53 protein-coding genes, 1 tRNA gene and 2 riboswitches (1 of these 56 cut by a window edge) are annotated in these 56671 nt (G+C 67.0%); of the genes, 38 read left to right on the top strand and 16 right to left on the bottom strand.

The window, feature by feature from the left end; all coding sequences use genetic code 11:
- The 3 genes in view from sucC to AWR35_RS00255 are tightly spaced (each overlapping or abutting the next) and all read left to right on the top strand, a layout consistent with a single transcriptional unit that may run on beyond the window.
- Nucleotides 1-824, top strand: partial view of an ADP-forming succinate--CoA ligase subunit beta gene (gene sucC, locus AWR35_RS00265; protein WP_058573960.1) — the 3' portion only. The gene continues 361 nt to the left of window position 1, outside the view; the window shows 824 of its 1185 coding nt (coding positions 362-1185); its start codon lies off the left edge, out of view; its stop codon occupies nt 822-824.
- A complete protein-coding gene (sucD, locus tag AWR35_RS00260; protein WP_058573959.1) occupies nt 824-1726 on the top strand; it encodes a succinate--CoA ligase subunit alpha in 903 nt (300 codons plus the stop codon). The genes sucC and sucD overlap by 1 nt, the downstream gene beginning before the upstream one ends.
- The gene (locus tag AWR35_RS00255; RefSeq protein WP_231723528.1) at nt 1723-3411 is read left to right on the top strand and encodes an NAD+ synthase; all 1689 of its coding nucleotides are present in this window, start codon (nt 1723-1725) and stop codon (nt 3409-3411) included. Before sucD ends, AWR35_RS00255 begins: the two co-directional genes overlap by 4 nt.
- A 25-nt stretch (nt 3412-3436) precedes the next feature.
- Here the strand turns inward: AWR35_RS00255 and AWR35_RS00250 are convergent, their stop codons facing one another.
- The 7 genes from AWR35_RS00250 to AWR35_RS00220 all read right to left on the bottom strand — a co-directional run bounded on the left by AWR35_RS00250 (nt 3437) and on the right by AWR35_RS00220 (nt 11345).
- Complete coding sequence (locus tag AWR35_RS00250; RefSeq protein ID WP_058573958.1) at nt 3437-4171, bottom strand: 16S rRNA (uracil(1498)-N(3))-methyltransferase; 735 nt, start codon at nt 4169-4171, stop codon at nt 3437-3439.
- Nucleotides 4172-4177: 6 nt separating this feature from the next.
- Complete coding sequence (locus AWR35_RS00245) at nt 4178-5518, bottom strand: adenosylmethionine--8-amino-7-oxononanoate transaminase (protein WP_058573957.1); 1341 nt, start codon at nt 5516-5518, stop codon at nt 4178-4180.
- 18 nt (nt 5519-5536) lie between these two features.
- Nucleotides 5537-6526, bottom strand: coding sequence for a 3-dehydroquinate synthase II (locus AWR35_RS00240; RefSeq protein WP_058573956.1), 990 nt, complete (start codon nt 6524-6526; stop codon nt 5537-5539).
- Nucleotides 6527-6569: 43 nt separating this feature from the next.
- Nucleotides 6570-7412 carry a methylenetetrahydrofolate reductase [NAD(P)H] gene (gene metF / locus AWR35_RS00235; RefSeq protein WP_058573955.1) on the bottom strand — a complete coding sequence of 281 codons (843 nt, stop codon included), beginning with the start codon at nt 7410-7412 and terminating at the stop codon, nt 6570-6572.
- A gap of 77 nt (nt 7413-7489) precedes the next feature.
- Nucleotides 7490-8914, bottom strand: coding sequence for an adenosylhomocysteinase (gene ahcY, locus AWR35_RS00230; RefSeq protein ID WP_058573954.1), 1425 nt, complete (start codon nt 8912-8914; stop codon nt 7490-7492).
- A gap of 114 nt (nt 8915-9028) precedes the next feature.
- Nucleotides 9029-9132: riboswitch (S-adenosyl-L-homocysteine riboswitch) on the bottom strand.
- Between the two features lie 65 nt (nt 9133-9197).
- Nucleotides 9198-10370, bottom strand: coding sequence for a methionine adenosyltransferase (gene metK / locus AWR35_RS00225; RefSeq protein WP_058573953.1), 1173 nt, complete (start codon nt 10368-10370; stop codon nt 9198-9200).
- A 108-nt stretch (nt 10371-10478) separates the two neighbouring features.
- Complete coding sequence (locus AWR35_RS00220; RefSeq protein ID WP_058573952.1) at nt 10479-11345, bottom strand: PhnD/SsuA/transferrin family substrate-binding protein; 867 nt, start codon at nt 11343-11345, stop codon at nt 10479-10481.
- A gap of 255 nt (nt 11346-11600) precedes the next feature.
- On the opposite strand from AWR35_RS00220, the gene AWR35_RS00215 reads away from it, so the two are divergent.
- The 9 genes from AWR35_RS00215 to AWR35_RS00175 all read left to right on the top strand — a co-directional run bounded on the left by AWR35_RS00215 (nt 11601) and on the right by AWR35_RS00175 (nt 23668).
- A complete protein-coding gene (locus AWR35_RS00215) occupies nt 11601-12155 on the top strand; it encodes a thioredoxin family protein (RefSeq protein ID WP_058573951.1) in 555 nt (184 codons plus the stop codon).
- 202 nt (nt 12156-12357) lie between these two features.
- Nucleotides 12358-14346 carry a transketolase gene (gene tkt / locus AWR35_RS00210; RefSeq protein ID WP_058573950.1) on the top strand — a complete coding sequence of 663 codons (1989 nt, stop codon included), beginning with the start codon at nt 12358-12360 and terminating at the stop codon, nt 14344-14346.
- Nucleotides 14347-14438: 92 nt separating this feature from the next.
- Nucleotides 14439-15437: a type I glyceraldehyde-3-phosphate dehydrogenase gene (gene gap, locus AWR35_RS00205; RefSeq protein ID WP_058573949.1), complete on the top strand. Its 999-nt coding sequence runs from the start codon at nt 14439-14441 to the stop codon at nt 15435-15437.
- Nucleotides 15438-15580: 143 nt separating this feature from the next.
- Nucleotides 15581-16765, top strand: coding sequence for a phosphoglycerate kinase (locus AWR35_RS00200; protein ID WP_058573948.1), 1185 nt, complete (start codon nt 15581-15583; stop codon nt 16763-16765).
- A gap of 5 nt (nt 16766-16770) precedes the next feature.
- Nucleotides 16771-18246, top strand: a complete 1476-nt coding sequence (gene pyk, locus AWR35_RS00195) for a pyruvate kinase (protein WP_058573967.1) — start codon at nt 16771-16773, stop codon at nt 18244-18246.
- A gap of 146 nt (nt 18247-18392) precedes the next feature.
- Nucleotides 18393-19457 (top strand): class II fructose-bisphosphate aldolase, encoded by a 1065-nt coding sequence (gene fba, locus AWR35_RS00190; RefSeq protein WP_058573947.1) that lies wholly within the window; start codon nt 18393-18395, stop codon nt 19455-19457.
- 156 nt (nt 19458-19613) lie between these two features.
- Nucleotides 19614-21818, top strand: a complete 2205-nt coding sequence (locus tag AWR35_RS00185) for a PAS domain S-box protein (RefSeq protein WP_058573946.1) — start codon at nt 19614-19616, stop codon at nt 21816-21818.
- A gap of 162 nt (nt 21819-21980) precedes the next feature.
- Nucleotides 21981-22883, top strand: coding sequence for an ATP-binding cassette domain-containing protein (locus AWR35_RS00180; protein ID WP_231723527.1), 903 nt, complete (start codon nt 21981-21983; stop codon nt 22881-22883).
- Nucleotides 22880-23668, top strand: a complete 789-nt coding sequence (locus tag AWR35_RS00175; protein WP_058573944.1) for an ABC transporter permease — start codon at nt 22880-22882, stop codon at nt 23666-23668. The genes AWR35_RS00180 and AWR35_RS00175 overlap by 4 nt, the downstream gene beginning before the upstream one ends.
- 93 nt (nt 23669-23761) lie before the next feature.
- On the opposite strand, the gene AWR35_RS00170 is transcribed toward AWR35_RS00175, so the two are convergent.
- The gene (locus tag AWR35_RS00170; RefSeq protein ID WP_058573943.1) at nt 23762-24490 is read right to left on the bottom strand and encodes an SDR family NAD(P)-dependent oxidoreductase; all 729 of its coding nucleotides are present in this window, start codon (nt 24488-24490) and stop codon (nt 23762-23764) included.
- 4 nt (nt 24491-24494) lie between these two features.
- Nucleotides 24495-25109 (bottom strand): GTP cyclohydrolase I FolE, encoded by a 615-nt coding sequence (folE, locus tag AWR35_RS00165; RefSeq protein ID WP_082663801.1) that lies wholly within the window; start codon nt 25107-25109, stop codon nt 24495-24497.
- 208 nt (nt 25110-25317) lie between these two features.
- Here folE and argS point away from each other — a divergent pair, with 208 nt between their 5' ends.
- From argS to AWR35_RS00140, 5 genes are all read left to right on the top strand, one after another.
- The gene (gene argS / locus AWR35_RS00160; protein WP_058573965.1) at nt 25318-27069 is read left to right on the top strand and encodes an arginine--tRNA ligase; all 1752 of its coding nucleotides are present in this window, start codon (nt 25318-25320) and stop codon (nt 27067-27069) included.
- A gap of 16 nt (nt 27070-27085) precedes the next feature.
- A complete protein-coding gene (locus AWR35_RS00155) occupies nt 27086-27658 on the top strand; it encodes an SPOR domain-containing protein (RefSeq protein WP_058573942.1) in 573 nt (190 codons plus the stop codon).
- Between the two features lie 193 nt (nt 27659-27851).
- The gene (locus AWR35_RS00150) at nt 27852-29537 is read left to right on the top strand and encodes a GGDEF domain-containing protein (RefSeq protein ID WP_197408083.1); all 1686 of its coding nucleotides are present in this window, start codon (nt 27852-27854) and stop codon (nt 29535-29537) included.
- Nucleotides 29538-29651: 114 nt separating this feature from the next.
- Entirely contained in the window at nt 29652-30587 is a 936-nt protein-coding gene (locus AWR35_RS00145) for a branched-chain amino acid transaminase (protein ID WP_058573940.1), read from the top strand.
- On the top strand, nt 30584-30796 hold the full coding sequence (locus AWR35_RS00140; RefSeq protein WP_058573939.1) for a zinc-finger domain-containing protein: 213 nt from the start codon (nt 30584-30586) through the stop codon (nt 30794-30796). Before AWR35_RS00145 ends, AWR35_RS00140 begins: the two co-directional genes overlap by 4 nt.
- Before the next feature lie 22 nt (nt 30797-30818).
- Here AWR35_RS00140 and AWR35_RS00135 read toward each other — a convergent pair whose 3' ends face one another.
- A complete protein-coding gene (locus AWR35_RS00135) occupies nt 30819-31805 on the bottom strand; it encodes a mitochondrial fission ELM1 family protein (RefSeq protein WP_058573938.1) in 987 nt (328 codons plus the stop codon).
- A 74-nt stretch (nt 31806-31879) separates the two neighbouring features.
- Here AWR35_RS00135 and AWR35_RS00130 point away from each other — a divergent pair, with 74 nt between their 5' ends.
- Complete coding sequence (locus tag AWR35_RS00130; protein WP_231723526.1) at nt 31880-33016, top strand: glycosyltransferase family 4 protein; 1137 nt, start codon at nt 31880-31882, stop codon at nt 33014-33016.
- Here AWR35_RS00130 and AWR35_RS00125 read toward each other — a convergent pair.
- Nucleotides 32989-34056 (bottom strand): glycosyltransferase, encoded by a 1068-nt coding sequence (locus AWR35_RS00125; protein WP_058573937.1) that lies wholly within the window; start codon nt 34054-34056, stop codon nt 32989-32991. The two genes, AWR35_RS00130 and AWR35_RS00125, sit on opposite strands and share 28 nt — an antisense overlap.
- Before the next feature lie 99 nt (nt 34057-34155).
- On the opposite strand from AWR35_RS00125, the gene AWR35_RS00120 reads away from it, so the two are divergent.
- On the top strand, nt 34156-34968 hold the full coding sequence (locus AWR35_RS00120) for a glycosyltransferase family 2 protein (RefSeq protein WP_058573963.1): 813 nt from the start codon (nt 34156-34158) through the stop codon (nt 34966-34968).
- Here AWR35_RS00120 and AWR35_RS00115 read toward each other — a convergent pair.
- Nucleotides 34931-35824, bottom strand: a complete 894-nt coding sequence (locus AWR35_RS00115; protein WP_058573936.1) for a hypothetical protein — start codon at nt 35822-35824, stop codon at nt 34931-34933. The two genes, AWR35_RS00120 and AWR35_RS00115, sit on opposite strands and share 38 nt — an antisense overlap.
- A 160-nt stretch (nt 35825-35984) precedes the next feature.
- Between AWR35_RS00115 and AWR35_RS00110 the strand changes: the two genes are divergently transcribed.
- The gene (locus tag AWR35_RS00110) at nt 35985-37223 is read left to right on the top strand and encodes a 3-deoxy-D-manno-octulosonic acid transferase (protein ID WP_058573935.1); all 1239 of its coding nucleotides are present in this window, start codon (nt 35985-35987) and stop codon (nt 37221-37223) included.
- A gap of 9 nt (nt 37224-37232) precedes the next feature.
- Here AWR35_RS00110 and AWR35_RS00105 read toward each other — a convergent pair whose 3' ends face one another.
- Together AWR35_RS00105 and AWR35_RS00100 are read right to left on the bottom strand one after the other, a co-directional pair.
- A complete protein-coding gene (locus tag AWR35_RS00105) occupies nt 37233-38747 on the bottom strand; it encodes a TolC family outer membrane protein (protein ID WP_058573934.1) in 1515 nt (504 codons plus the stop codon).
- 235 nt (nt 38748-38982) lie between these two features.
- Entirely contained in the window at nt 38983-39642 is a 660-nt protein-coding gene (locus AWR35_RS00100) for a protein-L-isoaspartate O-methyltransferase (protein WP_058573933.1), read from the bottom strand.
- 203 nt (nt 39643-39845) lie between these two features.
- A riboswitch (TPP riboswitch) is annotated at nt 39846-39958 on the top strand.
- A gap of 78 nt (nt 39959-40036) precedes the next feature.
- Here AWR35_RS00100 and thiC point away from each other — a divergent pair.
- Nucleotides 40037-41926, top strand: a complete 1890-nt coding sequence (gene thiC, locus AWR35_RS00095; RefSeq protein ID WP_058573932.1) for a phosphomethylpyrimidine synthase ThiC — start codon at nt 40037-40039, stop codon at nt 41924-41926.
- Between the two features lie 76 nt (nt 41927-42002).
- Here thiC and AWR35_RS00090 read toward each other — a convergent pair whose 3' ends face one another.
- A complete protein-coding gene (locus AWR35_RS00090) occupies nt 42003-42365 on the bottom strand; it encodes a DUF5362 family protein (protein WP_058573931.1) in 363 nt (120 codons plus the stop codon).
- Nucleotides 42366-42561: 196 nt separating this feature from the next.
- Nucleotides 42562-42726 (bottom strand): DUF1328 domain-containing protein, encoded by a 165-nt coding sequence (locus AWR35_RS10540; RefSeq protein WP_082663799.1) that lies wholly within the window; start codon nt 42724-42726, stop codon nt 42562-42564.
- Nucleotides 42727-42917: 191 nt separating this feature from the next.
- Between AWR35_RS10540 and AWR35_RS00085 the strand changes: the two genes are divergently transcribed.
- From AWR35_RS00085 to AWR35_RS00005, 17 genes are all read left to right on the top strand, one after another.
- Nucleotides 42918-43859, top strand: a complete 942-nt coding sequence (locus tag AWR35_RS00085; RefSeq protein ID WP_197408082.1) for an EamA family transporter — start codon at nt 42918-42920, stop codon at nt 43857-43859.
- A gap of 96 nt (nt 43860-43955) precedes the next feature.
- Nucleotides 43956-44699, top strand: a complete 744-nt coding sequence (locus tag AWR35_RS00080; protein ID WP_058573930.1) for a ferredoxin--NADP reductase — start codon at nt 43956-43958, stop codon at nt 44697-44699.
- Between the two features lie 134 nt (nt 44700-44833).
- Nucleotides 44834-45442 (top strand): aminodeoxychorismate/anthranilate synthase component II, encoded by a 609-nt coding sequence (locus AWR35_RS00075; RefSeq protein ID WP_058573929.1) that lies wholly within the window; start codon nt 44834-44836, stop codon nt 45440-45442.
- Nucleotides 45439-46677 carry a multidrug effflux MFS transporter gene (locus AWR35_RS00070; protein WP_156413878.1) on the top strand — a complete coding sequence of 413 codons (1239 nt, stop codon included), beginning with the start codon at nt 45439-45441 and terminating at the stop codon, nt 46675-46677. Before AWR35_RS00075 ends, AWR35_RS00070 begins: the two co-directional genes overlap by 4 nt.
- Nucleotides 46678-46761: 84 nt before the next feature.
- On the top strand, nt 46762-47502 hold the full coding sequence (locus AWR35_RS00065; protein ID WP_058573927.1) for a YebC/PmpR family DNA-binding transcriptional regulator: 741 nt from the start codon (nt 46762-46764) through the stop codon (nt 47500-47502).
- Nucleotides 47495-48160, top strand: coding sequence for a crossover junction endodeoxyribonuclease RuvC (ruvC, locus tag AWR35_RS00060; RefSeq protein WP_066185003.1), 666 nt, complete (start codon nt 47495-47497; stop codon nt 48158-48160). The genes AWR35_RS00065 and ruvC overlap by 8 nt, the downstream gene beginning before the upstream one ends.
- Complete coding sequence (ruvA, locus tag AWR35_RS00055; RefSeq protein ID WP_058573926.1) at nt 48157-48753, top strand: Holliday junction branch migration protein RuvA; 597 nt, start codon at nt 48157-48159, stop codon at nt 48751-48753. The genes ruvC and ruvA overlap by 4 nt, the downstream gene beginning before the upstream one ends.
- A 3-nt stretch (nt 48754-48756) precedes the next feature.
- On the top strand, nt 48757-49824 hold the full coding sequence (ruvB, locus tag AWR35_RS00050) for a Holliday junction branch migration DNA helicase RuvB (RefSeq protein WP_231723525.1): 1068 nt from the start codon (nt 48757-48759) through the stop codon (nt 49822-49824).
- Nucleotides 49825-49923: 99 nt separating this feature from the next.
- Entirely contained in the window at nt 49924-50361 is a 438-nt protein-coding gene (gene ybgC, locus AWR35_RS00045) for a tol-pal system-associated acyl-CoA thioesterase (RefSeq protein WP_156413879.1), read from the top strand.
- Entirely contained in the window at nt 50358-51035 is a 678-nt protein-coding gene (tolQ, locus tag AWR35_RS00040; protein WP_058573923.1) for a protein TolQ, read from the top strand. The genes ybgC and tolQ overlap by 4 nt, the downstream gene beginning before the upstream one ends.
- A gap of 33 nt (nt 51036-51068) precedes the next feature.
- Nucleotides 51069-51488, top strand: a complete 420-nt coding sequence (gene tolR / locus AWR35_RS00035; protein ID WP_231723524.1) for a protein TolR — start codon at nt 51069-51071, stop codon at nt 51486-51488.
- Between the two features lie 3 nt (nt 51489-51491).
- Nucleotides 51492-52619: a cell envelope integrity protein TolA gene (gene tolA, locus AWR35_RS00030; RefSeq protein WP_058573921.1), complete on the top strand. Its 1128-nt coding sequence runs from the start codon at nt 51492-51494 to the stop codon at nt 52617-52619.
- A 105-nt stretch (nt 52620-52724) separates the two neighbouring features.
- Nucleotides 52725-53963: a Tol-Pal system beta propeller repeat protein TolB gene (gene tolB / locus AWR35_RS00025; protein WP_197408081.1), complete on the top strand. Its 1239-nt coding sequence runs from the start codon at nt 52725-52727 to the stop codon at nt 53961-53963.
- Nucleotides 53964-53982: 19 nt separating this feature from the next.
- Nucleotides 53983-54933 carry a tol-pal system protein YbgF gene (ybgF, locus tag AWR35_RS00020; RefSeq protein ID WP_197408080.1) on the top strand — a complete coding sequence of 317 codons (951 nt, stop codon included), beginning with the start codon at nt 53983-53985 and terminating at the stop codon, nt 54931-54933.
- A gap of 38 nt (nt 54934-54971) precedes the next feature.
- Entirely contained in the window at nt 54972-55628 is a 657-nt protein-coding gene (gene queE, locus AWR35_RS00015) for a 7-carboxy-7-deazaguanine synthase QueE (RefSeq protein ID WP_058573918.1), read from the top strand.
- Nucleotides 55629-55630: 2 nt separating this feature from the next.
- The gene (gene queC, locus AWR35_RS00010) at nt 55631-56308 is read left to right on the top strand and encodes a 7-cyano-7-deazaguanine synthase QueC (RefSeq protein WP_058573917.1); all 678 of its coding nucleotides are present in this window, start codon (nt 55631-55633) and stop codon (nt 56306-56308) included.
- Nucleotides 56309-56449: 141 nt separating this feature from the next.
- A tRNA-Lys gene (locus AWR35_RS00005) sits at nt 56450-56525 on the top strand.
- Nucleotides 56526-56671: the final 146 nt, after the last annotated feature.

The raw sequence follows: 56671 nt of genomic DNA, 5'->3' as shown, positions 1-56671 counted from the left end.
AACGGGTGGTCGTGATCGCCTCGCCGCAGGGCGGTATGGATATCGAGAGCGTGGCCGCCTCCAACCCCGAGGCGATCTTCCGCACGGTGGTCAACCCGACGGTGGGGCTCGCGGCTTACCAGGCACGCGATCTCGCCTTTGCCCTTGGCCTCGAAGGCACGCAGGTGAAGGCATTCGTCTCGCTGGCGCTCAAGCTTTACCGAGCCTTCATCGACCGCGATGCCGCATTGATCGAGATCAACCCGCTGGCACGGCTCGGCAACGGGGATCTTGGCATCGTCGACGCGAAGGTGTCTCTGGATGACAACGCCGGATACCGCCAGACGGAATGGTGGCAGCAGCGTGACGTCGCCCAGGAAGACCCGGCAGAGCGAAAGGCCATCGATCACGGACTCAATTACGTCTCGCTCGACGGCAATATCGCCTGCATGGTCAATGGCGCCGGTCTGGCGATGGCCACGATGGATCTGGTCCAGCACGCCGGCGGCATGCCGGCCAACTTCCTCGACGTTGGCGGCGGGACCTCCGCTGCCAAGGTCACCGAGGCGTTCAAGCTGATCCTCGAAAACGAACGCGTCGAGGCCATCCTGGTAAACATCTTCGGCGGCATCGTCCGTTGCGACCTGATTGCCGAGGGCATCATCGAGGCGGCCCGCGAGGTATCGCTCGACGTGCCGACCGTGGTGCGCCTGGCCGGTACCAACGCGGAAGAGGGGCGGCGTATGCTGGCCGACTCCGGTCTGGCTCTCACCGCCGAGGATGACCTTGCCGCCGCCGCCAAGCGGGCGGTGACACTCGCCAACAGCAGCCGGGAGGCGTCCTGATGAGCATTCTGGTCGACGAGTCCACCCGCGTGATCTGCCAGGGATTCACCGGCAAGCAGGGCACCTTTCATTCCGAACAGGCACTGGCCTACGGCACGCGCCTTGTCGGCGGGGTCACCCCGGGCAAGGGCGGTCAGACCCACCTGGGCCTGCCGGTGTTCGACACGGTCGCCGATGCGGTCCGCGAGACCGGGGCGACGGCGAGCATGATCTACGTGCCGGCACCGTTCGCGGCCGACTCGATCCTCGAGGCCGCGGCCGCCGGCATCGAGGTGATCGCCTGCATCACCGAGGGCATTCCCGTCGTCGACATGCTCAAGGTCAAGGCCGTGCTCGCACAGGATTATCCCGATGCCAGCCTGATCGGTCCGAACTGCCCGGGGCTGATCACGCCGGATGCCTGCAAGATCGGCATCATGCCGGGCGCCATCCACCAGAAAGGGCGTGTCGGCATCGTGTCGCGTTCCGGGACCCTGACCTACGAGGCGGTCGCGCAGACCACCGCGGAGGGGCTCGGTCAGAGCACCTGCGTCGGGATTGGCGGTGACCCGATTGGCGGGCTTGATTTCATGGACTGCCTGTCGCGCTTCGCCGACGATCCGCAGACCGAGCTGGTGCTGATGGTGGGCGAGATCGGTGGTGGGGCCGAGGAGGCCGCTGCCGAGTTCATTCGCCAAGGCTATCCGAAACCGGTGGTCGCCTACATCGCCGGGGCCACCGCACCATCGGGCAAGCGCATGGGGCACGCCGGCGCGGTCATCGCCGGTGGCAAGGGGACCGCTGCGGCCAAGTGCGACGCGCTGCGCGCCGCCGGTGTGCATGTGGTCGAAAGCCCGGCCGAGCTCGGCGTCACGGCCGCCCGCGTACTCAATGGCCAGTCCGAGGACCCAGGCGCATCGTGAGTGATCAGTTGAATCGTATCGAAGAGCGCGAGGTCGACGGCCTGCGCATTGCCCTTGCCCAGATCAATACCCGAGTCGGCGACAGCCGCGCCAATGCCGCGCGCGTGATCGAACTGGTCGAGCGCGCCCGCAAGGAGGTCGACGCCCGCCTGGTGGTGTTCCCCGAGCTGACGCTGTCCGGCTATCCGCCCGAAGATCTGCTGCTGCGACGCGATTTCGTCGACGCCTGCGAGGCCGAACTCGCCCACATTGCCGAGCAGGTGGGTGATACCGCGGTCCTGATCGGGACGCCGGGACGTGGGCCGGACGGTCATCTGCAGAACCAGGCGGTGCTGATCGACGGCGGGCGCATCGTCGCCCGCTATGCCAAGCAGGCGCTGCCCAATTACGGCGTGTTCGACGAGAAGCGCTATTTCCGCAAGGGCACCGAGACACTGGTTACGCATATCGACGGCGTGCCGGTGGGTGTCGTGATCTGCGAGGATGCCTGGCGCGAAGGCCCGATCGAGGCGACTGCCGCGGCCGGCGCCAGGGTGATCTGCGTGCTCAACGCCTCGCCGTTCCACCGGCAGAAGACCCGTGAGCGCGAGGCGCAGATCGCCGAGCGCGTCCATTCAAGCGGTTGTGCGGTCGTCTACGTCAATCTGGTCGGTGGTCAGGACGAGCTGGTGTTCGATGGTCGCTCGTTCGTCTCGTCGGCCTCCGGCAACCACATGCACTTGCCGGGCTTTGCCGAGGCCATCGGCTGGACCGAGGTGTCGTCGGCCGGCGAAATCCTGGCGCACGGGGCGAGTCACGAGTGGCAGCAGGGCGAGGCGGAGATCTACCGCGCTCTCACCACCGGCATCGCCGATTACGTGCGCAAGAACGGCTTTTCCGGCGTGGTACTGGGCCTGTCCGGCGGGATCGATTCCTCGCTGGTGCTGGCCCTGGCGGTGGATGCGCTCGGGGCCGACAATGTGCTCGCCGTGCGCATGCCGTCGCAGTACACCTCGCCGATGAGCCTCGAGGATGCCGAGCTCCAGTGCGAGGCGCTGGGCGTGCGCTGCGAGACGCTCTCGATCGAACCGATCTTCGGTCAGTTCAAGGAGACGCTCGGTCCCCTGTTCGCGGGCCTGGCCGAGGATGTCACCGAGGAGAACCTGCAGGCGCGGGCCCGTGGCGTGATCCTGATGGCGATGTCCAACAAGTTCGGCCGCCTGCTGCTGACCACCGGCAACAAGTCCGAGCTGGCCGTCGGCTACGCCACCCTCTACGGCGACATGGCCGGCGGCTTCGCGCCGATCAAGGACGTGCCCAAGACGGTGGTCTACCAGCTGGCGCGCTACCGCAATACCCTCGGCGGGACGGTGCGCCCGGAGCTGGCTGCCGTGCCCGAGCGGGTGATCACGCGCGAGCCGTCGGCCGAGTTGCGTGCCGACCAGCTCGATTCCGATTCGCTGCCGGCCTACGAGGACCTCGATCGCATCATCGAGGCCTTCGTCGAGGACGACTGCAGTATCGAGGAAATCGTGGCGATGGGACTGGACGAGGCGGTGGTGCGCCGCGTGGTCGGCATGATCCTGGTCAACGAGTACAAGCGCCGTCAGGCCCCGCCGGGCGTGCGGATCAGTCGGCGTGCCTTCGGCCGCGACCGCCGTTACCCGATCAGCTCGGGATTCCGGCCCGACAAGGCCGGCTCCTGACCCGGCCGGCGCCCGCTCGGGTGCCTCAGCCCAGATCGCCCCACTGGTACTGCAGCACCGCCACGCCGGTGATGGCGGCGGTCTCCGCGCGCAGGATGCGCGGACCGAGCGTCAGCGCGCGAAAGCCGTGCTCGACGGCCGTTTTCACCTCGTCGTCGGTCAGCCCGCCTTCCGGGCCGACCAATAGCGCGACGCCGTCCGGGCGCGGCTGGTCGCGCAGCTCGGTCAGCGGCCGTTCGGCGCGCGGATCGAGGACCAGTCGTACCGGTGCCTCGGTGGTGGCCACCGCCTCTTCCAGCGAGCGGATCGGGTCGATGACGGGCAGGGTATCGCGGCCGCACTGCTCGCAGGCATTGATCATGATCTGGCGCCAGCGGGCAATGCGCTTTTCGGCGCGCGCACCCTTCAGTTCCAGCACGCTGCGTTCGGTCTCTACCGGGGCAATGGTGGTCACGCCGAGCTCGACGGCCTTCTGGATCACCAATTCCATCTTCTCGCCCTTGGCCAGAGCGGCCAGCAACGTGATCGGCACCACCGATTCGGCCGGGCTCGCCTCGCTGCTCTCGACCTGCACGCGCGCCTCGCGCCGGGCGAGTGCCAGCTGGGCGCGTGCACGCCGACCGCGGCCGTTGAACAGCTCCAGCGGCTGGCCGTCCTTGAGCCGCAGCACGTTGCGCAGGTAGTTGACGGTCTCGGCCGGCAGGTCGATTTCCCGACCGGCCTCCAGTTCGTCGTCGACGAAGACCCGGCGGACGCGCATGTCGTTTTAGCTCACTGCCGCGTGGCTGGCGTCGTACGTGACCTCGAACACGTGCCGGTAGTCGTCCTCGTCGAGGACGTAGGGCGGCATCCAGTAGAGGGTGTTGCCCAGCGGGCGCAGCAGCAGTTCATGCTCCAGCGCGTACTGATAGGCACGCACGCCGCGGCGCTCCTCGGACGGGAACGGCTCGCCGGTCGCCGGATCGACCAGGTCCATCGCCGCGATCATGCCGGTGCGGCGCACGTTGGTGATGTGCGGCAGCTTGGCCAGCTCGGCCAGGTGGCGGTCCATGATCTCCTGCGCCTTGTGGTTGGCGTTGATCACGTCGTCACGTTCGAACAGGTCGAGCGTGGCGAGTGCCGCGGCGCAGGCGAGCGGGTTGCCGGTGAAGCTGTGGCTGTGCAGGAAGGCCCGCATGGTGTTGTAGTCGTCGTAGAACGCCTGGTAGACCGTGTCGCTGGTGAGCACGGCTGCCAGCGGCAGGTAGCCGGCAGTCAGCCCCTTGGACAGGCACATGAAGTCGGGCGTGATGTCGGCCTGCTCGCAGGCGAACAGCGTGCCGGTGCGACCGAAGCCCACCGCGATCTCGTCGGCGATCAGGTGGACGTCGAACTCGTCGCACAGCAGGCGCAGGCCGCGGATGTAGTCCGGGTGGTGCATCAGCATGCCCGCGGCGCATTGGACCAGCGGTTCGACGATCACCGCGGCGGTGCGGTCGGCCTGCTCTTCGAGGATCTTGCGCATGCCCTCGAGCGCCTCCGCCGCGCGCTCACGGCAGTCGCCGCGGTCCTGGCGGCAGGCCGGCGACGGCGCGGTCGCGGTGGCGCGCAGCAGCGGGCCGTAGGTGTCCTTGTACAGGCCGACGTCACCCACCGAGAGCGTGCCGAGGGTTTCGCCGTGATAGCTGTTGGCCACGGTGATGAATTCGCTCTTCTCGGGCTGGCCGCTGTTGCGCCAGTAGTGGTAGCTCATCTTCAGCGCTACCTCGACGCCGGACGAGCCGTTGTCGGCGTAGAAGGCGCGGTCGAGTCCCGAGGGGGTGATTTCCACCAGCCGTTCGGAAAGCTCGACCACCGGCCCGTGCGAGAAGCCGGCCAGGATGACGTGCTCGAGCTTGTCGAGCTGCGCCTTGATGCGGTCGTTGATGAACGGGTTGGCGTGGCCGAAGATGTTGACCCACCAGGAACTGATGATGTCGAGGTAGCGGCGTCCGTCGAAGTCGAACAGCCACGGACCCTCGCCGCGGTCGACGGGGACCAGCGGAATGGACTCGTGGTCCTTCATCTGTGTGCAGGGGTGCCAGAGGACGTTCAGGTCGCGGCGTTGCCAGTCCTGGTTGCGGGTCATGCCGGGCTCTCCTGGGAATTAGCGTTCGAGAATGGTTTCGTCGACTCGGCGACCGAAGTGTCGCCCGCCGCGCTCGGCCAGCGAGACGCGTACTCGGTCGCCGGGGTTCAGGTCGAGCACGCTCACCGCCGTGCCTTCGGGGCTTACCAGGCGGATGGTCTCGGCGTGCTGCAGGATGGCGGAGAAGCGGTTGCCGTTATCGTCGACCGCCTCGATCTGCACCATCGGCCGGCGCTCGATCTTGTTGCGGCCGACGGCGAGCGTGCGGGTGTGACCGTCGGCGCCGACGACCAGGGCCGGGTCGCCGCTGGCCATCTCGGCGAGATAGCGCACCCGGTCGCCGGGGGTCACGACGTAACCGTGGATCGCGCCGGCGTTGACGCGGAAGGGACGGGCGGCGCAGTGCGGGTTGTCGACGTTCTCGCTGTGGACGAGAAAGCGGGCGTGGTTGAAGCTGCCGATCAGCAGCCCCTCGCCGGGGTCGAGCTCGCCGATCAGGTCGAGACAACTGCGATCGCCCATGCCCACCGGGGTGATCGCGGTGATGCGGGCCTCGGTCAGGCGGGTCGGTGTGGGCTGGAGCTCGTCGAGCACGTCGCCGAGCGCCTCGATCGTCGGCATGTCGGCGTGGCGCAGCCAGATGCCGGCCACGCCCTGTTCCATGATGGTCAGGGCGAGCTTGGCCTGCTCGGCGGTGTCGACCACCTGGATCACGTCCACGCCGCGCGCGATCAGGTTCTCGGCGGGAATGATGGTCCACTCGGCCGGTTCGACCACGGCGAGCCGGTCGCGGCGGACCGTCTCCTCGTCACTCTCCTGCCGGATGCGGTAGCGCTCGAAGTCGCGGCCTTCCTGCAGGTCGCCGTTCGTGCCGACGCGTGGCAGGCCGGCGGTGTCGACCCCTTCCGCCAGTACCACGGCGGTGGCGCCGGCGTCAGCCGCGGCGCGGGCGTTCGCCGGGTCGGCCGGCTCGATCCAGATGTGCTTGTGCGGGGTCGAATCGCTCATGAGCCGCAGTATAACGTCTCGCCGGCAGGGCGCGGGCCGAGGCTCAATCGTCGATCAGGCCGGCGTCTTCGCACAGCCGGATCACCGGTCCCGAGCGGTTCATGGCGTAGAAGTGGATGCCCGGTGCGCCGGCGTCGACCAGCTGGCGACACAGCTCGGCGACCACGTCGTGGCCGAAGGCGCGCAGGCCCTCGAGGTCGTCGCCGAAGCCCTCCAGCCGCTTTCTCAGCCAGCGTGGTATGTCCGCACCGCACATGTCGGAGAAGCGTGCCAGCTGCTGGTAGTTGGTGATCGGCATCACGCCGGGGACGATCGGCACGTCGATGTTGAGCCGCTCGCAGTCGTCGAGAAAGCGCTTGTAGGCTTCGATCGAGTAGAAGTACTGCGTGATCGCGGCATCCGCGCCGGCCTCGACCTTGCGCTTGAAGTTAGCCAGATCCGTCTCGGCATCGGGTGCCTGCGGGTGGATCTCCGGGTAGGCGGCCACCTCGACGTGGAACCAGTCGCCGCTGTACTCGCGGATGAAGGCGACCAGCTCGTTGGCGTAGCGGAAGTCGCCCGGGTCCTGCATGCCGCTGGGCAGGTCGCCGCGCAGGGCGACGATGCGGCGGATGTCCTGCTCGCGGTAATCGTCGAGGATCGCCGCGATCCCCTCGCGTGATGAACCGATGCAGGACAGGTGCGGTGCGGCCGGGATGCCGGAGTCGCGCTGGATCTCGCGGACCGTCTCGAAGGTGCGCGTCTGGGTCGAGCCGCCGGCACCGAAGGTGACCGAGAAGTACTCGGGGCGGATTTCGCGGGCGAGCGTCTGGTAGACCTCGCGCAGCTTGGCCTCGCCCTCGTCGGACTTGGGCGGAAAGAATTCACAGGAAACCGGGATGGACATGATTTCTCCGGGAAATGAACGGTGGACCCGGGCATGACACCCGGGTCGACATGGCAGGCCGGATCAGCCGCGCCGAATCAGTATCGATACGCGTCCGGCTTGAACGGGCCTTCTGCCGGTACGCCCAGGTACTTGGCCTGGTCGTCGGTCATGCGCGTGAGCACGCCGCCGAAGCCTTCGACCATGTAGCGGGCAACCTCCTCGTCGAGCTGCTTGGGCAGTACCTCGACGCGCAGGGCACCTTGCTTTTTCTCGGCCGGCAGCTCGGCGAAGCGGTCCTGGTAGAGGTGGATCTGGGCGAGCACCTGGTTGGCGAACGAGCCGTCCATGATCCGGCTGGGGTGGCCGGTGGCGTTGCCGAGATTCACCAGACGGCCCTCGGAGAGCAGGATCAGGTAGTTCTCGCTGTCCGGATCGAATGCGCCGCCGGCGGTCGACTCGCGGTAGACCTTGTGCACCTGCGGCTTGATCTCTTCCCAGGCCCAGTTCTCGCGCATGTAGGCGGTGTCGATCTCGTTGTCGAAGTGCCCGATGTTGCAGACGACAGCGCCGTTCTTCAGCGCGCGCAGCATCGGTGCGTCGCAGACGTTGACGTTGCCGGTGGTGGTCACGATCAGGTCGATCTTGCCCAGGAGGCCAGCATCGATGCCGGCATCATCACCGGTGTTGATGCCGTCGCGATACGGCGAGACCACCTCGAAGCCGTCCATCGCGGCCTGCATGGCGCAGATTGGGTCGATCTCGCTCACCTTGACGATCATGCCTTCCTGGCGCAGCGAGGCGGCCGAGCCCTTGCCGACGTCGCCGTAGCCGACCACCAGTGCCTGCTTGCCGGAGAGCAGGTGGTCGGTGGCCCGCTTGATCGCATCGGAGAGCGAGTGGCGGCAGCCGTACTTGTTGTCGTTCTTCGACTTGGTGACCGCGTCGTTGACGTTGATCGCCGGGATCTTGAGCGAGCCCTCGGCCAGCATCTCCAGCAGGCGATGGACGCCGGTGGTGGTCTCCTCGGAGACGCCGTGGATGCCCTCGAGCAGGTTCGGGTACTTCTCGTGCATCAGGCCGGTGAGATCGCCGCCGTCGTCCAAAAGAAGATTCGGCGTCCAGGCATTGTCGGCATCGCCCGGTCCCTGGATGGTCTGCTCGACGCACCACCAGTACTCCTCCTCGGTCTCGCCCTTCCAGGCGAATACCGGGATGCCGGCCGCCGCGATGGCTGCCGCCGCCTGGTCCTGGGTGGAGAAGATGTTGCAGGAGGACCAGCGGACCTCGGCGCCCAGCGCGATCAGGGTTTCGATCAGCACCGCGGTCTGGATGGTCATGTGGATGCAGCCGGCAATGCGGGCGCCGGCGAGCGGCTGTTCGGCGCGGTACTTCTCGCGGATCTTGATCAATGCCGGCATCTCGCGCTCGGCGATCCGGATCTCGCGGCGACCCCAGTCGGCCAGATTGATGTCGGCGACCTTGTAGTCGTTGAAGGTGTGCGGCTTGGTTACGGCATTCATCGTGAGCGCGTCCTCGTCAATGTCTTTCGCATGGATCGACTTGAACGCGAGGGCGCGCTGCCGCTCTTGTCCAAGCCGAGACTTGAAAGCGAACCCGGTTCCGAACGGGAGGGGTTCTCAAGAGCGCCGTTGATCGGGTGGCCGGGGCGAATGCCTCGGCCGCCGCGTCCCGGCCGAGCCTGATCCGCGATGGGCGGATTGCAGCGCTCCTCGGTCGGGCGGGTGTCAGGTCGGGGATTATAACCGGCGATCCGGCCGACTGCACGGCCGGACCCGGTCGGGATCAGAGCCCGGCGTCGGCGCGCAGGGCCTCGGCCCGGTCGGTGCGCTCCCAGGCGAACTCCGGCTCCTCGCGGCCGAAATGCCCGCCCACCGCGGTCTTGCGGTAGATCGGGCGGACCAGGTCGAGCATCTGCAGGATACCGTAGGGGCGCAGGTCGAAGTGCTTGCGGACCAGCTCGGTGATCCGCTCGTCCGAGATGTGGCCGGTGCCGAAGGTGTCGACGCTGATCGAGGTCGGCTCGGCCACGCCGATGGCGTAGGAGATCTGGATCTCGCAGCGATCGGCGAGACCGGCGGCAACGATGTTCTTGGCCACGTAGCGCCCGGCATAGGCGGCCGAGCGGTCGACCTTGGAGGGGTCCTTGCCGGAGAAGGCGCCACCGCCATGGCGGGCCATGCCGCCGTAGGTGTCGACGATGATCTTGCGCCCGGTCAGACCGCAGTCGCCCACCGGTCCGCCGATGATGAACTGGCCGGTCGGGTTGATGTGGTACTTGGTCTCGGCGTCGAGCCATTCGGCCGGCAGGACCGGCTTGATGATCTCCTCCATCACCGCTTCCCGCAGCTCGGCCTGGCCGATGTCCGGGTTGTGCTGGGTGGAGAGCACGACCGCGTCGATTCCCGCCGGTACGCCGTCCTCGTAACGGAAGGTGACCTGCGATTTCGCATCCGGCCGCAGCCACGGCAGGGTGCCGGCCTCGCGCACCTCTGCCTGGCGCTGCACCAGCCGATGGGCGTAGGTGATCGGCGCGGGCATGAGCACGTCGGTCTCGTTGGTGGCGTAGCCGAACATCAGCCCCTGGTCGCCGGCCCCCTGTTCGGCGGCCACTTCGCGGTCGACGCCCTGGGCGATGTCGGAGGACTGCTTGCCGATCGCGTTGAGCACGCCGCAGGTGTGGCCGTCGAAACCCAGCTCCGAGCTGGTGTAGCCGATGTCGACGATCACCTCGCGCACCAGCTCGTCGACGTCCACCCACGCGGAGGTGGTGACCTCGCCGGCGAGCACCACGAAACCAGTCTTCACCAGCGCCTCGCAGGCCACCCGGGCCCGCGGATCCTGTTCGAGGATGGCGTCGAGGATCGCATCGCTGATCTGGTCGGCGATCTTGTCCGGATGGCCCTTGGAGACCGATTCGGAAGTGAACAGGTGGCGCTTCGGGTCGGTGGCGCTCATGGCGTGCAGGCCTCTCGCGTGCAGGATGGTGGAATCAGTGAAACGGTGCCGCCGGGCACGCTGGCGCGCCCGGCTGGGGCTGGATCATGGCACAGCTTTCGTCGAGGTTCAGTAGCCGTAGGTGCCCACCAGCAGCTCGGCATTGCCCGCGTAGTAGCGATTGGTCGCCGGGACGATGTCGGTCAGGCTCTGTTCCTCGAGGATCCGCTGACCTTCTTCGGTCTCGGGGAACGAGAGCAGCGCCTGCTGCAGTGCCTTGCGGGTGCGGTCGTTCACGTCCGGCGAGACCGAGAAGCCCAGAAACGGCAGCGGTTCGGTGGTTACTACCGGGTACAGCCCGGTATAGCCGCCGACTAGAGGGGTGGGGATCACGCCGGCGCGGGCCTTGCCTTCGAGGACGGCCGTGGCGACGTCACGGTTGGTCTGCTCGAATACCAGCGTCGGCTGCTGGACCGGATTCGGGAACAGCTGGTAGAGCACCAGCGCGCCCACCGACGGCGAGGGCTGGACAGCCACCCGCTTGTTCACCAGCTCCTTGGGCGAGAGCACCAGGTCGTCGTCGCGGGTGACCAGCGACTGGGTGACCTCGCCGTCGAAGCGCGCCACGACTTGCCAGTCCTGACGCTGCACCCGGAAGTCGGTAACCGGTGCGGCGTCGAGTGCGATGTCGAACTCCGAGCCGCCGCGCGTGGCCTCCCAGAAGGACAGGTAGTTGGGGAACAGTTTCAGTTCGACGGTCTGCCCGAGGCGCCGGCTCAGGTATTCGGCGACCGGTGTGTAGACCTCGCTCAGTTCGCTTTCGGGCAGGAACGGGGCGATCGCCATCTGCAGGGGTTCGGCGGCACGCGCTGGCAGTGCGGCGATCAGCAGGGCGACGGCGCCGACCAGGAGCGAGGCGAGGTGACGAAATCCGTTGGTGCGGGTGGCGGGCTTTTTTGGCTGGCCGGCGGGGATGGGTCGCGAGGGCGCGGTCATGAATGGGTTCTCCTGGTCCTTGGTCGTATCGTCATTCTTGTTTGTCCGGTCTGTCGCCGGCTTGTGGGCTGGTTCGCCCGATTCGGTGTTGTCCGCCCGGCGCCCGGCATAAACGCGTCGGGCAGGTGCCGGTCGGGTGGGCCGAAAATACCACAGGTCAACCGCGCGCGACGAGGCCCGGGGCTTGAGATACTGTCCGCCAAGCGTGCGACACTCTTGTTATCGATTCCATTTGACTCGAAGGAGGTTGTTTTCATGGCGCGCACGGAAACCCCAGTCTGTGATTTTGGTCGGCCTGCCGTCGATTTCGCCCTCCCGGACACCGAGGGTCGTATCTGGCGGCTGGCGGACGTCCGTGGCGAGAAGGGCACCCTGGTGATGTTCATCTGTAATCACTGCCCCTACGTCAAGGCGGTGCTGGATCGCATCGTCCGCGATGCCCGCGAGCTCAAGGATCTGGGCGTGAATACCGTCGCAATCATGTCGAACGACCCGAGCGACTATCCCGAGGACTCGCCCGAGAACATGAAGCGGGTCGCCGAGGCACACAAGTTCCCGTTTCCCTACCTTGTCGACGAGTCGCAGGCGGTGGCCAAGGCCTACGGTGCCGTCTGCACCCCCGACTTCTTCGGCTACAACGCCGATCTTGCGCTGCAGTACCGCGGCCGGCTGGATGCCTCGCGCAAGGAGGTCGAGCCGGACGCGCCGCGCGAGCTGTTCGAGGCGATGAAGCAGGTCGCCGAGACCGGTCGCGGCCCGGAAGAGCAGGTGCCCTCGATGGGCTGCTCGATCAAGTGGCGCGAGGGCTGAGCCGGCCCCGCCGAAGCCGCCTGCCAATCCGAACGCTTCGCCGCCCTAAGTGATTGATATCCGGGGTGGTTGCCTTGCGTGAGGGTTTTGGGGACAATGTCGCGCAACTTCCGCGCCTGCCTCGTGGCAAGGCGCCGACGGCTGCGTGCGCAATGCACACGGCGCCCAGAATCGCTTCTTTTTCAACCCTTTGGAGTGTTTTATGTCGACACGTAGAGAGCTTGCCAACGCGATTCGCGCGTTGAGCATGGACGCCGTACAGAAGGCGAATTCGGGTCACCCGGGCGCCCCCATGGGCATGGCGGACATCGCCGAGGTGCTGTGGAACGACTACATGCACCACAACCCGAAGAACCCGGAATGGCCGAACCGTGACCGCTTCGTTCTCTCCAACGGCCACGGCTCGATGCTGATCTACTCTCTGCTTCACCTGACCGGCTACGAGCTGCCGATGGAAGAGCTGAAGAACTTCCGTCAGCTGCACTCCAAGACCCCGGGTCACCCGGAGTACGGCTACACCCCGGGTGTCGAGACCACCACCGGTCCGCTCGGCCAGGGCATTACCAATGCCGTGGGCATGGCGATTGCCGAGAAGATGCTGGCCGGCCAGTTCAACAAGCCGGGCCACAAGGTCGTCGATCACTACACCTACTGCTTCCTGGGTGACGGCTGCCTGATGGAAGGCATTTCCCACGAGGCCTGCTCGCTGGCGGGCACCCTGGGTCTTGGCAAGCTGGTCGCCTTCTACGACGACAACGGCATCTCCATCGACGGTCACGTCGAGGGCTGGTTCACCGACGACACGCCGAAGCGCTTCGAGTCCTACGGCTGGCACGTGGTCAGCGACGTCGACGGCCATGACGCCGACGCCATCGATGCGGCCATCCGCGAGGCCCGTTCGGTCAACGACAAGCCGACCCTGATCTGCACCAAGACCGTCATCGGCTTCGGTGCGCCGAACCTCTGCGGCACCCACGACTGCCACGGCGCCGCTCTGGGCGATGCCGAAGTCAAGGCCACCCGCGAGAACATCGGCTGGAGCCACGAGCCGTTCGTCATCCCGGACGACGTCTACGCCGGCTGGGACGCCTCCGAGAAGGGTGCGAAGGCCGAGGCCGAGTGGAACGAGACCTTCGCTGCCTACGAGAAGGCCTTCCCGGCCGAAGCTGCCGAGCTCAAGCGTCGCCTCAACGGCGACCTGCCGGCCGACTTCAGCGACAAGATGGACGCGCTGATCAAGGAGATCGACGCCAAGGGCGAGAGCATCGCCTCGCGCAAGGCCTCGCAGGCCGTGATCACCGGTCTGGCCGACATGCTGCCGGAGCTGGTCGGCGGTTCGGCGGACCTCGCGCCGTCCAACCTGACCACCTGGAAGGGCTGCACCGCGCTGACCGCCACCGAGTCGGATGCCAACTACATCCACTACGGCGTGCGCGAGTTCGGCATGAGCGCCATCATGAACGGCATGGTGCTGCACGGCGGCCTGCTGCCGTATGCCGGCACCTTCCTGATGTTCTCGGAGTACGCCCGTAACGCGCTGCGCATGGCCGGCCTGATGAAGATCGGCTCGATCTTCGTCTACACCCACGACTCCATCGGGCTGGGCGAAGACGGCCCGACCCACCAGCCGGTCGAGCAGATCGGCACCATGCGCCTGATCCCGCGCATGCAGACCTGGCGTCCCTGCGACGCGGTCGAGACCGCGGTGGCCTGGAAGCGCGCGATCATCCGTCGCGACGCGCCGACCTCGCTGGTCTTCTCGCGTCAGGGCCTGCCGCACCAGGAGCGCACTGCCGAGCAGATCGCCAACATCGAGAAGGGCGGTTACATCCTGAAGGACTGCGACGGCACGCCGGACCTGATCCTGATCGCCACCGGCTCTGAAGTCGGCCTGGCGATGGACGCGGCCGAGAAGCTGTCGGACCAGAAGGTGCGCGTGGTTTCCATGCCGTGCGTCGAGGCCTTCGACGCCCAGGACGAGGCTTACCGCGAGTCCGTGCTGCCGAGCAGCGTGACCAAGCGCATGGCCATCGAGGCCGGCGTCACCCAGGGCTGGTACAAGTACGTCGGCTGCGACGGCAAGGTGTTCGGTCTGGACACCTTCGGCGAGTCCGCCCCGGCCGGCGACCTGTTCGAGTTCTTCGGCTTCACCGCCGATCGCGTCGCCGAGGAAGCCCGCAAGCTGGGCTGATCCGCGGTCGCGTCAACCGTTTCCGGGCGCATGTGAATCTCACGCATGCGCCCTGACTGATTTGCATCCACGTATCGATTAGGAGAAAACCCATGGCTATTCGTGTCGGTATCAACGGCTTCGGCCGCATTGGTCGCATGGTCTTCCGTGCCGCTGCTCAGGAGTTCCCGGAGCTGGAAATCGTCGGCATCAACGACCTGCTGGAGCCGGACTACCTGGCGTACATGCTCAAGTACGACTCCGTTCACGGCCGTTTCGACGGTGACGTGTCGGTCGAAGGCAACAACCTCGTGGTCAACGGCAAGAAGATCCGTCTGACTGCCGAGAAGGACCCCTCCCAGCTGAAGTGGGACGAGCTGGACGTCGACGTCGTGGTCGAGTCCACCGGCCTGTTCCTCACCGAGGAGACCTGCCAGAAGCACATCGACGCTGGCGCCAAGAAGGTTGTCCAGTCCGCGCCGTCCAAGGACGCCACCCCGATGTTCGTCTACGGCGTCAACCACAACGACTACGACGGTCAGAAGATCGTTTCCGCCGCGTCCTGCACCACCAACTGCCTGGCGCCGGTAGCGAAGGTCCTGAACGACAAGTTCGGCATCAAGCGTGGCCTGATGAGCACCGTTCACGCTGCCACCGCCACCCAGAAGACCGTTGACGGCCCGTCCCAGAAGGACTGGCGCGGCGGCCGCGGCATCCTGGAGAACATCATCCCGTCCTCCACCGGTGCGGCGAAGGCCGTGGGCAAGGTCCTGCCGGCCCTGAACGGCAAGCTGACCGGCATGGCGTTCCGCGTCCCGACCTCCGACGTTTCCGTGGTCGACCTGACCGCCGAGCTGGAGAAGGGCGCTTCGATGGACGACATCAAGGCGGCCATGAAGGAAGCCTCCGAGGGCGAGCTCAAGGGCGTCATGGGTTACACCGAGGAGCCGGTCGTTTCCACCGACTTCCGCGGCAACCCGCAGCCGTCCGTCTTTGATGCCAAGGCCGGCATCGCCCTGGACGACACCTTCGTCAAGGTCGTCGCCTGGTACGACAACGAGTTCGGTTACACCTGCAACATGCTGCGCGTCGTGCAGCACGTCGGCAAGTAACCACGACGATAACGGGTGGGGGTTTTCCTCACCCGTTTTTCTTCGACGGCCAACCGTTGAAGGAAAGCCGTAAGGATTGGTGACCAGCAGGGTCCCCAGCCCTTACCGCTTTCATTTCTACCTGTCTCATTGAGGAGCTATTCATGGCTAACGTCATCCGCATGACTGATCTCGATCTTGCCGGCAAGCGCGTGCTGATCCGCGCCGACCTGAACGTGCCGGTCAAGGACGGCAAGGTCACTTCCGATGCCCGCATCACCGCGTCGCTGTCGACCATCAAGGCCGCGCTCGACCAGGGCGCCAAGGTCATGGTGACCTCGCACCTGGGTCGCCCGACCGAGGGCGAATTCTCCGAGGGCGATTCGCTTGCCCCGGTCGCCAAGGACCTGGGCGACAAGCTCGGCCGTGAAGTCCGCCTGGTGCGCGACTACCTGGGCAAGGACGTCGAGGTCGGCGAGGGTGAAGTCGTCATGCTGGAGAACGTCCGCTTCAACGCCGGCGAGAAGAAAAACGACGAGGCGCTGTCGAAGCAGTATGCCGCCTTGTGCGACGTGTTCGTCATGGATGCCTTCGGCACCGCCCACCGCGCCCAGGCCTCCACCCATGGCGTGGGCCGGTTCGCTCCGGTTGCCTGTGCCGGCACCCTGCTGACCGAAGAGCTCGAGGCGCTGACCAAGGCGCTGGCCAACCCGGCCCGCCCGATGGTCGCGATCGTTGGCGGCTCCAAGGTTTCCACCAAGCTGACCGTCCTCGAGGCGCTGGCTGCCAAGGTCGACCAGCTGATCGTCGGTGGCGGCATCGCGAACACCTTCGTCAAGGCCGCCGGTCACGGCGTTGGCAACTCGCTGTGCGAGGACGACCTGGTCCCGACCGCGAAGGCGCTGATGGACAAGCTCAAGAGCAATGGCGCCAGCATCCCGATGCCGACCGACGTGGTCGTCGGCAAGAAGTTCGACGAGAACGAGCCGGCCGTGCTCAAGCGTGTCGAGGACGTCGCCGACGACGACATGATCTTCGACATCGGCCCGGAGAGCGCCGAGGAGCTGGCCAAGATCATCGAGAACGCCGGTACCGTCGTCTGGAACGGCCCGGTCGGCGTATTCGAGTTCGACCAGTTCGGTGACGGCACCAAGCGTCTCTCCCAGGCGATCGCCGACACCAAGGCGTTCACCCTGGCCGGCGGCGGCGACACCATCGCGGCGATCCAGAAGTACGACATCTACGACAAGGTCAGCTACATCTCGACCGCCGGCGGTGCGTTCCTCGAGTTCCTGGAAGGCAAGACCCTGCCGGCCGTGGCGATGCTCGAAGAGCGCGCGAAGGGCTGATGACCATGCACGCATCCGAGTCCACCGAGCACCTCCCCGCCCAGCGCCGCACGAAAATCGTCGCGACGCTGGGGCCGGCGAGTGACGACCTGGCCACGATTACCGAGCTGGTCCGTGCCGGCATCGACGTCGTGCGCCTCAACTTCTCCCATGGCAAGGCCGCCGACCACCAGCGTCGCGCGGACCTGGTGCGCGAGGCCGCTGCTGCCGAAGGGCGCTACGTCGCCGTTCTGGGTGACCTGCAGGGGCCGAAGATCCGCATCGACCGTTTCAAGGACGGCAAGGTGGAGCTCGAAAAGGGCGCGCCGTTCACCCTTGATGCCGACCTCGATCCGGACAGCGGTGACGAGACCAAGGTCGGGATCACCTACAAGGCGCTGGTCTCCGACTCGCGCCCGGGTGACATCCTGCTGCTCGACGACGGCCGCATCGTCCTCAAGGTCGACAAGGTCCAGGGCAACCAGGTCCACACCACGGTCACCGTTGGCGGCATGCTGTCCAACAACAAGGGCATCAACCGCCAGGGCGGCGGCCTGTCCGCACCGGCGATCACCGAGAAGGACCGTGCCGACATCAAGTCGGCCGCCCAGATCGGTGTCGACTACATCGCGGTCTCCTTCCCGCGTTCGGGCGAGGACATCCACGAGGCACGTCGTCTGCTTCAGGAAGCCGGTTGCCGCGCGCACATCGTCTCGAAGATCGAGCGGGCCGAGGCGGTCGACTGCATTCGCGAGATCACCCAGGCCAGTGATGCGATCATGATCGCCCGCGGCGACCTGGGCGTGGAGATCGGCGATGCCGAACTGCCGGCCGTGCAGAAGGCCTTCATCCAGATTGCCAAGGAGCTCAACCGTCCCGTCATCACCGCGACCCAGATGATGGAGACCATGATCGACAACCCGATCCCGACCCGGGCCGAGGTGTTCGACGTGGCCAACGCGGTGCTCGACGGCACGGACGCGGTGATGCTCTCGGCGGAGACTGCGGCGGGCAAGTACCCGGTGCGCGTGGTCGAGACCATGTCGCGGGTCTGTCATCGGGCCGAGTACCAGATCGAGTCGAAGAAGAGTGCGCCGCCGCTGGACGTGCCCTTCGAGCGGATCGACCAGGCGGTCGCGTACTCCGCGATCTACACGGCCAACCACCTCTCGGTCGCGGCGATCGTCGCCCTGTCCGAGTCGGGTGCCACGCCGCTGTGGATGTCGCGCGTCGATACCGACATCCCGATCTACACCTTCACCCGTGCCGAGGAGACCGCGCGTCGCGTCAGTCTCTACCGCGGCGTGCAGGCGGTCCACTTCCCGGTGCCGTCGACCGACCATGCGGAGGTCAACCGCATGATCATCGACAGCCTGCAGCAGATGGAGACGCTCGATGAAGGTGATCTGGTCATCATCACCAAGGGTGACCTGATGGGCCAGATGGGTGGCACCAACGCGATGAAGATCGTGCGTGTCGGGGACGTGATTTCCGTCGACTGACGAAATCTCGTCGCGAATGGCGCGATTTGGCATATCCAGGTGCGCTGGGTATGCTGTCGCGCTGATCGAATTTTCGGTTTCCGGGTCGAAGCGGCCGGGGGACCAGTGCAGTTTCGCAACTACGTTTCAACTTGAGGAGAGGCACTATGGCGCTCATTTCGCTTCGCCAGCTGCTGGATCATGCCGCTGAAAACAGCTACGGCATGCCGGCGTTCAACGTCAACAACATGGAGCAGATCCACGCGATCATGCAGGCCGCCGACGAAGTCGACAGCCCGGTGATCCTGCAGGGCTCCGCCGGTGCTCGCAAGTACGCGGGCGAGCCGTTCCTGCGCCACCTCGTCGAGGCGGCCACCGAGATGTACCCGCACATCCCGATCGTCATGCACCAGGACCACGGTTCGGATCCGGGCGTCTGCCTGCGTGCGATCCAGTCGGGCTTCTCCTCGGTCATGATGGACGGCTCCCTGCTGCCGGACATGAAGACCCCGTCCGACTACGAGTACAACGTCAACGTCACCGCCAAGGTCACCGAGATGGCGCACGCCGGCGGTGTTTCCGTCGAGGGTGAGCTGGGCTGCCTCGGCTCGCTGGAAACCGGCGAGATGGGCGAGGAAGACGGCCACGGCGCGGAAGGCAAGCTGGACATGGACATGCTGCTGACCGATCCGGAAGAAGCAGCCGACTTCGTCAAGAAGACCGACTGTGACGCCCTGGCGATCGCCATCGGCACCAGCCACGGCGCGTACAAGTTCACCCAGAAGCCGACCGGCCAGATCCTGCGCATCGACCGCGTCAAGGAGATCCACCAGCGGATCCCGGACACCCACTTGGTCATGCACGGTTCCTCCTCCGTTCCGGAAGAGTGGCTCGAGATCATCAACAACTACGGCGGCGACATGGGTCAGACCTACGGCGTGCCGGTTGAAGAGATCGTCGAGGGCATCAAGCACGGCGTTCGCAAGGTCAACATCGACACCGACCTGCGCATGGCGTCCACCGGTGCAGTGCGCAAGCACCTCGAAGAGAACAAGTCGAACTTCGATCCGCGCAAGTTCCTGAAAGAGGCGACCGCCGGCATGCAGGCCATCTGCAAGGCACGCTTCGAGGCCTTCGGTTCGGCCGGCATGGCTTCCAAGATCCGTCCGATCTCTCTGGAAGAGATGTACAAGCGTTACGAGTCCGGCAGCCTGAAGCAGAAGATCCGCTAAGCAGGCCCGATTGCTGCCGGTCCGGCCGGCAGTCTGTCGCGACTTTGAAGACCCCGCCTTACGGCGGGGTTTTTTTGTGCCCGTCGGGCATAGGCGGAGAGCGGCAAATGCGTGATAATCGACCGGATGGAAGCACGCGGAAACAAGGACGTATCCATGCCGCAACCGCCGCTGAATGCGCGGCGGCCGGGGCTTCGTGGCGTCTGGCTGATGGTGCTGGCCGGCTGGTTGGCGCTGGGTATCTTTGGCGCGCTGGCGATCGAGGAGGAATACGAGCAGGTGGTGGCGGATCGGGCCGACCGCCTGCTCGAGACCACCGACTACGCGCTTGAGAGCCGTCAGGCCGAGCTGGCGCGGATCGCCCGGATTCTCGCCCGGGACGAGCGTGTGCGCGAGATTCTTTCCCGCGCCCGACCGATGGTCGTCCTTGAGGGCGGCGGTGGAGGCGGCGAGGAGGCGGCCGAGCTCCGGCGGGAGCTGGCTCATGCGGTCACCCCGATCGCCACCGAGCTGATCTATGGCGAAGACCGGGTGCTGCAGTTCCATCTGGGGCCCGAGGCGGTCAGTTTCCTGCGTGTGCATGCCCCGGAGCGGTTCGGCGACGAGCTGGCATCCCTCCGGCCCCTGCTGGCGCGGGTTTATCGCAGCGGCGAGGGCGCGGTCGGCTTCGAGGTCGGTCGGGTCTATTCCGGGTTCCGGGCGGTCGAGCCGGTCTGGGCACCCAACCCCGGTGGCTCCAGCCGCGTCGTTGGCACCGTCGAGGTGGGGACCGGCATCACCCCGATCGACCGCTACCTGTCCTCGAGCCGCGATGCGAGAGCCGCGCTGCTGCTGCCTGCCGATCTGGCCGAAGCGAACATCTGGGCGGAAATGCGCGAGGAGCGCAACATGGCCCCGATAGGCAGCGGGGCGTACTACCTCGACGGCCCGGCCGTCGATCATCCGGGGCTGGAGGCGGCACTGGGCCTGGTCGACAGCAGCCCGCCGGCACGATGGCGATTTACTGCCGATGGCGTGCACTGGCTGGCGGTCTCACGATCGGTGCCGCTGGTCGAGCAGGGAGACGGGGTGCCGGCCCGGCTGCTGGCGGTCGAGTCGATCAACGATCTGTACACCGCCATGCAGCAGCGCCTGGTGACCCTGGCAACGGCCGTCATCGTCGCGATCGCCCTGACCTCGCTGGCCCTGTGGCTGCTTTCGCGCTGGCAGGGCACGCGCTGGATGGTGGTGGTCGACCAGGCCGAAGCCGAGCGGGATGCGTTGTTCGAGCTGAGCCCGCAGCCGCTGGAGCTCACCGATATGCAGGGGCGGTCCCTGCTGACCAACGAGGCGTTCCGGCGCACCTTCGGGCCGCGGGATGCCGAGGCGCCGCTGGGCTGGAGCGTGCGCGGGCTGTCGGGCCTGCAGCTGGAGGCGTTCGAGCGGGCCATCGCCCGCGGTGAACGCTGGAATGGTGCCTTGAAACTGCCGGCGCTGTATGGCGAAGCCGGCTGGTTCCGGGTGCAGGTAGTGCCGATCCGCGGCGAGGCCGGTGGCCCGGCCCGCCTGTGGTGGTTCTTCCAGGATGTTGATCGCGAACGGCGGGCGGCGGCCGTGGCCCAGGCCGAGCGTGACCGGCTCGACGCGTTTCTCGCCGCGAGCCCGGCGGTGATCTACACCTACCTTGCCGATGTGCCGGACCGGCTCGAATACGTCAGTGCCAATATCGAGGAAATCCTCGGTTACCAGCCGGATGCGCTGATCGACGGGCCAGACTGGTGGGAGCAGACCCTGCACCCCGCCGATCGCGAGCGCGCGATGGCCGAGGCGGACTTCTCCCGGTGGCATAACGATCGCAAGCGCAGCCGGTACCGATTGCTACGCCCGGACGGCAGCGCGCTCTGGGTGACGGATCACGCCCGCTTGCTGCGTGACGAGGCCGGTCGTCCCGAGCGCGTGGTCGGGGCGTTGATCGACTCGCGCGAGACGGTCACGCTGGAGTCCCGTCTGGCCGAGAGCGAGCGCCTCTACCGCTCCATCGTCGAGGGGGTCGAGGACGCGATCTTCCTGGTGCGGGTCGAGGCCGATGGCGGATTCCGCTTTCTCGCCAGCAACCCGGCGCACGAGCGCACCACCGGTCTGGCGCGCGAATCGTTGGTTGGCGCCACCCCCGAGGACGTGCTGTCGGCCGACAACGCCCGTCACGTGGTCACCCAGTACCGGCGCTGTCTCGAGGCCGCTGCGCCGATCCGCTACCGGGAGACCCTCGATCTGCCTGCCGGGCGCTCGGAGTGGCGGACCACGCTGACGCCGATTCGCGACGAGTCGGGCCGTTTCAGCCTGATCGCCGGCGTGGCGGTGCGTGTCGGCCCGGAAGACTGATCGCGGATCAACTCGCGACGACGCGAGCCGGCCTTCCAGGTTGCCTGCGAGGTTTGCATCGCCCCGAGGCATCGACCATCATCCCGGACCGCCATCGAAAGACCTTCTTGCCTCATGCCGCCTGTTGCCCCGAAAACGTCACCTTTCGCCACCACGCAACCGGTGATCTCCGCACGCGGTCTGCTCAAGTGCTTCGGCGAGCTGCGTGCCGTGGATGACGTCTCCTTCGACATCCCTGCCGGCCGCTGCTTCGGCTTTCTCGGTCCCAACGGGGCGGGCAAGACGACCACGCTCAAGATGTTGATGGGGCTGGCGGACTTCGATGCCGGCGAGTTGTCCGTTCTCGGTCATGCGCTTCCGGCGGAGGCCCGGGCGATCCGCGCCCGCGTCGGTCTGGTGCCGCAAGGCGACAATCTCGACCCGGATTTCACCGTGCGCGAGAACCTGTTCATGTACGCCCGCTTTTTCGGTCTGGCCCGTCACGAGGTGGCCGCGCGCGTCGATCGGCTGCTCGAATTCGCCAACCTCACCCACAAGGCCGATGCCCGGGTCGACCAGCTGAGTGGCGGCATGCAGCGGCGGCTGACCATCGCCCGGGCGCTGGTGAACGACCCCGAGGTGGTGGTCCTCGACGAACCCACTTCCGGCCTCGACCCGCAGGTGCGCCACGTCATCTGGGGGCGCCTGGCCGAGCTGCGCGCCCGCGGCGTGACCCTGGTGTTGACCACCCACTACATGGAAGAGGCCGAGCGGCTCTGCGACGAGCTGGTGGTGATGGATCATGGCCGCATCCTCGACCAGGGCTCGCCCGGGCAGCTGATCCAACGACACGTCGAGCCCGACGTGATTGAGCTGCGCGGCTCGGTGAGCGACGGGGTGTTCGCGACGTTGACTTCAATGGCGCTGCGGGTCGAACGACATGGCACGGCCGTCTACGTCTACACCAGTGCGCCGGCGCCGATCCTCGATTTCCTCGGTCAGCCCGACGGCCTGACCGTCATCCACCGTCGCGCCGGGCTGGAGGACGTGTTCCTGCACCTCACCGGCCGGGAGCTGCGCGAATGAAACGCTCGATCTGGCAACTGCCGCGGGCAAGATCGGCGGCCTTCGCGGTGTTCGCCCGCAACTTCCTGGTCTGGCGCAAGCTGCTCGGCCCGGCGATCGTGCTCAATTTCGGCGAGCCGGTGATCTACCTGCTGGGCCTGGGTATCGGTCTCGGCGCCCTGGTCGGCGATATCGGCGGGCTGCCGTATCTGGTGTTCCTGGCCTCGGGCATCGTCGCCTCCTCGGCGATGATCTCGGTGAGCTTCGAGGGCATGTACTCGGTGTACACGCGGATGGTGCCGCAGAAGACCTTCGACGCCATCATGGCCACCCCGCTGGATATCGACGACATCATCCTCGGCGAGACGATCTGGGCGGCGTTCAAGGGGCTGCTGAGTGCGGTGGCGATCCTGATCGTCGCCGCGCTGCTCGGCGCGGTGCCGGGCGGCTGGGCCGCGCTGTGGGCGCTGCCGGTGGTGTTCCTGCTCGGTCTGGCGTTCGCCGGGCCGGCGATCATCATGACCGCCATCGCCGACAACTACGACTTCTTCAACTACTATTTCGTACTGGTGGTCACGCCGATGTTCATGCTCTCCGGCGTGTTCTTTCCGATCGAGACCCTGCCCGAGTGGATGCAGACGGCCGTCCTGCTGTTGCCGCTGACCCATGCCATCGAGGTGATTCGCCCGCTGATCGTCGGCGAGCCCGTCGAGCATCTGCTCGTGCATCTGGCCGTGCTGGCCGGCTTTGCCGTCGTCGCCTACTACGTCGCCGTGGCGTTGGTGCGCCGGCGGCTGTGGGACTAAGGCCGAGAGGCTGGAGACAGGAAAGCAGACCTCAGAGGAACGGCTCGACGGCGAGGTCGACAAAGTCACCACCGCGACCCGACGTCGGGCCCGTCAGCTCTCCCAGCGTCTCCCGGTATCCAGCCGAATCACTGCCTGGTTGATCAGCGGACAGGCCATCAGGTAGTCGATGGTCTCGGCCACCACGCCCGGCCCCGGTTCGAACGGCAGCAGCCGGCGGGCTAGGCGCTGGTGACGGTAGTCGGCATCGTCCTCGGGGTGGAACATCAGCAGGCCCGGCGCGATGGCATTGACCCGCGTGTGCGGGGCGTAGCGCAGCGCCAGCGAGCGGATCGAGCTCTCGATCGCCGCCTTGGAGGCGATGTAATGGATGTGGTTGGGCTCGCCTTCGTCGATGTGTGCATCGGTGAGGAATACCACCTGGCGATCGGCCCGGCCGTCGTCACGCTCGCGGGCGGGAAGGGCGCGCTGCAGCGCCTCGGTCAGTTCGATCGGGCTGGTGACATGCACCGTGTACATGGCGGTGGCCAGTTGCGGGTCCGCCTTGCAGTCGGCGTCGCCATGCCAGATCGAGGCGTTGTGAACGACCAGGTCGAGCCGGTCGGTCCGCTCGGCCACCGTGTCGGCGAAGGCGTCCAGCCGGTCGCGCTCGAGCAGATCGAGCGGCAAGGCGATCAGACCCTTGTCGATCAGCATCCGCAGGGCATCGGTCTCGCGACGATACGTGCCGATCACGCGGTGACCGGCATCCAGCAGATGCTCGGCAAGGTGGGCGCCCACCCGGCGAGTGACGCCGGTGATCAGAATGGTCTGCTGGCTCATCGGCTCAGCCCCGGCGCCCGACCAGTTGCAGGAACTCGTTGCGCGTGGCGGCGCTCTCGCGGAACTGGCCGGTCATGCGCGAGGTGACCGTTTCCGACTCGACCTTCTCGACACCACGCATCGCCATGCACATGTGTGCCGCACGCACCTGGACGGCCACGCCGGCCGCCCCGGTGGCGGATTCGATGGCCTCGGCGATCTGCTGGGTCATGTTCTCCTGGATCTGCAGCCGGCGGGCGTACAGGTCGACCACCCGCGCGAGCTTGGAAAGCCCCAGCACCTTGCCCTGCGGCAGGTAACCGATGTCGACGTGGCCGATGATCGGCAGCATGTGGTGCTCGCACAGGCTGAAGAACTCGATGTTGCGCACCACGACCATCTCGTCGTTGCTCGAGTCGAACAGCGCATTGCCGATCGCGCTTTCCAGGCGCTGGTCCAGCCCCTGGGTGAGGTAGAGCAATGCCTTGGCGACCCGCTTGGGCGTGTCGGTCAGGCCCTCGCGGCCGGTATCCTCGCCCAGTTCGGCGAGAATGGTCTTGACCGCGCCGGCGATGTTGTCGACGCGCTTTTCGTCCGCGCCGACCGGTTCGGGGAAGTCGTCCTCGTGCAAGGCTGCCATGTCGGGGTTTCTCTCAGTAAAACGCTCGAAAATCTAGGCGCAGACTTTAGCAGGTTGCCAGCGGCCATGTCCGCGCCTGCGGGCGGCTGGCGGTTGGTTGGGCCGGCGCTTGCCGCTAAACTGTCGCGTTCCGTCTGATATCCGGCACTCGCCCGATGTCCTTTGACCGTTCTCATACCAAGGGGTCCGCCCGCCCGTGAAGGCTGTAATCGAACAACGTCTCCAGGCCATCTGCCAGCAATTCGTCGACAATGGCGACCTGCCCGCCGAGGCGGCAGTGCGCCCGGTGCTGACCGTGCCGAAGGATTCGGCGCACGGCGATTTTGCCAGCAATCTTGCCATGCAGCTGGCCAAGCCGATGAAGCAGCCGCCGCGGGCGATTGCCGAGCGCATCGTCGAGGCATTCGCCGACCAGCAGGGTGTCGAGCGGATCGAGATCGCCGGCCCCGGCTTCATGAACTTCTTCGTCGAGGCCGGTGCGGCCTTCGCCCTGATCGACCGCATCCTCGAGGAGGGTGAGCGCTTCGGCCGCTCGACGGCCGCCGCCGGCGAGCGGGTGCAGGTGGAGTTCGTCTCGGCCAACCCCACCGGCCCGTTGCACGTCGGCCACGGCCGTGGCGCGGCCTATGGTTCGGTGGTCGCCAACCTCCTCGAGGCGGTCGGCGCCGAGGTCGAGCGCGAGTACTACGTCAACGATGCCGGCCGGCAGATGCACATCCTCGCGGTCAGCGTCTGGCTGCGCTACCTCGAGGCCCGCGGCGAGCACATCGAGTTCCCGTCCAACGGCTATCGCTCCGAGGGCTACATCCTGGACATTGCCCGGGCGCTGGCCGAGGAGCACGGGGACCGGTTGGTGGCGGAATCGGCCAAGGTGTTCGCCGACCTGCCCGAGGATGCGCCGAATGGCGACAAGGAGCGCCATATCGACGCGCTGATCGAGCGCATGCGCGAGCTCCTCGGCGAGACGGATTACCAGATCGTCTTCCGCGCGGCCCTCGACGCGATCCTGTCGGACATCCGCGAGGATCTGGCCGAATTCGGTGTCTCCTACGACAACTGGTACTCCGAGCAGAGCCTGGCCGATCGCGGCCTGGTCGAGCGCGCCATCGAGCGGCTCGAGGCCGAGGGGCTCCTCTACGAGCGCGACGGGGCGCTGTGGTTCCGCTCGACGGACTTCGGCGACGACAAGGATCGCGTGGTGCGCCGCGACAACGGCCAGACCACCTATTTCGCCTCCGACATCGCTTATCACCTCGACAAGTTCGATCGCGGTTTCGACGAGGTGATCGACATCTGGGGTGCCGACCACCATGGCTACGTGCCGCGCGTGAAGGCGGCGATGACCGCGCTGGGCAAGCCGGCTGACCGGCTGACCGTCTCGCTGGTGCAGTTCGCCATCCTGTATCGCGGCGGCGAGCGGGTGCCGATGTCGACCCGCTCGGGCAGCTTCGTCACCCTGCGCGAACTGCGCGAGGAGGTCGGCAACGATGCGGCACGCTTCTTTTATGTGATGCGCGCGGCCAACCAGCACCTCGACTTCGACCTGGACCTGGCCAAGAGCCAGAGCAACGAGAACCCGCTCTACTACATCCAGTACGCCCACGCGCGGGTGGCCTCGGTGCTGCGACAGCTGCCGCTGCGCGGTTTCGAGCACGAACCGGAGGCCGGCCGCGATGCCTACGCGCGCCTGACCGAATCGCACGAGCAGGCGCTGTTCAAGCGCCTGTCGCAGTACCCGGCGCTGGTCGAGCGGGCCGCCAAGGCGCACGAGCCGCATCAGCTGGTGCACTACCTGCGTGATCTCGCCCAGGACTTTCACAGCTACTACAACGCCCACGCCTTCCTGCTCGGCGATGATGCCCCGCTGCGTAATGCACGTCTCAACCTGGTCGTGGCCACGCGCCAGGTGCTGGCCAACGGCCTGACGCTGCTCGGCGTCAACGCTCCGGACGAGATGTGAGCGGGGGGATGCGGCGATGAGCAACCGGGGGCGAAAGAAGGTGAACCGCCCGCGTTCGAACGGCAACCGCGGCGCGAAGTGGGCGCTGCTGATCGCGCTCGTTCTGCTGGTGGCCCTGGTGGCCGTCCTGGCCCGGTTGACCGCGGAGAAGAACAGTCGGTCGGCCGTCTCCGAGACGGGGCAGACGGACACCCGCAGTGTCGAGAAGCCGCCCGAAAAGCAACCGGTCGCGCCGGAATCCGAATTCCAGTTCTATACCCTCCTGCCCGAGGAGGGCAACCAGCCCCCGCCAGCGTCGAGGCCCGAGCAGGAGGACGCGCCCGCCGTGCCGGACGAGCCGAGCCTCGACGCCGAAACCGGCTACCTGATCCAGGCCGGTTCGTTCCGCAAGGCCAAGGATGCCGATGCCCGCAAGGCGGCGCTGGCACTCCTGGGTGTGGAAAGTCGCGTGGCGACCGCTACCGTCGACGGTCGCCAGTATCACCGTGTGATCCTGGGGCCCCTCCCCGGCAAGAAGGTGCCCGCCGTTCGTCGCCAGCTCGACGAGGCCGGCATCGAGACGACCCCGCCGCGCCGCGCCCCCGGCTGACAACCGCCACTATTGCCCGACGGCCGCGCCCGGAATACAGTGACCCGTATGTAATGGATTATCGTGTCACCGAATGGGGGTGACGCGGACAGGGCGGCTCGTATGCCGCCGGATGCGGGGATCGAGCATGCCGTGTTTGGATGTCACGGGATGGAGCGCAGGTGGATCGCGCTCGGCCTGTGCGATGGTTTGGATGAGGGGGCGTCGTTCGGCCTTGCTGTGGTCATGGGCGATCCTGGTGGCCCTTCTCCTGCTCGCACCGTTCGCTCAGGCCGAGGACTCGCGCCTGAATCAGGTGCAATGGGCTTCGGCCGACCAGCACGTTTCCCCGGTCGAGGCGCTCGACCTCGACTATCGCCCAATGTCCCGGGCCACCCTGAATCTCGGGCCCTTCCAGGGCCATGTCTGGTTGCGACTGCGAGTGGATGGCGGCGAGATCCGGGACGGTCGCTGGCTGTCGGTGCGCTGGCCGTACTTTCGTGATTTCCGTCTTTACCTCGTCGGGCCGGAGGGGCCGGGTGGCGAGCCCATCCTGCTGGAGCTGCGTGAGGCCGAGCGTCCGGGTGGCCTGCTCGCCATGCCCAGTGACCCGGGGCGCCTGCTTCCCATGTTCGAGGGGGAGCGCGAGTTCCTGCTGCACTTGAGCGCCGATGGGCCGACGGCCATGCGCCTCACCCTCGGGTCGCTGGAGGACGAGCGGACACGGATGCTGGTTCGCTACCTGCTGTTCGGCGTCTATCTGGGGGCGATGCTGGGCATGGCGGCGTACAGCCTCTTCCTGATGCTGGCGGTACGCGAGCGCACCTACCTCGGGTACGCCGCCTTCCTCGCGGCAACGGTGCTCTACATCGGGCTGCGCTACAACATCCTCACGCCGCTTCTGCCCGGTGTCCTGCAGTCGATTCCCCCGGCCGGGCACGCGCAACTGGCCGTGGCCCTGATGGTGCTTTCCGGGATCTGGTTCGTGCGACGTTTCCTGCGTACCCGGAGCGACGACCGTCTGCTCGACCCGGTGCTGCTGGGCATCATGGGGCTGGCGGTCTTCTCGGTACCTGCCTCGGCCTGGCTGCCCGGCGTGATCTCCTTCGAGATCGTGGCAGCCATCGCCATCGCGGCGGTGCTGTGCATCCTGTGGGCGGCCTGGCGTGCCATGCGTCGCGGTTTCCATCCGGCGTTCAACCTGCTCGTGGGTTGGGCGGTGTTTGCCGCCGCCGTGCTGCTCTACCTGGGGTTGCTGCTCGGCGTGCTGCCCTACGCGGCGTGGTTGACGGTGGCGCTGCCGCTGGGCTCGCTCGCCCAGGCGCTGCTGCTCGCCTTCGCGCTGGGCAGCCGGATCCGCCACAAGCAGCGGGAAGAGGCGGTGCTCGAACGAGAGCGCGACCGCTACCGCTTTCTCAGCGAGCAGGATGGCCTGACCGGACTGTACAACCGGCGTGCACTGGACCGGCGCCTCGAGCAAGCCATCGCCACCGCCTCACGCAACCATCAACCGCTGAGCCTGGTCGTCCTGGATACGGATCTGTTCAAGGACTACAACGACCGCTATGGCCACCTGGCCGGGGACGATGCGCTGCGCTGTCTTGCCCGGGTGATGCGGGCCACCGTCCGTCACGAGGACATGTGCTTCCGCTACGGTGGCGAGGAGTTCGTGATTCTCCTGCCCGGCCAGAACCTCTCGCAGGCCACGGTCGTGGCCGAACGCATTCGCGAGGCCTACCGAACCGGTTCCGCCTCGGAGCTGGGGCCCGGCGGGACGGTCAGTCTCGGGGTGGCCGAACTCCGCGACGGAGACACTGCCAATACGCTGCTGGCGCGAGCGGATGCCGCGCTCTACCACGCCAAGCAGCGCGGCCGCGACCGGGTCGAGCTGGCGCACTAGGCTTGCCGTCGCCACTGCCGGAAATCTCTTCGGAGTGGTAAACTCGCGGGTTTGCGCGCGGCGGTTCGTCGCCGGCGCGCGGCACCGGTTAACTGCTCTGCGAGGCGTACTGCAATGTCGATGGAAGATCGCGATGGCCTGATCTGGCTGGACGGCGAGATGGTCGAATGGCGCGAGGCCAAGACCCACGTACTCACCCACACCCTGCATTACGGCATGGGCGTGTTCGAGGGCGTGCGCGCTTACAAGACCGAGCAGGGCACCGCGATCTTCCGCCTCGAGGATCACACCCGCCGGCTGCACAACTCGGCCAAGATCCTCGGCATGACGCTGCCCTACAGCGAGAGCCAGCTCAACGAGGTGCAACGCCAGGTCGTGCGCGAGAACGGGCTGGAGAGCGCCTACATCCGGCCGATGGCCTTCTACGGTTCCGAAGGCATGGGCCTGCGCGCCGACAACCTCAAGGTGCACGTCATGGTCGCCGCCTGGCACTGGGGCGCCTACCTCGGTGCGGAGAACATCGAGAAGGGCATCCGCATCCGCACCTCGAGCTACTCGCGCCACCACGTCAACGTCACCATGTGCAAGGCCAAGGCGAACGGCGCCTACATGAACTCCATGCTGGCGCTGCGCGAGGCCACCGCCGCCGGCTACGACGAGGCGATGCTGCTCGACACGCAGGGTTTCGTCGCCGAGGGCTCGGGCGAGAACATCTTCCTGGTGCGCGACGGCGTGCTCTACACCCCGGACCTGACCGCCGCGCTCGACGGCATCACCCGTCGGACCATCATCGCGCTGGCGAACAAGTTCGGCATCCCGGTGGTGGAAAAGCGCATCACCCGCGACGAGGTCTACATCGCCGACGAGGCGTTCTTCACCGGCACCGCCGCCGAAGTCACCCCGATCCGCGAGGTCGACGACCGGCCGATCGGCAGCGGCGTGCGCGGCCCGATCACCGAGCGCCTGCAGAGCACCTACTTCGATCTCGTCGAGGGGCGCTATCCCCCGCTGGCAGACAACTGGCTCGACTACGTGGAGGCACGTGCATGAATCCGGATACCGCATCCCACCCGCAGGACTTCAAGACCCCTAACGCCGACCGGGTAATCGAGGTGACCCAGGCCGACCTGCCGGTCTACTGCCCGCGCGAGGAAGAGGCCGTCTGGAACTCGCACCCGCGGGTCTACATCCACCTCGAGCACAAGGGCGACCAGGCCCGCTGCATCTACTGCAGCGCGGTCTACAAGCTCGTCGACTGATTCGGGGTCGAAACGGCGGGCGCTAGTCGGCGTCCGTCACCCGTTCGCAGATCATCTCAGCCACCTCGCGGGTGTCGTCCACCGGCTGGTAGTCCCAGCGCTCGAGCCGGCCGTCGAAGGCGCGCGTCACCCCTTCCTGGCGCAGCTCGCGGTGAAAGCGCGCCAGGCGTTTCGAGTAGCGGCCGAAGTCGATCACGTACAGCGGTTTCCCGGTCGAGGCGGCCTCCGAGACCATCGAGGCGGAATCGCCGCTGACCGCCAGATAGTCCGCCAGGCCCAGGATGCCGAAGTAGGGGTTCGGTCCCTCGCCGCGCCACAGCAGGTGTGGCACGTTCGCGATGGTCTCTGCCAGCACCTGCGTGTTTTCCTCCCCCGTGCGTCGCGACGGCGTGACGATAATCGATCCGCCACTGTCTCGGGCGGCCTGGACCAACTGCTTGCCGATCTGGCGGGTCTTTTCCGGCGTGAGGGTCATGGTGCGGTTGGAGCCGCCCAGCAGCACCCCGATCCACGGGCGTGGCAGCGACTCGAAACTGGCGCGGAAGGTTTTGGCCGCCTCATCGAGCTTGGCCTGGGTGACGTGGTGGATCGCCCCGCGCGTTGGCAGGACGTTCGGCCCGGTCAGTCCGTCGTGGCGCGGCGGCACCACCAGGTCGAAGTGGCGCGGCGGGATCAGCGGATCCTGCACGTGGACGGTAAAGCAGCGTCCGCCACTGGCGCGGCGTACCGCGATCGAGGCGGCGGCACTGCGTCGGCCGCAGGTGATCAGCACCCGCGGCCAGGGCGGGGCGAGTCGGTCCGCGTCGGGGCTGAGCTTGCCCAGCGGATCGGGCACCCAGTGCATCGGCAACCAGCGCCAGGGGCGGGGTAGACGAATCGTCTTCTGCACCACCGGCCAGCCGGTGCACTCGGCGACGGCCTCGGCCAGGCCGCGGGCCTGGTTGGCCATGCCCGCCTCGCCGGTGGTGACGGCCCAGATCTCGTTGACGGTGTCGGGATGTGTCGGCATGCGGGCATGATAGCCTCCGAAGCCATCCTTTTGCGCCGGGCATCCGCCGGCGAACCGATCGAGGAGACCACCCGGTGACGACCGCCAACCAGAAACGACTGACCGTGGTGCAGATGCTGCCCGCCCTCGACGGCGGCGGCGTGGAGCGCGGCACGCTCGAGATCGCCGAGGCGCTGGTGCGTGCCGGTCATCGCGCCATCGTCGTCTCCGAGGGCGGCCGGCTGGTCGAGGAGCTCGAGGCGCTGGGGGGCGAGCACATCACCCTGCCGGTCGGTCGCAAGTCGCTGGCAACCCTGCGCTACATTCCCGTCGTGCGCCGCCTGTTGCGTGACGAGGGGGTCGACATCCTGCACCTGCGCTCGCGCTTGCCCGCCTGGATCGGCTATCTCGCCTGGAAGGGCATGACGGCGGCCACTCGACCGGGCCTGGTGACCACCGTGCACGGGGCCTACTCGCCCGGCCGCTACAGTGCGGTGATGACCAAGGGCGAGCGGGTCATCGCCGTCTCCGACAGCATCGTCGAGTACATCCGCCGCAACTACAGAAACGTCGATCCCGAGCGGATCGTGCGCATCTACCGCGGGATCGACCCGGCCGACTATCACCCCGCCTTCCGGCCGGATGCGGACTGGCGCGAGCGCTTCTTCGCCGAGCACCCCGCGCTGGCGGACCGCTGGCTCATTACCCTGCCGGGGCGGATCACCCAATTGAAGGGGCATCGCGACCTGCTCGAGATCCTCAAGGGGCTGAAGGCGCGGGGCGTGCCGGTGCACGCGTTGCTCGCCGGCGGGGTGCACCCGCGGCGGCAGGCGTACTGGCAGGATGTCCAGGCGCGCATCGCCGAGCTCCGGCTTGATGAGGACGTCACCTGGCTCGGCCCACGTGGGGATCTGCGCGAGATTCTGTCGATCAGCGACGTGGTGCTGTCGCTGACGCGCAAGCCCGAGTCGTTCGGTCGCACCGTCACCGAGGCGCTGGCTCTGGGGCGGCCGGTGCTCGGTTACGACCACGGTGGGGTGGGCGAGCAGCTGCGGCAGGTCTACCCCGATGGCCGGATTGCACCGGGCGCGGTCGACGAGGCGGTCGAGCGGCTCGCGCAGTGGTGGCATGACGGGGCGCCGAGCGTGACCGAGGCCGTGCCGTTCACGCTGGCTCGCATGCAGGACGAAACGCTCGCCCTGTATCAGTCGCTCGCCGCCGAGCGCCCCTGACCGTCGGTCAGCGCGAGGGCCTGGCGGTAGCCGGCCTCCATCTGCGGCAGCACGGCATCGACGTAATAACGCTCGCGGTAGCGCGCCAAAGCCTGTTGGGCGCGCTCGGCCCGAGCGGCATCGTTGCCGATGGCCTCCTCGAGCTGGGCGGCCATGTCCGCGGCATCGTCGATCGCGCACAGCCAGCCAGTGGTCGAATCGAGGATGGTCACCGGCCCCTCGGTTCGCGTGCTGACAATCGCGGTGCCCCGCGCCATGGCTTCCAGCACCACGATGCCGAAGGGCTCGTGGCGCGAGGGCAGGACGAACAGGTCCGCCTGGTCCAGCAGCGGCGTGACGTCCTCCATCCAGCCGGGGAAGTCGACCCGGTCACGGATGCCGAGCTCGTCGGCCAGCGCGTTCAGCTTGTCGCGGTCCGGCCCGTCGCCGGCCAGCACCAGCCGCCAGGCGTTTCGGTCGGGCAGGCGGGCGACCGCGCGGAGCAGGACGTCGAAGCCCTTCTTGTGCACGAAGCGGCCGAACGCCAGCAGCTGCACCGCCGTGGTCGTCTCGCCGGCGGCGCGTTCGCGCGGCGGGAACATCGAGAAGTTCGGCACCACCGTGACCCGCTCGTCGGCCACGCCCAGCTCGCGCAGGTGACGCGCCTGGTCGTCGGTCGCCGCGGTGAAGAAGTCGACCTGACGGAAGTATTTCAGGTCGAGGTAGTTGTGGACGTGAGTGACCAGTGGCGCCGGCAGCCAGCGCTTGATGCGTCCTAGGTACAGCCCGGCGCGGCTGAGCTGGGCCTCGACGATGTCGGGGCGGAATGCGCGGATGGCGCGCGCCAGCGGCCAGAGCTTGAGCCAGTCTTGGTTGCCACGCACCCGCAGTGGTACCACGCGGATCCGCGGCTTGCCTTCGAGATGACGGCGGCTGGCCGACTCCGGGTGGGTGATCGCCAGCACCTCGTGGCCGCGCTCGGCCAGTGACAGGCACAGGTCGACGAAATAGCGTTCGGCGCCGCCGAACCCCTTGCTGAACATGACTTGGGCAATGCGCATCGCGAGGCGTGTCGTCCGGTTCGGGTGTCGTGTGTTGCTATGATCTCACATCGCACCGCCGCAGATGGCGTTGCCACGCCCCTTTTCGCCGAGGTGATGATGCCCCCGAAGTTGCCCATTTCCGTCACGATCATCACGCAGGACGAGGCCGACCGCGTCGGCCCGGCCATCGAGAGCGTGATCGACCTTGTCGACGAGGTGATCGTCGTCGACTCCGGCAGCAGCGACGGTACCGAGGCGATCGCCGAGGGGCTCGGTGCGCGAGTGGTCCACCACGACTGGCCGGGTTACGGGCGGCAGAAGCGGTACGCCGAGGAGCTGGCCCGCAACGACTGGGTCCTCAATATCGACGCCGACGAGCGCCTGATGCCCGAGCTGCGCGACGAGATCGCCGCACGTTTCGAGGGCGACCCGGGCGAGGATGCCTTCCGTCTGCCGATCCACGACCGCTTTCTCTGCAGCGAGCGGATCAGTCGCAAGGCCCAGTACCTGCCGGTGCGGCTGTACCGACGCTCACGGGGGCGCTACAGCGAAAGCCCGGTGCACGACCGGGTGCAGATGGAGAAGGGCGCCCGCATCGGCGAGCTTTCCGGCCGGATTGCCCACGACTCGACCCGCTCGCTGTCGCACCGTCTGCAGAAGATGGACGGCTACACGGCGATGCAGGCTGAGGACATGCGCCGCAAGGGGCGTCGTGGCTCGGGGTTGCGGCTGGTGGCCGACTTCTGGCTTTCGTTCCTGCTTGGCTATTTCACTAAGGGCTTCTGGCGGGCGGGCCTGGTCGGCTACATCTACGCGATGAACTATGCCTACAGCCGCTTTTTGCGCCAGGCCAAGCTCTGGGAGCTGGAGCGTTGCGGCAAGGCCGACTCCGTCAGTAAAGCGGAGGATAGCCCTCGGGCAGGGTCTTGAAGCGGCGGTGCCCCCAGAGATACATCTCGGGGTGGCGCCGGACCTCTGCCTCGAGCCGCTCGACCAGGCGCCGGGTGTCGGCGACATCGTCGCCACTGGGGATGCCCTCGAGCGGTGCCTCGATCTCGAGCTCGTAACGGGTGCCGAAGCGGCGCACGTGGTAGGGCAGGATAGTGGCGCGTCCCATGCGGGCCAGCGTCGGCATGGCGGTGTTGGTGGCTGCCGGCACGCCGAGGAAGGGGATGAACGCACTGGTCTTGCCGTGGTAGTTCTGGTCCGGCGCGGTCCAGAGCACGCCGCCGGCACGCAGGGCGCGCACCATGCGACGGGTGTCGTCGCGCGGAATCAAGTCGGCCAGGTGCTTTTCCCGCCCCTGGTTGATCAGGCTGTCGATCGCCGGGTTGTTGTTGGGGCGGTAGACGGCGTGTATCGGGGCATGTCGCGAAACGAAGTAGACGCCCAGTTCCATGTCGCCGACATGGGCGGCGTTGAGAATCACGCCTTGGCCGCGGGCCTGTGCCGTCTCGAGATGCTCCAGCCCGATGATGCGGTACTCGGGAACGCGTTCGAGGTCGCCGAACCAGCCCCAGAATCCCTCGCAGATGCCCTCGCCGAGTCGCTGGAAATGGGTCTCGATCAACGTCTCGCGCGCCGCGGCGCTCCATTCCGGGAAGGCGACCGCCACGTTGGCATGCATCACGTGGCGGCGTTTTCGCAGCACTCGCGCCATCAGCCAGCCCATCGACCGCCCCAGTGCCAGCCGGCCACGCTGCGGCAGGGCCGCGATCAGGCGCGGCAGCAGCGACAGGGCGAAGCGGGCGGCTCGCAGGCGTGTTGAGGCGGGCGTGTGGTCCATGGGCTGGCATTTTAGGGAAGCGCCGGCCGAATAGGAATGCGCATGCCGACCTTGCCTTGCCTGTTCAATCGGTCCCTCCCTCAGGGATAATGATCGACATGCATTTGAATCGATTCGTCTGCCGGCCGCCCTCGTCGTCTCCTGGTCCCGTGGTGTCGGCGTGAGGCGCTGGCAGTATCAACTCGCGCTCGGCCTGCTTGCCCCCTGGCTCGTCTGGGATGCCTGGCGTCGCTACCGGCAGGCTCGCTCCGGCCGACGGCGTCGGTTCGAGCAGTTCGGCCGGCTGCGCGACGGGCTGCCGCAGGGCGGTATCTGGCTGCACGCCGTCTCGCTGGGCGAGGCGCGTGCGGCGGGGATGCTGGTCGCGGCGTTGCGTGCGCGCTGGCCGGATCTGCCGATCGTCTTGAGCACCACGACCGAGACCGGTGCCGAGGCGGCCCGGTCGCTCGGGCTGCCCCACTTCTATGCCCCCTACGACTATGCAGGCGTGCAGCGGCGCGTGCTGCGGCGGTTGCGTCCGCGCGTCATGGTGGTAATGGAGACCGAGCTGTGGCCCAACCTGGTGCGCGAGGCGAACCGCCGCGGCGTGCCGGTGATGGTCGCGAACGCCCGCCTTTCCGACCGCTCCTTTGCCCGATACCGGCGCTGGGGCGGGCCGCTGCTGCGCGAGGTGCTGGCCGGTATCGATCTGATCTGCGCGCAGTCCGACCAGGACCGTGAGCGATTCGCCGCGCTGGGGGCGCCCCGGACGGCCGATTGCGGCAATCTCAAGTTCGACCTGCCGGTGGCCGAGACGATACCGCCCGTCCCGGACGAGCGGGCGCATACCTGGCTGGCGGCCAGTACCCACCCGGGCGAGGAGGCGCAGGTGCTGGCGGCCCAGGCACGCATTCGCGAATCGTATCCCGATGCACGCCTGATCCTGGTGCCGCGCCACCCGGAGCGTGCCGCGGAGGTCATGCGGCAGGTCGAGTCGGCGGGATTCTCGGTGCGGCCTTGGCAGGCCGGCGGGCAGGCCGGGCATGCGGACGTTGAGGTGATCGACCGGGCCGGGATCCTGGGCGAGCGCTTCGCCGAGGTGCCGGTCGTCTTCATGGGCGGTTCGCTCGAACCGGTCGGCGGGCACAACCCGCTGGAGCCGGCGGCGGTAGGACGGGCCGTGCTGACGGGGCCTCATGTGCACAATTTCCGGGCGGTGTTCTCCGCACTGGCGGATGCCGGCGGCGAGCGCGAGGTGGCGGACGCGGAGTCACTCGCTGCGGCGGTGATCGAGTGCTTCGATGCACCGGCGCCCTGGGCGGCGGCTGGCGAGCGCGCTCGTGCCGTGATCGCCGGTCATCGCGGCGCGGCCGAGCGGCTGGCCGACCGTCTGGCGACGTGGCTCGAGGCCGGCGACTGAGCTGGCCGGTTATTGCCCGCCGTCGACCGTCCGGCGAGCGCGCTCGAGGACGCGCTGCATCATCTCGGTCTCGGCCGAGCTCGCCCCTTCGCCCTTCGAGGAACTCATCAGCGGCGCGATCAGGGCATTGGTTTTCTGCTCGGTGAGCTGGCGGTTGATCGCCTCGAGGTCGGCGACCGTCAGCTGGCCGGTATCGGCCTTCAGCTGCAGCAGGTTGGTGATGTAGCTGTAGCGGGCGTCGAGGTAGTCGGCCATGGCTTCGAATACCCGCAGCTCCGCGTTCAGGACGTCGACGATCGTGCGCGTGCCCACACCGTAGCCGGCTTCGGTGGCCACCAGGCTGGTGCGGGCGGATTCGACCGCCTGCTGGAACGCCGTGATCTCGCTGATCGAGGTCTGCACGCCACGGTAGCTGTCGGAGGTCCGCTGGCGTACCTGGCGGCGCTGGGCCTCGAGGTCGAACTGGCTGCGCTGGTAGTCGAAGGCGGCCTGACGTGACTGCGCGTTGATGCGCCCACCGGTGTAGATAGGCAGGTTCAGTTGCACCCCCACCTGGCCGTTGAGCGTCTCGCTGCGGCCACTGAACTGGCTGGGGCTGTTGTCATAGCCGTAACTGCCTTCCAGACTGACGGTCGGCGCGCGCTGCGAGCGGGCCATGTCGACATTCTGCTGCGCGATCCGGGTGCCGACGACCGCGCTCTGCAGTCCGAGATTCTGCTCCAGTGCCAGGTCGATCCACTCTTGCGGATCGGCCGGTTGCGGGGTGGTGACATCGAGGTTGGTGCGGATGTCGTCCAGTTCCGTCTCGTTCTTGCCGATGATGGTCGCCAGCGCCGCCTCGGCGTTGTTGAGCGCGTTGCGGGCCGCGATGATCTGCGCATTGGCCTGGTCGTACTGCGACTGGGCGTCGGCGACGTCGGTCACGGCCACCAGGCCCACTTCGTACTGGCGCTGGGCGCGTTCGAGCTGGCGCTTGAGCGCGGTGCGGTTCGCCTTGGCCAGCTGCAGCTGGGCGTCGGCATTGAGTACCTGGAAGTAGGCCTGGCCGGTGCGCAGGATCAGGTCCTGGCGCGCCTGTTCGTAGTCGATGTCGGCCTGGCGGACCTGCAGTTCGGCGATGTCGAGTTGCAGGTTCTCCGTGCGGTTGTAGATCGTCTGCGAGAGATTCAGCGCGATGTTGCGGCCGCTGCCCTTGATCACGTCCGAGCTGCCGGCGGCGCCGTCGAGGAAGCGGGTATGCGTGTAGTTCACGCCCGCTGTGCCGCCGACCTGGGGCAAGAGGTCGGCCCGCTCGATCGGAATGTTCTGCTCGACCGAGAGCCGCTGCTGCTGTGCCGACCGCAGCTGTTGGTCGTTCTGTTCGGCCAGGGCGTAGATGTCCAGGAGGTCGGCAGCCGCTGCCGCGCCGCTTGCCAGCGAGAGGCTCGCGCCGATGGCGACCGACAGGGCGGCACGGCGGAACGGTCGGGCAAGGCTGCGGGTGGCGCCCCGGCCGGTTGCGGGTTTGAGGCGACGGACTGGCATGGTCGTGGGTCCTCGGACGGGTTGGATGCGTAATTTATTAGCCTGCTAACTATCGGCACGATACCCCAGCGCCTGGCCCAACGCCAGAGCGCTTGTCGGGGCGCGAGGCGGGCCGTCGATCGGCCCCGCCGCATCCCCTGACGGTAATGTCGAGCTTAACGCAGAACGGCCCCGGTCGAGATACCGGGGCCGTTTCGTCAGATCACGCCTTGCCCGCAGGGCGGCGGCCGGCGTCTCAGAGGGAGAATGCCGGCTGGGGCTCGGCGCCGATCAGGTAGGCCGTGCGGGTCTCGAACAGCGAATCGGTGCGGAACTGGGTCTCGGATTCGCGGGTGACCATGGAAACGGTCTGTATCGGGCCGGTGCCGGTGATGGCGAGCAGACGGCCGCCGACGTTGAGCTGGCGGAGAGAGGCCTCCGGCATGCTGGCGCGCGCGCCGGTGAAGACGATCACGTCGAAGCGCTCGTCGTTGGCCCAGCCGTTGTGGGCATCACCGGTCTCGAGCACCACGCGCTCGAAGCCCAGCTCGGCGAGCAGCCCGCCGGCGCGCTCGGTGAAGTCCTCGAACAGGTCGACCGAGCGCACGCTGTTGCCCAGCGAGGCCAGGCAGGCGGTGAAAAAGCCGCTGCCAGTGCCGATTTCCAGCACGCGCTCGTTCGGCTGGATCTGCAGGTATTGCAGGATTCGCCCCTCGACCACCGGCGGCAGCATGGTCTGGCCATGGCCGATCGGCACGGCGACGTCGGCGAAGGCGTGGACGCGCTCGGCGTCCGGGACGAAGCGCTCGCGCGGGACGTTGAAGAACACCTCCAGAACGCGCTTGTCGAGCACGTCCCAGGGGCGGATCTGCTGCTCGACCATGTTGAAGCGGGCCAGTTCGATGTCGGTGGGCATGATGAGGCTCGTCGTCGGGAAATTGAGTGCGCGGTAATTTACGGGTTTTCCCCCGCCTGGGCAACTTCCCGCAGCGGGTGATGCGAGGCGGGTAGCGCGCCTAAGTGTCTGAAAGCGGTGCGGGAACTTGTTGTTTTCTGTCCGCTGGGGTAGCGTTGCGCCCCTTGATGGGACTGTTTCAGCGCAAGCTGGGGCAGTCGTCACACACAGACTAGGGGTGCTGCCGACGATCCCGCAGGGGTGGTCCGGCGGCTGAGAAACACCCTCGGAACCTGATCCGGCTTGCATCGGCGTAGGGAAGTCTGTCTGGCACAACCGAGTACTCCTCATCGTGTCCAGTCGGCGCTCGTCGTGCATGCCCCCATTGAACAAGGTGGCCCACGAGGTAGCACACATGAGCGCAATCCCGAGCGATTTCCTGCAGAAAACGGCCAAACTCTCCGAGACGGTGATCGAGCCGTTCCCGGCCAGCCACAAGCGCTATTCGGTGGGCTCGCGCCCTGACATCCGTGTCCCGTATCGCGAAATTTCCCAGACGGCGACGCAGAACGACTCCGGCATCGTTTCCAACCCGCCGATCCCGGTATACGACACCTCCGGGCCGTACACCGATCCGGACGTCGAGATCGACCTGCTCAAGGGCCTCGAGCCGCTGCGCCAGGCGTGGATCGACGAGCGCGGCGACACCGAGCAGCTCGACGGACCGACCTCGCGCTTCGGCCAGGAACGCCTGACAGACGAGAAGACCGAGAACCTGCGCTTCTCGCACATCCGCCCGCCGCGTCGTGCCAAGGCCGGCGCCAACGTCAGCCAGATGCACTACGCGCGCCAGGGGATCATCACCCCGGAGATGGAATACGTCGCGATCCGCGAGAACAACCGTCTCCAGGAGATGCGTGCCGACCCGCGCTACAAGGCGCTGCTGCGTCAGCACAAGGGCGAGTCGTTCGGTGCGGCGATCCCCGACGAGATCACCCCGGAGTTCGTCCGTGACGAGATCGCCCGCGGCCGCGCGATCATCCCGGCGAACATCAACCACCCGGAAATTGAGCCGATGATCATCGGCCGGAACTTCCGCACCAAGATCAACGGCAACCTCGGCAACTCGGCGGTCACCTCCGGCATCGCCGAGGAAGTCGAGAAGATGGTCTGGGGTATCCGCTGGGGCGGCGACACCATCATGGACCTGTCGACCGGCAAGCACATCCACGAGACCCGCGAGTGGATCCTGCGCAATTCGCCGGTACCGATCGGCACCGTGCCGCTCTACCAGGCGCTGGAGAAGGTCGACGGCAAGGCCGAGGACCTGACCTGGGAGATCTACCGCGACACGCTGATCGAGCAGGCCGAGCAGGGCGTCGACTACTTCACCATCCACGCCGGCGTGCGCCTGGCCTACGTGCCGATGACCGCCGAGCGGGTCACGGGCATCGTCTCGCGCGGCGGCTCGATCATGGCCAAGTGGTGTCTGGCCCACCACGAGGAGTCGTTCCTCTACACGCACTTCAACGAGATCTGCGAGATCATGAAGGCCTACGACGTCAGCTTCTCGCTGGGCGACGGCCTGCGCCCGGGCTGCCTCGCGGATGCCAACGACGAGGCGCAGTTCGCCGAGCTGAAGACCCTGGGCGAGCTGACCCAGATCGCCTGGAAGCACGACGTGCAGGTGATGATCGAGGGCCCGGGCCACGTGCCGCTGCACATGGTCAAGGAGAACATGGACAAGGAACTCGAGGACTGCTTCGAGGCGCCGTTCTACACCCTCGGGCCGCTGGTCACCGACATCGCGCCGGCCTACGACCACATCACCAGCGGCATCGGCGCGGCCAACATCGGCTGGTACGGCACGGCGATGCTCTGCTACGTCACGCCGAAGGAGCACCTCGGCCTGCCGGACAAGGACGACGTGCGCGAGGGCGTGATCACCTACAAGATCGCCGCGCACGCCTCGGATCTCGCCAAGGGCTTCCCGGGTGCGCAGGTGCGCGACAACGCCCTGTCGAAGGCGCGCTTCGAGTTCCGCTGGCTGGACCAGTACCACCTGTCGCTCGACCCGGAGCGGGCGCGTGAGTACCACGACGCGACCCTGCCGAAGGAGGCGCACCAGGTGGCGCATTTCTGCTCCATGTGCGGCCCGCACTTCTGCTCGATGAAGATCACCCAGGAAGTGCGCGAGTACGCCGACCAGCTGGGTGTCGACGAGGAAGAGGCGCTCAAGCAGGGCATGAAGGAGAAGTCGATCGAGTTCGTCGAGAAGGGCGGCGAGGTCTACGGCCGGATCTGATCGGCCGCTCCCGCCGAACAGAAAAAAGCCCCCGGTTCCGGCCGGGGGCTTTTTCATGCACAGACGATGGGGCGCGTCAGAAGCTGGCCGCTCCCATCATCCCGGCGCCGATGCCGAAGATCATGCTGACGATCATCATCACCAGGCCGAGCAGGGTCAGCACGCCGAAGATCGTGAAGTAGATCCGGATCTTGCCCATGGCGTAGCTCGCCTCCTGGGGCTCGTTCGTGGTGTAGGCGCGATGGATGGCTCCGGCGGCCTGCATCAGTACCACCCCGGCCCAGATGGGGATCCACGCGATGATGATGCCGACGATCGACAGCGCGGTGATGGCACCGTAGATGATCATCATCACGCCGATCAGCTGCATCCAGAATTTGCCGCGGGCGAGCGGTTCGATGATCGAGCGGATGTCGGTGGCAGAGGGTTGGGCTTCCATGTGACTGGCTCCTTTGTCGTTCGTTTTAGGCGTCCTTTGGTCGTGCCGGGCATCCATGGCACCAGCCGATGGTAGCCAACGCATCGTTCGATGTCGCCGTGTCGACGACAGTGCGCTTTTTTGACGTCGGCATGCACGAAAAACGAAACCCCGGCGTTGCCGGGGTTTTCACGATGCCTTTCCGAGTCGAGAGCGGTCAGACGGGGGGGCGCCGGCCCATGAGAAAGAAGACGATGGCCAGGATCAGGCCGACCACGAACAGGATCCAGGCGATCTGGGTGGCCGCACCGGCGATGCCGCTCAGGCCAAGCACGCCGGCGATGATGCCCACGATCAGGAACACGAGTGCCCAGGAAAGCATGTGGCTACCTCCTTTTGACGCGATAACCCCGACGTGTCGAAGCCCGGGGCGGCCGTGAAAATGGAACGGCCAAGTACACAATAGGTGGGATGCGCCTGGCTTGCTCCAGTTCCATCCCCGCGGGACGGCTCCCCGTCGACCACAGCGGGCTGCTACCATCGCCGCCCCTTCCCGAAACCGCCGGTGAGCGCATGAACGAATCGACCCCCGGTCCCGTCGCGGATCGCGATATTCCTGCAAGCGCGCCGATTACCTTGATGCCACTGCTGGCATTGCTGCTGCTCGGCATTCTCTGGGGTTACAACTGGGTGGTGATGAAGGCCGTGCTGGCGGATGTCTCGCCGGCCTGGTTCGCCGCGCTGCGCACCGTCCTGCCGGCACTGCTGCTGATTGCGCTCCTGCCGCTGGCCGGCAAGCGACTGCAACCGCCGCCATTGTTCTACGTGCTGCCGATCGGTCTGTTCCAGACGGCCGCCTTCGTCGGTTTCATGATGTGGGCGCTGGAGACCGGTGCCGCCGGCGAGACCGCCGTGATCGTGTTCATGATGCCGTTGTGGCTGACGCTGATGGCCCATTTTGCGCTGCACGAACGCATCACCGGCGTCCAGTTGCTGGCCATTGGCCTGGCGTTGCCCGGGCTGGTGCTGCTGATCTCGCCATGGGAGAAGGCGCTCGCGCTCGGCGCAGTCGGGCTCGCCTTTGCCTCGTGCTTCGGCTGGGCGCTGGGTGCGATCTGGCAGAAGCGCTATTACCATCGCTATCAGCCGGACCTGTTGAGCCTGACGGCCTGGCAGATGCTGTACGGCGGGTTGTTGCTGGTCGGCGTGGCGCTCTGGGCCGAGCCTTTCGCCATCGATCCCACGCCCAATTTCTTCTGGGGATTGTTCTACAACGTCCTGCTTGCCGGCGCGATCGGCTGGCTGCTGTGGGTCTATTCACTGCATCACCTGCCGACGTGGGTGGCGGGCTTCGGTGCATTACTGGTGCCCGGCATCGGCGTGCTGAGTGCCTGGCTGGTGCTGGGCGAGACGCCCGGGCCGGTCAAGCAGCTCGGCATCGGCCTGATCCTGTCGGCACTCTTGATGATCACGCTCTACCAGCGTCGTCAGCGGCGCAAGCAGGCGCAAGCCTGACAGCCGGTCCTGCGGGGCGGGCAGGGCGTCGCTACACTTTTTGCGGTCGGGCATCCCCGGTTCCGACGAGAGGACTGCAACCAAACGAGGTGAACAATGGGCGAGTGGCTTGAGGCGACAGTGACCGAGAAGATCTGCTGGAACGACAGTCTGTTCTCGCTGCGTTTCGAGGCGCCGCTGCCGGCATTCAAGGCCGGGCAGTTCGTCCGGGTCGGGCTGGACGTCGACGGCGAACGGATTGCGCGCCCCTATTCGCTGGTCAACGCCCCCGGCGAGACGCCGCACGAGATCCTGTTCAACCTCGTGCCGGAGGGGCCGCTGTCACCCCGGCTGGCCCGGCTCGAAGCGGGCGATACCCTGTTCGTGCATTCCTCGGTGACCGGCACGATGACCATGGCGCGGACGCCCGAGCATCGTCGCCTGTGGCTGTTCGCCACGGGCACGGCGCTCGGGCCGTTCCTGTCCATGCTCAAGACCGAGGAGCCCTGGCAGCGCGCCGAGCGAGTGGTGCTGTGCCATTCGGTGCGTCACGTGTCGGATCGGGTCTACGACGATACGATTCGCGAGCTTCTCAAGCGGCACGGCAATCGCCTCACCTTCGTGCCCCTCGTGACCCGCGAGGTGGTTGCCGGCGCCTTGCGTGAACGTATCCCGGCAGCGCTGGCCTCGGGTGATATCGAGCGGCTGGCCGGTATCGCGCTGCGCCCCGAGGATGCTCATGTGATGCTGTGCGGCAACTCGGACATGATCGAGGCGGTCCAGCAGCAGCTCGAATCGCGCGGGCTGCGTCGTCACCGCCGGCGTGAGCCCGGGCACATCACTGTCGAGAAATACCACTGAGTCGACGGCTCGGGCCGGAGGAGAGGCGGCCCCGTCGACGCCACGTTTGCGTCGGCTATACTGATCGCCCTACGCCCACCCTGCCGCCTGCTTTCGGGCGAGCAGACGACCCTGATGATGGAGTGGCAACCGCAATGGTCCTGATGCTCGACAACTACGACTCGTTCACCTACAACCTGGTCCAGTACCTGGGCGAGCTGGGTGAAGAGGTCTGGGTCGCGCGCAACGACCAGGTCACGATCGAGGAGATCGAGGCCCGGGCGCCGAGCCACATCGTCGTCTCGCCGGGGCCCTGCGATCCGGATCAGGCCGGCATCTCGCTGGAGGTGATTCGCCACTTCGCCGGCAAGCTGCCCATCCTTGGCGTCTGTCTCGGTCACCAGGCGATCGGTCAGGTGTTCGGCGGGCAGGTGGTGCGGGCCCGCGAGGTGATGCACGGCAAGGTCTCGCCGGTCTATCACACCGGCGAAGGCGTCTTCGAGGGGCTGCCGAACCCGTTCGAGGCGACCCGATACCACTCGCTGGTGGTGGCGCGCGACAGCCTGCCGGCCGTGCTCGAGGTTACCGCCTGGACCCAGTTCGACGACGGCTCGGTCGACGAGATCATGGGGTTCCGCCATCGCGAATACGCCATCGAGGGCGTGCAGTTCCACCCCGAGTCGATCCTCACCCAGCATGGCCACCAGCAGCTCAAGACCTTCCTACGCTACCGCTCCGGCGTGCGCGAACTCGCGCAGGCGTGAGCGGGGCGCCTGACGAAACATCCCCGCAGGGCCGCCGCGCCGCGGTGCTGATCCTGGTGATCGCCGGGCTGTTGATGCTCGCGCCGTTCACCGTCGATGCCTACCTGCCGTCCTTCCACGCCATCGCCGACGAGTTCGGCGTCGGCCAGGCAGCCGTCCAGCAGACCCTGAGCCTCTACCTGCTCGCTTTCGGCTCGATGATGCTGTTCTACGGGCCGGCCGCCGACAGCTTCGGCCGCAAGCGGGTCATCCTGCTGGCCCTGCTGGCCTACGCCGTGATGACGGTGCTGGCCGCCATCTCGCAGAGTCTCGTGCAGCTGATCGCCGCCCGCGTCGGGCAGGGGCTGGCGGCCGGTGCCGGGGTGGTGATCGGCCGGGCGCTGGTGCGCGACCTGTTCGCCGGGGCCGATGCCCAGCGGGTGATGGCCAATGTCATGCTGGTGTTCGCCGCCGCGCCGGCGGCCGCGCCGATCATCGGCGGCTGGCTGCACGAATGGTTCGGCTGGCGCTCGGTGTTCTGGTTCCTGTTCGGCTTCGCCCTGTTGCTGGCCCTGGCGATCTGGCGGCTGCTGCCCGAGACGATCCGGCCCGAGGCACGCCAGTCGTTCGCGCCGCGCTTCGTCGCCCGAAGCTACCTGCGCGCCTTTTCCCATCCGCGCTACATGCAGCTGATCGTGGTGTTCGCCCTGCTGTTCGGCGGCATGTTCCTTTATGTCGCCGCCGCCCCGGTGATCCTGATCGACCACCTCGGCCAGCGCGAGACTGACTTCTGGAAATTCTTCGTGCCATTGGTGACCGGACTGATTCTCGGCAGCCGCATGACCCGCTGGCTGGCCGGAAGGCTGAGCATGACTGCGACCATGGCGCTGGGGCTCTCGATCAGCGGGCTGGCGGTGCTCTACAACCTGCTGCAGGTAAGCCTGCAGCCGGCCGACCAGGTGCACGGCGTGTGGCTGACGGTCACGCCCATCACGCTCTATGTCATGGGCATGGCCACCACCATGCCGGCGCTCAATATCACCGCGCTCGACTACTGGCCGGCCCAGCGTGGCCTGGCCTCGGCCCTGCAGGCCGCGACGCAGATGGCCTTCGCCGGCATCGTCTCCGGGGTGCTGGTGGCGCAGCTGGCCGACTCGCTGCTGGCACTCGCGGTCGGTATGGCGACGCTGTATCTCGCCGCGTTGGCGATGTGGGGCTTCTGGTGGCGCACCGACCGGCGGATGTCGTCGGGGTGACCGGCCGGCTTTGATAGAATGGCTCGCAATCTTACCCATCCCCGCCAGGCGGGGTTGCTTCACATTTGACGAGGAAACGACAAGATGGCCGGTCACAGCAAGTGGGCGAACATCAAGCACCGCAAGGCGGCGCAGGACAAGAAACGCGGCAAGATCTGGACAAAGATCATCCGCGAGATCACGGTTGCCGCGCGCACTGGTGGCAATGCCGACCCGGCGGCCAACCCGCGCCTGCGCCTGGCATGGGACAAGGCGCTCTCCGCGAACATGCCCAAGGACACCATCGAACGCGCCGCCAAGCGCGGTGCCGGTGATCTCGAGGGGCAGGACTTCGTCGAGGTCAGCTTCGAGGGCTACGGGCCGGGTGGCGTGGCGGTCTACGTCACCGGCATGACCGACAACAACACCCGGACGGTCGCCGACGTGCGCCACGCCTTCTCCAAGAACGGCGGCAACCTCGGCACCGACGGCTCGGTCTCGTTCCTGTTCTCGCGCCTCGGGGTGCTCTACTACCCGCCGGGCAGCGACGAGGACCCGGTCATGGAGGCGGCGATGGAAGCGGGTGCCGAGGACATCGAGGTGTTCGACGACAACTCGATCGAGGTGACCACCACGCCGGAGACCTACAGCGACGTCAAGCAGGCCATGATCGACGCCGGCCTGCCGCCCGAGGAAAGCGAGGTCACCATGCGCGCCGCGACCAACGCGCCGGTGGAGGGCGAGACCGCCGAAAAGGTGGTCAAGCTGATCGACATGCTCGAGGACCTCGACGACGTCCAGGACGTCTACCACAACGGCGAGATCCCGGACGAGGCCTATGCCTGAGCAACCGGCAGCGCAACCCGTCGCCCGACGGGTGCTCGGCATCGACCCCGGCTCCCGCGTGCTGGGGCTGGCGGTGATCGAGTTCGCCCGTGGTCGGGCGCGCTGCCTGGGGCTCGCGAGCCAGCCCCTCACATCTCATGGTGACTTTGCCGCCCGCATGGGCGGCGTTTTCGATGCGGTTTCCGAATGGATCGAGACCCATCAGCCGCACGAGTGCGCTATCGAGCAGATCTTCATGTATCGCAGTGAGTCCTCCTCGCTCAAGCTGGCCCAGGCCCGCGGCGCGGCGCTCGCGGCGGCGACACGACACGGCCTGCCGGTGGAGGAGTACATGCCGGCGACGGTCAAGCAGGCCGTGGTCGGCAGCGGCAAGGCCGACAAGAGCCAGGTGGCGCACATGATCCAGCGTCTGGCCGGTCTGGACGAATTGCCCTCGGCCGACGGGGCGGATGCCGCCGCCGTCGCGCTTTGTCACTGCTATCGCAGCCAGGCCTTCGGCGGCGTGGCCGCCGGCGGGGGCAATGCCGAGGCCCGCGAGATCCTGCGCGAGGCCTCGCAGCGACGTTATCGCCGTCGTAGCGACTCGCGCGGCTGGCGTGACATGGATGCCGCGGCGCTGATGGCCCGCGCCGCGGCCAAGTCGGGAGGACGGAAATGATTGGTCGTTTGGCCGGGCGCGTGCTGACGCGCAAGCCGCCATTCCTGCTGGTGGACGTGCATGGCATCGGCTACGAGGTCGAGGCGCCGATGTCGACCTTCTTCGCCACCCAGGGTGAGGACGACGTGGTCCTGCACACCCACCTGGTGGTGCGCGAGGACGCCCAGCTGCTCTACGGTTTTGCCACCGTGCGCGAGCGCGACCTGTTCCGTGCCCTGATCAAGGTCTCGGGCATCGGCCCGCGCATGGCGGTGGCGGTGCTTTCGGGCATGTCGGAGGCACAGTTCCGCGACTGCGTCATGAACGACGACGTCACCGCGCTGACCAAGGTGCCGGGCATCGGCAAGAAGACCGCCGAGCGGCTGATCATCGAGATGCGCGACCGGCTCGACAAGACGCCGGGGACGGCCGCTCCGGCGGCCGTCGGCGGCGTGCCCGCCGAAGAAAGCCCGCGGGACGAGGCCCTGAGCGCGCTCGAGGCGCTGGGCTACAAGCCGGCCGAGGCCAATCGCATGATCACCCGGGCCGAGAAGGAAGGCGCGGCGGATGCCGAGGCCCTGATCCGCCTCGCCCTGCGACAGACGGTCAAGTAAGCCATGGCTGAACCGATGGAAGACGCGCGTTTCGTCAGCTCCGAGCACCGCCCCGACGAGGAGGCCCTCGAGCGGGCCCTGCGGCCGCGGAAACTGGCCGACTACATCGGCCAGCCGGCAGTGGTCGAGCAGATGGAGATCTTCGTCCCGGCCGCGCGCAATCGCGGCGAGCCGCTCGACCACGTCCTGATCTTCGGTCCGCCGGGGCTGGGCAAGACGACGCTGGCGCACATCATCGCCAACGAGATGGGCGTGAGCCTCAAGCAGACCTCCGGCCCGGTGCTCGAGCGCCCCGGCGATCTCGCCGCCCTGCTGACCAACCTCGAACCGGGCGACGTGCTGTTCATCGACGAGATCCATCGCCTCTCCTCGGTGGTCGAGGAGATCCTCTACCCGGCGATGGAGGACTACCAGATCGACATCATGATCGGCGAGGGCCCGGCAGCCCGTTCGATCAAGCTCGACCTGCCGCCGTTCACGCTCGTGGGTGCGACCACGCGGGCCGGCATGCTGACCAACCCGCTGCGCGATCGCTTCGGCATCATCCAGCGGCTCGAGTTCTACGAGGTCGATCACCTGGTGCACATCGTTGAGCGCTCGGCCCGGCTGACTCAGTTGGAGATGGATGCCCACGGCGCCCGCGAGATCGCGGCGCGCTCGCGCGGCACCCCGCGGATCGCCAACCGGCTGCTGCGGCGGGTGCGCGACTATGCCGACGTCAAGGGCGGCGGCCGCGTCGATCGCGACATCGCGAGCGCGGCCCTGGACATGCTCAAGGTCGACCGGCGCGGTTTCGACCACCAGGACCGGCGCCTGCTCGAGACGCTGCTGACGAAGTTCGACGGCGGGCCGGTGGGGCTGGACAACCTTGCCGCGGCCATCGGCGAGTCGCGCGACACCATCGAGGATGTCCTCGAGCCCTACCTGATCCAGCAGGGCTTTCTGATCCGCACGCCGCGCGGACGCATGGCGACCCGCCAGACCTGGGAGCACTTCGGTTTCACGCCGCCGGCGCAGTGGTCGGTCGATCTCGCCGAACCGGCGACGGGGACGCCTCGCGATGATGCGTAAGCGGCTCGACAAACCGTCGCGAGCCGCCCGATTGCAAGGAGCCGCGCAGTGAGCGACGAGACATATCAAGCCGATAGGCGAGGAGTGAACGAGCACGCGATGCCGCAATCGGGTGGCGCAGTAGGTTTGTCGAGTCGCGACGTCTTTCGTTGGCCGGTGCGTGTTTATTACGAGGACACGGACGCCGGTGGCGTGGTCTATCACGCCCGCTACCTCAACTTCTGCGAACGGGCCCGGACCGAATGGCTGCGTGCCCGCGGATGGGAGCAGGATGCGCTTCGCGACCAGCAGCAGGTGGTGTTCGTGGTGGCCCGGGCCTCGCTTGAATATCGCCGACCGGCACGATTTAATGACTCGCTCCATGTCACCTGCGAGGTGGCACGCCTGCGTGCAGCGGCCATCGACTTTACCCAGCGTGTGGAACATTCCGCCGATTCCTCGGTCCTGTGTGAGGTGTCGGTGCGCGTGGTCTGCGTCGATGCCGAGACCTTTCGTCCCAAACCCATACCCGAGCCGATCCTGGAGTCTTTCGCGTGAATTCCGATCCATCCGTCGTCGAACTGATCACCGGGGCAAGCCTGCCCGTCCAGCTGGTCCTGATCATCCTGGTGCTGGCCTCGATCGGCTCCTGGGCGCTCATCTTCCACAAGGCGCGGGTCTACAAGCGTGCCGTCAGCGGCGTGCGTCAGTTCGAGCGCAGCTTCTGGGCCGGCGGCAGCCTCAATGACTTCTACGACCGCATCTCCCGCGAGGCGCGACCGCGCGAGGGGCACGAGGCGATCTTCGAGGCCGGCTTTCGCGAATTCCAGCGGTTGCGCCAGGCCGAGGAGCGTCGCCATGACCATGTCATCGGCGGCGTCGAGCGCGCCATGCGCGTGGCCGAGAACCGCCAGATCGACCAGCTCGAGGAAGGCGTGCCGTTTCTCGCCACCGTCGGTTCGGTCAGCCCCTACGTCGGGCTGTTCGGCACCGTCTGGGGGATCATGAGCGCCTTCATGAATCTCGGTGCAATGCAGAGCGCCACGCTGGCGGCTGTTGCCCCGCCGATCGCCGAGGCGCTGATCGCCACGGCCATGGGCCTGTTCGCCGCCATCCCGGCGGTGATCGCCTATAACCGCTACACCCAGCGCGTCGACTGGCTCGCCGGGCGCTACGAGAACTTCATCGACGAGTTCCTGGGGCTGCTGCAGCGACAGCTGGGAGGCAAGTAAGCCATGGCGCGGCGGACACGACGGACACGACGCATGGTCGCCGAGATCAACGTCGTTCCCTATATCGACGTGATGCTGGTGCTGCTGGTCATCTTCATGGTGACCGCGCCGATGCTGCAGCAGGGGGTGGAAGTCGAGCCGCCGCAGGCATCGGCCAGCCCGCTCGAGGAAAGCGACGAGCCGCCCCTGCTGATCGTCGTCAACCGCGACGGGGAGTATTTCGTCAACAAGGCCGACAACCCGGACGCCCCGGTCAGCCTGTCGACCGTGACCGAACTGGTCGCGGCCGCTCGCCAGGTCGATCCCGACGGGCCGGTCCTGGTCAAGGGTGACCGGGAGTCCAACTACGACAACGTGATGCAGGCCATGGTGGCCGCCCAGCAGGGTGGTGCGACCAAGGTGGGGCTGGTGACCGATTCCCGGCCGACCGAGACGAACGCGGAGGAGCGCTGACCGATGTTGCGGATGCTCGCGCGGATGCCTGGTGCCGTGATCGCGGCGGTCCTGCTGCACCTGTTCTTGGCGCTGGCGATTGTCTTCCACGAACTCTGGCAGCCCGAGCGTGTCCAGCCCAGTGGTGAGGCGACCGATCTGCCGACCATCGAGGCCGAGTCGGTTTCCTCGGCGGCGATCGAGAAACAGGCCGAGCGGATGCGCCAGCAACGCGAGGCGCGCGAACAGGAAGTCAGGGAACAGAAGCAGGCCGCCGAGGAGGCGGCCGCCGCCCGTCGTGCCGAGGAGGCGCGCGCCCAGCAGCTGGCCGAACTGCGCGAGAAGCGCGAACAGGCCGCCAAGGCCGAGGCGGAGCGACTGGCGAAGATCAAGGAACAGCAGGCAGAGATGGAGGCCGAGCGCCAGGCGGCGCTTGAAGAAGCCAAGGCTGCCCGCGAGGCGGCGCAGGCTGCTCAGGAGAAGGCCGCGGCCGAGCGCCGAGAGGCCGAAAAGGCACGCAAGGAGGCCGAGGAGGCCGCCAAGCGCCGCGCCGCCGAGGAAAAGGCTCGCGAGGAAGCCGAGGCGGCGCGCAAGGCGGCCGAGGAAAAGGCGCGCAAGGAGGCCGAAGCCGCTCGAAAGGCGGCCGAGGAGCGCGCCCGCAAGGAGGCCGAAGAAAAGGCGCGCCGCGAAGCCGAGGAAAAGGCGCGTCGCGAGGCCGAAGAGAAGGCCCGCAAGGCCGCCGAGGAAAAGGCGCGCAAGGAGGCGGAAGAGCAGGCCCGGCGCGAGGCCGAGGCGGCTCGGAAACAGGCCGAACGAGAGGCGCGCGAGCGTGCCCTTCGCGAGCAATTGGCCGCGGAGCAGCAGGCGCGCGCCGAGCAGGATGCCCTCGGACGCTGGGCGGCGGCCATCCAGGCGAAGGTCCGGCGCAACTGGCAGCGTCCGCCCGGCGCCAAGGTCGGCTGGACTTGCAGCGTGACGGTGCGCCAGGACAGTAATGGTCGGGTGCGCGACGTGAGCGTGGAGCGCTGCGACGGTGACCGCTTGTTCGAGCGCTCGGTGGTGCAGGCGATCGAGGCGTCCTCGCCGCTGCCCGAGCCGGAGCTCGAATCGATTTTCCAGGAAGAACTCACATTGCGCTTTAAGCCGGAATAACGGGGTGATCCCGGGGTGATTGTCATGAACGTAGTGGCCTTAATTCGTCGCGCGCGGCGCGTATCCGTCATGGTCGGGACACTGGCCGGGATAGCGGTCCTGTTGATGACCGGTCCAGCCCGGGCGGCGCTCCAGATCGATATCACCGGCGGTACCGAGACCGGCGTTCCCATTGCCGTGGTGCCGTTCGATCAGCCCGGTTCGGTGGACGATCTGGCACAGATCGTCAGCGACGACCTCGCCCGCTCCGGCCTGTTCGCTCCGATCGGCCGTGGCGCCATGCCGGGGCAGCCGGTCTCGCCGCAACAGCTGCGCATCGATGATTGGCGTGCCGGGGATGCCCGCTACGTGGTGATGGGGCAGGCCGAGGCGCAGGGCGACCGCCTGAAGGCCCGGTTCTACCTGATCGACATCAGCTCCGGCCGGCGCCTGGCCGGCAGCCAGATCACGGCGGCCACCTCGGCCGATCGCTCGGTCGCCCATCGCATCAGCGACATCGTCTACGAGGAGCTGACCGGCGATCGTGGGGCGTTCTCGACTCGTCTGGCCTACGTCACCGAACGCGGCCGTGACGACAACAAGGTGTTCACCCTGCAGATCGCCGATTCGGACGGGGCCAACCCGCGCACCGTGCTCCAGTCGCCGTACCCGATCATGTCGCCCAGCTGGTCGCCCGATGGCGGCAAGCTCGCCTACGTGTCCTTCGAGGGCAACCGCTCGGCGATCTGGGTGCAGAACCTCTCCACCGGTGATCGCTACCAGCTCACCGACTACCCGGGCATCAACGGTGCGCCTGCCTGGTCGCCGCGGGGCGACAAGATTGCGGTGACCCTGTCCAAGGGGAGCAATCCGGACATCTACGTGATCGACCTGGATACCCGCCGCCTGACAAAATGGACGCACTCGGGCGCCATCGAGACCGAGCCGAGCTGGTACCCGGACAACCGCAGCCTGGCGTTCACCTCCGATCGTTACGGTCAGCCGCAGGTGTTTCGTCAGAGCGGGCCGGATGACCGGGCCATGCGCCTGACCTTCGATGCGCCTTACGCCGCCGGGCCGCGCGTTTCCCCGGATGGCGAGAACCTGGCGCTGGTCGTGCGGAACGACAACGGCTTCTTCGTCGCCGAGCAGACGCTTGATGACGGCGAGCGCAAGCTGCTCAGTCGTGGCGGTAGCGAAGAGCGGCCCAGCTACGCACCGAACGGGGCCATGGTCGTTTATGCGGCGCAGTCCGGCAGTGGCTCCGTGTTGAAGATTTCTCCGGCAATCGGCGGCGAGCCGCAGACCTTGCGTTACGATCGAGGCAAGGTTCGTGATCCGGTCTGGGGGCCGTTCAATGATTAAGAAAGACGACAGGAAATCCATGAGCGCATCCGTTTCTCTTTGCCGCCGGGGCTTGCCCCTGGCGGTCGGCGTTTTTGCCTGCTCGCTCAGCGGGGCGGCAATGGCCCAGGACGCACCGGGCTGGCTCAACTGGGGCGGATCGTCCTCGGAGGAGACGGCGAAGACCGCCGATGAGCGACCGGCTGTGCGCACCATGCCTGCCGACACGACGTCTGCCAGCACGGCGCCAGTGGCCAATGCCGGCGAGGCCAACCAGTCAGGGCAGGCCGTGCTCCTCCAGCGACTGATGCAGCGGGTCGACTCGCTCGAGCGTCAGATGCAGTCCGTGCGCGGTCAGCTCTCCGAACAGGAGCGCCGGTTGCAGCGTCAGTCGGAGGATATGCAGGAAGCCCTCGAGGCCGCCCGCTCGCAGCAGTCGGCCGCGGCCGGCAGTTCCATGTCATCGGCGGGCGCCCAGCCGTCCACTACCGCCCCGTCCGCGCCAGAGCAGCCGTCGGCACCGCAAGCGCCGTCCGCCTCCGCTGGCAGCGATGCCGCGGCGGCTTCGGGCGCTGCCACCGCTTCTTCAGGCGCTGCGCCAGCGACTGACGAGGAGCAGCAGGCCCTCTATAACGAAGCCTTCTCCGTGCTGAAGAGCGGCGATTACGACGCGGCGATCGAGGCGTTCCAGAAGGTTATCGACGCCAACCCGCAGGGCAGCTGGTCGCCGAGCGCGTTCTTCTGGAAGGGCGAGACCTATTACGTCAAGCAGGACTATGACGCCGCACGCGACGCCTACGCGGCATTGGTCGAGCAGTTCCCGCAAAGTCGCCGCATCCCGGATGCCAAGCTCAAGATGGGCTACATCGCCCAGGAGCAGGGCGACAAGGCGGCGGCGCGGCAGCTGTTCAACGAGGTCATGTCCGATTACCCCGATTCGCAGGCGGCCGGTCTGGCCAAGCAGCGTCTCTCGCGCATGGGTGGCGGATGAGCGAGGCGATCGCGGCAGGGACTCCATCGCTCGACCAGATGGGCGACCGCTCCACCCGCTCCCTGCGGATTACCGAGATCTTCCGTTCGCTGCAGGGCGAGTCGGATCACATCGGCTGGCCGACGGTGTTCGTGCGGCTGACTGGCTGCCCGTTGCGCTGCGTCTATTGCGACACCGCCTACGCGTTCACCGGGGGCGAGCGCATGTCGCCCGAGTCGATCCTCGACCGAGTGGCCGAGCTCGACACCCGGCATGTCTGTGTCACCGGCGGCGAACCGCTCGCCCAGCCCGGATGCATCGACCTGCTGCGACGATTGGCGGACGCAGATCACGAGGTCAGCCTCGAAACCAGCGGCGCGATGGATGTCGCCGAGGTCGATCCCCGGGTTCACGTGGTCATGGACCTCAAGACCCCGTCTTCCGGTGAGGAGACGCGTAACCGTTGGGAAAATCTCGCTCACCTCAAGTCCAGCGACGAGATCAAGGTGGTGATCGGTTCCCGCGAGGATTTCGACTGGGCTGTCGCCCGTGTCCGCGAGCATGACCTGACCCGGCGTTTCGCCGTGCTGTTCTCGCCCGTGTTCGAAGGGGTGTCGCCGCGCACGCTGGCCGAATGGATCCTCGACAGCGGGCTGGACATCCGCTTCCAGATGCAGCTGCACAAGCTGATCTGGGGTGACGAGCCGGGACGTTAGTCATGAGTGCGACACGAGAACCGGCGATCGTCCTGCTCTCCGGCGGCCTCGATTCGGCCACCCTCGCCTGGATGGCGCGGGCCGACGGCTACGCCGTGCATGCGTTGAGTTTCGACTATGGTCAGCGGCACCGTGCCGAGCTCGCAGCGGCCGGGCGCGTTGCCCAAGCAGCCGGTGCGGTCGAGCACCGCACCATTCGCATCGACATGGACGGGATCACCGGCTCGTCGCTGACCGATGTCGAACGGTCGGTGCCCGACTACGATCCGGCGCAATCCGAGATTCCGAGTACCTACGTGCCGGCGCGCAACCTGACTTTCCTGTCCTTTGCCCTGGGGTGGGCGGAGGTGTTGAGTGCACGGCGCATCTATATCGGGGTAAATGCCGTCGACTATTCGGGCTATCCGGACTGCCGGCCGGCGTTCATCGAAAAGTTCCAGGAACTGGCCAATGTCGCCACGGCCGCGGCCCACCCCTTCGAGATCCATGCGCCGTTGCTCCACATGACCAAGGCCGAGATCATCCGTACCGGCCAGGCGCTGGGTGTCGACTACGGACTGACGGTGTCCTGTTACCGTGCCGATGAGGCGGGACGGGCCTGCGGCCGGTGTGATTCCTGTCACTACCGCCAGCAGGGCTTCCGGGACGCCGGCGTGCCCGATCCGACCCGCTACGCCTGAGGCCTTTTAAGGGACGGTATCCGTCCCGATATCAGGGGGTTGCGGACGGCTGGCTGGTCCGAGCCGTCCGGTTGCAAAAAAACTGCAAAAAAGGGGTTGTCAGCCCCGGACAGCTGCGTATAATGCGCAGTCCTCAACAGGGGGTCGTTAGCTCAGTTGGTAGAGCAGTTGGCTTTTAACCAATTGGTCGTAGGTTCGAATCCTACACGACCCACCAAATTCCACCCCGACAGGGGTTGAAAGCGTGACTTCTTCCTGTAAGATGCGCGCTCCCTTCCGGCACGAGGGGCTGATCAGAAGCCTGCCGGAAGTCACCAAAAAAGATCGAAAACAGGTCTTGACAGGTGACACGACGAGCGTAAG

The sequence above is a fragment of the Guyparkeria sp. WRN-7 genome (genome assembly GCF_001641825.1).
Classification (GTDB): Bacteria; Pseudomonadota; Gammaproteobacteria; order Halothiobacillales; family Halothiobacillaceae; genus Guyparkeria.
This window is presented reverse-complemented; position numbering and strand designations above follow the sequence as displayed.

Excerpts from the sequence above, each read along its gene's own strand:
- sucD (WP_058573959.1), top strand. The coding sequence starts at position 824 with ATGAGCATTCTGGTCGACGAGTCCACCCGCGTGATCTGCCAGGGATTC.
- AWR35_RS00250 (WP_058573958.1), bottom strand. The coding sequence starts at position 4,171 with ATGCGCGTCCGCCGGGTCTTCGTCGACGACGAACTGGAGGCCGGTCGG.
- AWR35_RS00245 (WP_058573957.1), bottom strand. The coding sequence starts at position 5,518 with ATGACCCGCAACCAGGACTGGCAACGCCGCGACCTGAACGTCCTCTGG.
- AWR35_RS00240 (WP_058573956.1), bottom strand. The coding sequence starts at position 6,526 with ATGAGCGATTCGACCCCGCACAAGCACATCTGGATCGAGCCGGCCGAC.
- metF (WP_058573955.1), bottom strand. The coding sequence starts at position 7,412 with ATGTCCATCCCGGTTTCCTGTGAATTCTTTCCGCCCAAGTCCGACGAG.
- ahcY (WP_058573954.1), bottom strand. The coding sequence starts at position 8,914 with ATGAATGCCGTAACCAAGCCGCACACCTTCAACGACTACAAGGTCGCC.
- metK (WP_058573953.1), bottom strand. The coding sequence starts at position 10,370 with ATGAGCGCCACCGACCCGAAGCGCCACCTGTTCACTTCCGAATCGGTC.
- AWR35_RS00220 (WP_058573952.1), bottom strand. The coding sequence starts at position 11,345 with ATGACCGCGCCCTCGCGACCCATCCCCGCCGGCCAGCCAAAAAAGCCC.
- AWR35_RS00215 (WP_058573951.1), top strand. The coding sequence starts at position 11,601 with ATGGCGCGCACGGAAACCCCAGTCTGTGATTTTGGTCGGCCTGCCGTC.
- tkt (WP_058573950.1), top strand. The coding sequence starts at position 12,358 with ATGTCGACACGTAGAGAGCTTGCCAACGCGATTCGCGCGTTGAGCATG.
- gap (WP_058573949.1), top strand. The coding sequence starts at position 14,439 with ATGGCTATTCGTGTCGGTATCAACGGCTTCGGCCGCATTGGTCGCATG.
- AWR35_RS00200 (WP_058573948.1), top strand. The coding sequence starts at position 15,581 with ATGGCTAACGTCATCCGCATGACTGATCTCGATCTTGCCGGCAAGCGC.
- pyk (WP_058573967.1), top strand. The coding sequence starts at position 16,771 with ATGCACGCATCCGAGTCCACCGAGCACCTCCCCGCCCAGCGCCGCACG.
- fba (WP_058573947.1), top strand. The coding sequence starts at position 18,393 with ATGGCGCTCATTTCGCTTCGCCAGCTGCTGGATCATGCCGCTGAAAAC.
- AWR35_RS00185 (WP_058573946.1), top strand. The coding sequence starts at position 19,614 with ATGCCGCAACCGCCGCTGAATGCGCGGCGGCCGGGGCTTCGTGGCGTC.
- AWR35_RS00175 (WP_058573944.1), top strand. The coding sequence starts at position 22,880 with ATGAAACGCTCGATCTGGCAACTGCCGCGGGCAAGATCGGCGGCCTTC.
- AWR35_RS00170 (WP_058573943.1), bottom strand. The coding sequence starts at position 24,490 with ATGAGCCAGCAGACCATTCTGATCACCGGCGTCACTCGCCGGGTGGGC.
- folE (WP_082663801.1), bottom strand. The coding sequence starts at position 25,109 with ATGGCAGCCTTGCACGAGGACGACTTCCCCGAACCGGTCGGCGCGGAC.
- AWR35_RS00155 (WP_058573942.1), top strand. The coding sequence starts at position 27,086 with ATGAGCAACCGGGGGCGAAAGAAGGTGAACCGCCCGCGTTCGAACGGC.
- AWR35_RS00150 (WP_197408083.1), top strand. The coding sequence starts at position 27,852 with ATGAGGGGGCGTCGTTCGGCCTTGCTGTGGTCATGGGCGATCCTGGTG.
- AWR35_RS00145 (WP_058573940.1), top strand. The coding sequence starts at position 29,652 with ATGTCGATGGAAGATCGCGATGGCCTGATCTGGCTGGACGGCGAGATG.
- AWR35_RS00140 (WP_058573939.1), top strand. The coding sequence starts at position 30,584 with ATGAATCCGGATACCGCATCCCACCCGCAGGACTTCAAGACCCCTAAC.
- AWR35_RS00135 (WP_058573938.1), bottom strand. The coding sequence starts at position 31,805 with ATGCCGACACATCCCGACACCGTCAACGAGATCTGGGCCGTCACCACC.
- AWR35_RS00125 (WP_058573937.1), bottom strand. The coding sequence starts at position 34,056 with ATGCGCATTGCCCAAGTCATGTTCAGCAAGGGGTTCGGCGGCGCCGAA.
- AWR35_RS00120 (WP_058573963.1), top strand. The coding sequence starts at position 34,156 with ATGCCCCCGAAGTTGCCCATTTCCGTCACGATCATCACGCAGGACGAG.
- AWR35_RS00115 (WP_058573936.1), bottom strand. The coding sequence starts at position 35,824 with ATGGACCACACGCCCGCCTCAACACGCCTGCGAGCCGCCCGCTTCGCC.
- AWR35_RS00105 (WP_058573934.1), bottom strand. The coding sequence starts at position 38,747 with ATGCCAGTCCGTCGCCTCAAACCCGCAACCGGCCGGGGCGCCACCCGC.
- AWR35_RS00100 (WP_058573933.1), bottom strand. The coding sequence starts at position 39,642 with ATGCCCACCGACATCGAACTGGCCCGCTTCAACATGGTCGAGCAGCAG.
- thiC (WP_058573932.1), top strand. The coding sequence starts at position 40,037 with ATGAGCGCAATCCCGAGCGATTTCCTGCAGAAAACGGCCAAACTCTCC.
- AWR35_RS00090 (WP_058573931.1), bottom strand. The coding sequence starts at position 42,365 with ATGGAAGCCCAACCCTCTGCCACCGACATCCGCTCGATCATCGAACCG.
- AWR35_RS10540 (WP_082663799.1), bottom strand. The coding sequence starts at position 42,726 with ATGCTTTCCTGGGCACTCGTGTTCCTGATCGTGGGCATCATCGCCGGC.
- AWR35_RS00085 (WP_197408082.1), top strand. The coding sequence starts at position 42,918 with ATGAACGAATCGACCCCCGGTCCCGTCGCGGATCGCGATATTCCTGCA.
- AWR35_RS00080 (WP_058573930.1), top strand. The coding sequence starts at position 43,956 with ATGGGCGAGTGGCTTGAGGCGACAGTGACCGAGAAGATCTGCTGGAAC.
- AWR35_RS00075 (WP_058573929.1), top strand. The coding sequence starts at position 44,834 with ATGGTCCTGATGCTCGACAACTACGACTCGTTCACCTACAACCTGGTC.
- AWR35_RS00065 (WP_058573927.1), top strand. The coding sequence starts at position 46,762 with ATGGCCGGTCACAGCAAGTGGGCGAACATCAAGCACCGCAAGGCGGCG.
- ruvC (WP_066185003.1), top strand. The coding sequence starts at position 47,495 with ATGCCTGAGCAACCGGCAGCGCAACCCGTCGCCCGACGGGTGCTCGGC.
- ruvA (WP_058573926.1), top strand. The coding sequence starts at position 48,157 with ATGATTGGTCGTTTGGCCGGGCGCGTGCTGACGCGCAAGCCGCCATTC.
- ruvB (WP_231723525.1), top strand. The coding sequence starts at position 48,757 with ATGGCTGAACCGATGGAAGACGCGCGTTTCGTCAGCTCCGAGCACCGC.
- ybgC (WP_156413879.1), top strand. The coding sequence starts at position 49,924 with ATGCCGCAATCGGGTGGCGCAGTAGGTTTGTCGAGTCGCGACGTCTTT.
- tolR (WP_231723524.1), top strand. The coding sequence starts at position 51,069 with ATGGTCGCCGAGATCAACGTCGTTCCCTATATCGACGTGATGCTGGTG.
- tolA (WP_058573921.1), top strand. The coding sequence starts at position 51,492 with ATGTTGCGGATGCTCGCGCGGATGCCTGGTGCCGTGATCGCGGCGGTC.
- tolB (WP_197408081.1), top strand. The coding sequence starts at position 52,725 with ATGACCGGTCCAGCCCGGGCGGCGCTCCAGATCGATATCACCGGCGGT.
- ybgF (WP_197408080.1), top strand. The coding sequence starts at position 53,983 with ATGAGCGCATCCGTTTCTCTTTGCCGCCGGGGCTTGCCCCTGGCGGTC.
- queE (WP_058573918.1), top strand. The coding sequence starts at position 54,972 with ATGGGCGACCGCTCCACCCGCTCCCTGCGGATTACCGAGATCTTCCGT.
- queC (WP_058573917.1), top strand. The coding sequence starts at position 55,631 with ATGAGTGCGACACGAGAACCGGCGATCGTCCTGCTCTCCGGCGGCCTC.